This window comes from Corallococcus terminator (assembly GCF_049194865.1).
Classification (GTDB): domain Bacteria; phylum Myxococcota; class Myxococcia; order Myxococcales; family Myxococcaceae; genus Myxococcus; species Myxococcus terminator_A.
The window spans coordinates 228,632-285,270 of record NZ_JBLZWL010000104.1 but is presented as its reverse complement, the minus strand read 5'-3'; the positions used below and the strand labels follow the sequence as shown (position 1 = coordinate 285,270).

Genomic DNA, 56,639 nt, shown 5'->3' with positions numbered 1-56,639 from the left:
CGTCGATGTAGATGACGACCGGGGAAGGCTTGCTCCCCGCGACCCAGCCGAAGCCACCCACCACCTTCCGGTATCGGACGCGGCTGACGTCGATTGTGTACTCCTTTGGCTCCGCCGTGAGCGTCTGGTCTCCGGTATCGAGGGTGAAGCCGTCGGCCTTGGTGTTCAGCCCCACCAGGAACTTGACGACCTCGCCTCCCTGGGCGCCCCACGCATAGAAGGACAGGACGGAAGCCCCCTCGGGGACCTCGAAGCCCGGCAGGTCACCCCAGTTGCTCTCGGGGTACTGCCACCACACCCCGCCCCAGCCGTTGGTGCCCGCCGTGTAGGTGAACTTGTGGCAGTCGCCCTTGCCCGTGCCCGGCCGCGTCGCGGCGCACTCAGGGGCGGAGACGATGGTGCCCTGCTCGCCGTCACCCATGTAGCCGCTGGGGGCCCAGTGGCCATCCACCGTCAGGGGCAGCGCGATGGTGGGGCCCGCGTCGGGAGTTCCGGAGTCGGGGGGGCCCGCGTCGGGGGTTCCGGAGTCCACCGGCCCCGAGTCAGGCGTGCCCGAGTCGGGAGTCCCGGAGTCCACGGGCCCCGAGTCAGGCGTGCCCGAGTCGGGCTTCGTCCCCGCGTCGGTCTGCGTGTCCGGCGGATTGTCGTCGTCCTCCGGATCACACGCTCCAAGCAGACTCATCGTGGCGAGCATCCCCGCCGCGGCACACGTCCAGGCGAAACGCTTGTGTTGCATGGGCTTCCCCTCCCTGCTGGAAAACTTCGTTCGCACTGCGAAGAAACCAGTCGACGCAGCGAGCCCGCGCTCGCGTGGTGCGATGCGTCATGAAAGCGCTTTGCTTCAGAGGAGAGTGAGGTGACTCACGCCGTGCCCATCCGCCTAAACCCCCGGGGCCCACCGTCACTCCGTCACGAACCCGTGCTTCATTTGTTCGAGTGACGAAGAAAGTACCAGCGACGTTGGTTGGATTGCAAGACACGGTGTCAGGCGTGTTCCAGCTCAATGCCTGACGCGACGCGGCGATGGCGCGTGAGAGGGATAGGCGCGCGCGAGCGGTTGAAGGGGGCTGGAGGTGCGCCGGAAACTTTGTTCGGACGGCGAACTAAGTTGGGGGCGGGGAGTGTCGGGTCATCCTGGAAGGGCACTGGACGGGGTGCTGCTCACGTCCGGCTCAGAGCGGAATGACGACGGCGAGGGCCACCATAGCGTGGGGCCCTCGCCTTGAGAAGTTTCATCCAACGAGAAGAGGAAGGCCTCAGCGGGGCGCGGCGCTCGTGGTGAGCAGTCGCGTCATGGAGAGGGTGAAGTCGTAGTAGGCGCCACCGTAGGGCGGCGGCGGCGGGTTCTGCGTCATCCAGGTGGCGAGCTGCTCGGGGGTACCCTGGGGGAGTGCCGCGCGGGCCTGCTCGAAGTAGCCCATGAAGTATCGGAGGTCGGTGTCCGACGCCGTCAGCGCGCCTCGGGGGGCGAAGAGCCCCAGCATCTGGTCGACTTGCGTCGCATCCAGCTCGAAGGCGCCGGCCAGCTTCACCAGGCTGCTGGTGTCGGTGATGCCCTGGGCGATGAACTCCCGCATGCCCGGGTAGTCGATGCCGAGCGTCGCCAAATCCCTGACCTGGTTGGGATGGTCCATGACGAGGTTCACCCGGGCCGCCGCGTCGGGCACGCCCAGCTCGGTGGCCCGGCGGATGACGGCCTCGCGCACCTGGTCGTCGTGGATGCCCTGCTCCCACGCCTTGCCAATCTCATTGAGGATGAAGAGGCCGACGGAGACCGCGATGCCCGTGCCGCCGGTGAGGACGCCGCAGAAGGACAGCGCTCCCGCGGCGATGGTCGCCGCCTGCACGCCCACCTGGAGATAGGTGCCGTTGTTCTTCTCCTCGCGCGACAGGAGCTCCAGCGTGTTGATGCTCGCCGTCAGCGCCCCCAGGATGTTGCCCGACTTCCCGATGAGCCTGGCGAGCGCGGGGGCCTCCGCCGCGAAGTCGGCCGCATGCGCCGCGGCGCCCGCCGTCGACGGGAAGCGTCCAGCGACAGTGGCGGTGACGCGCTGGAGCACCGACGCGACGGTGGTGAGGCTCCCGCTGATGGCTGCGGCGCCCATGCCCACCCTGCTCATGGGGGCGGCGATGCTCTTGAGGACGTTCGGCTCGGCGAGGACCTCCGGCCGCGTGAGCATCGCGACCGACAGCGCGGAGGAGAACAGCGCGGAGGCGCCCTGGGTCCCCTGCGCCGCCGCGTGGGTCGACAGGGCGGTGAGGGCGGCGACATCGCCGGTGACGGCCCGCGACAGCGTGTCCAGCGTCGCGGTGGGGTCGCTTCCGAGGATGCTCGTCCGCACCCCGGGAGGCATCCGCTCGATGAGCGCCCGACTCGCGGCCACGGCCTGCTCGGGCGACTGGCCCAGGGCCATGGCGTCCGCCATGGTGGCGTTGAGCGCCGGGCCATAGACGTCGCGCTCCAGGTCATGACCGGCGCCCGCGGCCACGCTCGACAGCAGCGCGCCTCCCTCGGCCAGGAAGTCCACGGCGGCGCCGGCTCGCGGGGAGTTGGCCACCAGGGCCAGTCCCTCGAACAGCGGGATGGCCGCCGAGGGCGTCGTGTAGGGCGAGCCCTGGTAGTGGGCGTCCAGGTAGCCCTTGATGGCGTCGCCCTCCGTCTCCAGGTGCGTGGCGAAGTCGGCCACGGCCGCGTCGCGCGCGGCATAGGTGGAGGCGTTGCTCTCGCGGTAGGCGGTGATGTACGCGTCGCGCTCCTGCTGCGTCATCGTGGGGCCGAGCAGCGCGAGGTCATCCGTGAGCTGGACCTCCACCGCGTCGACGGCCTGCTGCGCGCCAGTGGCCGACGCTGACAGCGTCTGCATCCGGGCGTAGGCGTCCGCGCCCGTCAGGCCCGGGGCGACCTGCGCGAGCGAGGAGGTCGCGACGGTGGCGCTGTCACCCCCTCGAGTGACCAGTCCGCCCTGGCCCAGTCCGCCCAGGCTCGAAAGGCCCTTCGCGCCTCCGGCCTTGGACACGGCGTCGCCGGCCCCGTCTCCGTTCCGCGCGGCCCACTTGCGCGCGGAGGCCTTCCGGCTGTCGGCGGGCTCGAAGCCGCTGTCCTCCTTCTTCTGGTAGCGAGGCGTGGGCGGCGGAGGAGGTGGGGGTGGCGGCGTGGGCGGATTCGGGCGGACGGTGGTGGCGTCCTGATGGTGCGTCGGGGCGAAGGACGGCGTCTGGCTCTGCGGAATCCGGGGCATCGGGCGCGACCTCGCGGTGGAAACTTTCATTTGAAGTGTCGCGGCTCGCCCGACGCGGGGTGAATTAAACCGAGTTAAATCCGCGCACGCTCGGGGCCCGGCGGGACAGGAATCCGGGCGCGGGTCACCTGTTGTCCGCCTTCATGAGCGCGTTGAGTCGACGTTCCGTCGTGCTGGGATTGGGGTCCTGCGCCGTGGGCGCGGTGGCTTGCACCTGTGCGTCCCAGGCCGAGGCTGTCCCCGTGGCGCCCCGCGTCAGGGAGCGGCTCTACGTCTGCGAGGGCTGTGAAGCAGTCGCCGAGCGGGCCCCGGGGCGTTTGACGCCCACCGTCCAGTTGGCCAGCGCCGAGGAGCCGGGAGCGCGGATGACGCTGACGGGGCGCGTGTTGAGCGCCGAGTCACGCGAGCCCGTCGCGAAGGTCGTCATCTACGCGCATCACACCAACGCGGCCGGGCTGTACGCGAATGGCACGTTGGAGTCCGAGTGGAGCCGTCGTCATGGCCGGTTGCGCGGGTGGGCCAGGACGGGTGCGGATGGCGTCTATACGTTCGACACCATCAAGCCCGCGCCCTATCCGAACGACACCCTGCCGGCGCACGTGCACCTGTTCCTCGGCGAGCCTGGACGACCTCCGTACTACGTCGATGACGTCGTGTTCGACGGAGAGTTCGGCGTGACGCCGCGGTACCGCGCGCAGCAAGAGTTGCGAGGTGGAAGCGGCATCGTGAAGCTGTCACGCACGGCCGCCGGCGTGTGGCTCGCGAGCCGGGACATCGTCCTGGAACGGCACCCCTGACGCGAGCGCGCGGGGCGCTCAGAACGGCGCCAGCTGGAAGGCCTCCATGAGGAGCGGCAGGGGTCGCGCGCTCCACAGCACGGCCCACTGTCGTTCATTCACGCCGCGCATATGGACGTCGCCCACGTACATCGCGACGGCGGCGCGGGCCTCCAGGTCGATGAGGAGCGCGCCTGTCTCACCCGACACCTCGAAGGACCGGTCGTCCGTGGCCGCGACGAGCACTTCGTTTCCGCCGTTCTGGCCCACGGAGATGATGCGGCCGTGACGCAGGCCTCCCCGGTAGGAGTACTTCATCACGGTGCTGCCCACGCGGGGCGCCGCCACGCGGGGCACCCAGGGCACGGGCGGGTACTCGTCCGTGCCGCGCTCCTCCGGGTTCACGGGCGCGGCGATGCATGCGCCAAGCTGTCCCGGGGGGTTCCACTCCCTGGCTCCCGTGGCCACCACCTGGGCGACCCGGGTGTTGGTGGTGACATGGCGGAGCCAGCGCCCCTCGGCACGGCGGTCCACGATGCCGTCCTGGGCCAGCGGAGCGGCTCCAGGTTGTGGCACCAGGCCTCCCATCGCGAGGCCGGGCGCCGGTGGGAGCATGGGTGGTCCCAGCCGGTGCTCCGTGGTGAGCAGCACGGGGGCGCCGGACGCGCGCTGGCGGAACCAACCTCCGAGGGACGTCTCGTAGGGACTGCCCTCCTCGCTCAGCGGCTCGCCGGCGATCAACCGGGGGCCTTTTCTGAAGCCGCGCATGCTCATGGTCCTGACTTCTACAGCTCGCTCAAGCCCGGGTCGAACAGGTAGCTGAGCTTGACGAGGAACTCGCGGGAGAACACGGGCATGGGCGCGTGGCCGCCGTTGTACGGCTGGGCGATGCGGAAGTTCGTGCCGAGCAGGTTGTAGACGCCCGCGCCAATCTCCAGCCCCCGCGTGCCCACGTTCTCCGCGCGCACGTAGAGGTTGAGCAGCAGCTGCGTGGGAAGCTCCTCCACCGCCGAGGCGCCTTCGTCGTCCGGCACGTCCACCGCGAATCTCCGTCCCACGAGCACGGCCGTCGGATTCACGGACAGCCACGGCTGCACCTTCAGGCTGCCCGCCAGCGAGGCCTTGTGCGTGGGCATGCCGGTGAAGGCGTTGGAGTGCCCGGGCACCTGATAGTCCGCCACGTCGTTGCGGCCCGACGGCGCATAGAACGAGTAGCTGAGCGCCGCGCGGCCCCAGCTCCCCTTGACGTGGTAGTCCAGCTCGATGCCCCGGCTGCCCAGCCGTCCCAGGTTCCGGTATGCCTCTTCGTTCGTCACCGCGTCGTACGAGTAGATGATGGGGTCCGACACGCCCACGTCGAAGGCGTTGGCGCTCAGCGCGTGGCCGTCACCGAAGCGCAGCGTGCCCTCCAGCTCGTACACGGTGGTGCGCTCGGGCTTCACGTCCGCGCCCAGGCTGATGTTCTCGATGCCCGGCGCGCGGAACGCGCGGCTGAAGAGCGCCTTGGCGCTGAACGGACCAAAGCCGCGCAGCAGCACCAGCCGGGGGACGAACGAGCTGCCGAAGTCGCTGTGGTTCTCGTACCGCGCGCCCGCGACGACGGTGACGAAGGGGTTCTCCGAGAACGCCTCCACGAAGCCCGCGACGTTGAGGTACGAGACGCTGAGGGTGCCGTCCTCGCCAAAGGCCGTCTGGAGGCCCACGTCCGCGGGGCCCTTGAGCTTGCCCTGGTCCGACGCCACGTCCACGCCGCCGGTGAGCTGCAGGAAGTCCAGCGCCGCCCAGCGCGCCATCGTCCGGCCGCGCAGCCGCATCACCCGCTTCTCGTAATAGAACTCGGAGGCCTGGTCCGCGTCGCGGAACGGCTCGGCGAGCGTCAGGTTGAAGCGGGGGATGATCTCCACCCGCTCGCTGGGACGGAAGCGGTTGCTCAGCTCCGCGTGGAAGGACTCGAAGTCGGAGGACGAGGGCGCGTCCAGCACCTCGTCGAAGGCGACGATGGCCGACGTCGCGAAGCGCTGGTACAGCACGCTCAGCTGGAGGTCCCGGTAGCCCACGCCCGCCTGCACCGTCGTCGGGTCGAGCTTCGTGTTGCCGCCCATGTCGGCGGTGTTGCCGAAGAAGTCCTGGAACTGGGCGTCGCTGCGCTGGCCCTGGCCCAGTGACGCGGAGGCGAAGACGCTCAGGCCAGGCGCGGACTCGAACACCTTGCGTCCCGACAGCGTCAGGCTCCGCCGGCCGTTGACCTTCTCCAGCTGTCCGTACGTGCCGGACACCATCAGGTCCGTGCTGCCCTGCACGCCTCGGGTGATGACGTTGATGACGGCCAGCTCCGCGTTGCCGCCGTAGATGACCGAGCCGGGGCCGCGCACGACCTCGATGCGCTCGATGAGCTCCACGGGCAGCTCGTTGCCCAGCTGCATCGTCGAGTAGAGCTGCTCGTTGAGCTCCTTGCCGTCGACGACGAGCAGCACCTTGCCCTCGTAGCCCCACAGGCCGCGGAAGCCGGGGCCGACGGCGCCCTGGGTGTCCACGCCGAAGAAGAAGCCCGGCACCTGGAGCAGCAGGTCCATCAAGTCCCGCGCGCCCGAGTTGCGAATCTCCTCCGCCGTCATCGACGTCACCACGGCCGGCGAGTCGCGCAGTTTTGTAATCGCGAACGACGCCACCTGGCTGTGCACGTCGGACTCCTCGTCGAGCGGGAGGTCCTGGGCCTCGGCGGGCGTCGGCGCGGGCGCGGTCTCGGAAGGAGGCTCGGACGTCTCCAGCTCCCACTGGGCGAGGGCGGAGGGAGCGCCGCAGAGCAGCAGCGGGAGCAGCAGGGGACGTGGCCAGCGAAGGCGGAGCGGCATGGGGGGTGGACCTCAGGGCAAGGACGGGGCGTGGGCGGCCAGGGCCCGCGTCCGACAAGGATGGGGAGACAGCGGTGCGCGGTGGGGTTCAGCGCACCCGGACGGCCGTGCGACGACCCGGCTCGACCTCGACGCTCATGCGACGCTTCACCTCGCCGTTGACGCGGACCTCCACGCGGGCGGGGCCGGCGGGGAGGTTCTGGGCGACGAGCGGCGGAAAGCCATAAGGGCGGTTGTTGACCCAGACCTCGCCGTAGAGCGCGGGCGAGGTGATATCCAGCTCACCCCGGCCCGTCGCGGCGGCCTTGGCGACCTGGGGCGCGGCGGCGGCCACGGGCGTGGGCGCGCGGGGCTCCACTCCAGCGGCGGGCGCGGCGACAGCGACGGGCGGGGTGGGCGCGGCGGGCCGCGCGGCGACGGGCTGAGGCGGGGCGAGCTGCTCGCTGACGTCGCGGTTGATGGAGCGCACCGCGTCCTCCTCCAGCTCCACCGTCTCCTCCACCAGTCGCCGGTCGCCCTGCGCGAGCGCCACGCGGTAGGTCCCCGCGCGCAGCGGCAGGCGCGCGGGCGTCAGGTCCACGGCCTTCCCATCCACCTGCACCACGAGGCCCGGCGGCGTGGACGTCACCAGCAGCAGGCCGCCGCGAGGCTCCTCCAGCACGGTGGGCTCCTCCTTGGGCTGCGGCACGCGAGCGGAGGTGGGAGTGGTCCTGGAGGCACGCGTCCGGGCGGACTGTCGCGCCGGAGATTCCCGCGTCGCCTTGGCCTGCTCCGAGCGTCCCCGGTTGCGCTCGCGCGACTGGAGGTCGGTGGCGATGCGCAGCAGCTCCACCAGGTCTCCGCCGGGTGTCTTTCGCAGGCTCAGCGCCTCGGTGAACTCGCTGACGGCGGTGTCGTAGTCCCGGTCTTCCAGCGCGGCGAGTCCGGCGGCGCGGCGCGCGCGGGACAGGCCTTCGCTCGGGTCATCCACGGGAGGCGGAGGCGGGGTGGTGGCCGTGGCGGACTGCGTCGGGGGCGTGGCGGGAGCGGCGGTGGGAATAGGGTCATGCGTGCGGCGTTTGCGCACCACCACGTAAGCCATGGCGTTGACGGCGAGTGTTCCGACGACGATGACGGCAATCCAGTTGTTCTGTTTCATCCGCTTCTCGGTCTCACCGCACGCGCCACATCAGCCCGGGCACGAAGGCCGTCACGCTTCAGACGACGAAGTACCAGAACAGGGCACTGGCGCAGGCCGCGGCTCCCGCGGTCAGCACGACGGGCCAGGGGAAGGGCGGCTCGCTCAGGTCCACGGGGATGGACACGGGGAGGGCGGCCACCGGGCTGCGCATGGTGGGCGAGGTCCGCTCCTCCACGGGGGGCGCAAGCCGCGAGATGGGGCTCGGCGTGCGCTCGAAGGGGATGCTCCCACCGGACATGCCGCTGCCGGGCGACGAGCCGAACGCGGACAGCGCGGTGACGTGCTGCCCCGTCGTGTCGGCGGGGAACAGCGACGTCACCAGCGCGGCCAGCTCGCGTCCGCCCGACGTCCACTGCTGCGAGGCGCGGAAGCGCTCCAGGTCCATCGCCAGCTCGCGAGCGCTCTGGTAGCGCGCGTCGGGCTCCTTCTCCAACAGGCGCAGGATGATGCGCTCCAGCTCCGGCGCGAAACCGGGTGACACCTGCGAAGGCGGTGTTACCTGCACCTGGGTGGCGGCGACGATGGTCTGCTCCACCGTGTCGCGCTTGAACAGGCGGCGCCCGGTGGAGGACTCGTAGAGGACGATGCCCAGGGAGAAGAGGTCCGAGCGGTGGTCCAGCTCCCGGTTGGTAATCTGCTCCGGGGACATGTACGCGTACTTGCCCTTCACCACGCCCACGCTGGTGCGCTCCACGTTCACCGCGCTCTTCACGATGCCGAAGTCGGCCAGCTTGATGATGCCGTCGCGCGACACCAGCACGTTGCCCGGCGTGACGTCGCGGTGCACCAGCTTCAGCGGCGTGCCGTCCGGCAGCGTCTTCGAGTGCGCGTACGCCAGCGCGTCCGCCACCGCGATTCCCACGTCCACCGCCACGCGCTGGCCCAGGGGGAAGTGCGACTTCCACGCGTGCCGCAGCACCCTGTCCAACGCCTGGCCCTGAATCCACTCCATGGCCAGGTAGTACTGGCCATCAATCTTCCCGAAGTCGAAGACCTGCACGATGTTCGGATGCGTCAGCAGCGCGGCGACCTTCGCCTCGTCCGCGAACATCCGGCTGAACGCCTCCAGGTTGGCGTACTCCGGCAGCACCCGCTTGATGACACACGGCTTGGAGAAGCCGTCCGGTCCGTCGATGGAGGCCAGGAAGATGTGCGCCATCCCACCCGCCGCGAGCCTTTGCAGAATTCTGTATTTCCCGAAATAGACGTCTTCAACGGGAACCGGCACTGGCGCGTCGAGCCTGTCCAACTGTCGCCTCAGGAATTAGCTGTAAGGCGAGAAAGATACAGTTGGTTTGCCTACCCCACAAGTTCGCGACCCTCGGGTGTCAAGCCATTTGGGGAGCAAACTCCGGGAGTTGGGTGGGTCATCCGCGTCGCGGCTTGCTCCGCGTCTTGCGACGGCGTTTGCGTTGGGGGGACGGAGGGGTGACTTCGGCGAAGCGGAGGCCGGAGACGCCCGCGTGCTCCAGGGCCTCCTTGATTCCCTCGGAGACGATGAGGCTGACGGGCCAGCCCCAGGTGCGCAGCACACGGGCGCCCTGGGTCTTCGTCGGGTCGATGCGCAGGCCGCGGACGGTGCGGTAATGACCCACGCGCTCGGGCATGCCGTCCTCGGCGGTGTAGAGGGAGACCTCCGCGCAGGCGCGCTCGTCCAGGCAGGGGATGAGGCGGGTGGCGACGAGGATGAAGAAGGGCTCGGGCTCGTTCTCGACTTCCACGGGGATGAGCTGCACGTCGTCGGGGGCCAGCTCCCGGAAGACGGAGGCCACGGTGGCGTGGACGATGGGGGTGAGGCCCGCGCCCGCCAGGGAGAAGTCCAGGGGGCGGCCGGGGGGCTCGGCGGTCAGCTTCAGCCGGCCCCGGTGCTGCACGGGGATGCCGGAGGTGAAGGACCAGACGGAGCTCTGCTTGCGCCCGCCCCGTGGCACCGGGTCGCTCAGCTCGCGCCGGGCCGGGTTGCGGAAGTCGTCATGCAGGTCGAAGTAGCGGGCCGCGCGCTCTGACTGCTGCGAGGCGCGGCGGGCGGCGGGTGCTCGGCGGGTGCGGTCCGGAGCCTCCTCGGAAGGTACCTCGCCGCCGCGTGGAGTCCCTTCGTCGGAGCTCGGACCCGGAATGCTCCGCGCGAGCAGCCGGAGCGCTTGGGTGAGCCGCCTGAACATCCCGCGATGTTACTTCGCCCGTCCCGGGTGGGAGCGAGCGGAACGTGAGGGGGCCGGTCCGTTGCCTGCTTCACGTCCCGCCCTGCGGGCGGCCTACCAGGACGTGTGGAGCGCGTACTGGCCGGCGCGGGTGTCCAGGCTGAGGAAGGAGAACTTCCCCTCCGAACAGGTGCCGCTGTTGAGGAACAGCCGGCTGCCGTGCTCCACCTTCATTCCCCTGTGCGTATGGCCGGTGACGACGATGTCCGCGTTGCTGTCACTGGCGCGCGCCAGGGCCCACTGCTGGAAGGTGCACCGCGCCGGGTCCGGCAGCGCGGGCATCAGGCGGGCGTCCAGCGCCTGGAACATGCGGAACATCGCGCGCAGGTGCATGCGCCGCAGCCACCCGCCCGCCCACACCGAGGCCTCCGAGAACCAGCGCGCCTTGCGGATGACCCAGTCGTGGTGATGCCCGTGGGTGAACAACATCCGGATGCCGTCGGCCTCGAGCACCAGCTGCTCCGGCGCGCCGAGCGCCGTGCCGGCGACGAGGTCATGGTTGCCGTGGACGTAGTGGTACTGGGGCTCGGCGAAGCGGCGCACCAGCTCCGGGTGGGCGGCGCGCGCCGCGGCCAGCTCGGCCGCCTGGTGGCCGGGGGCGCGCGAGGTGAGCGTCTCGAAGATGTCGCCCAGCAGGACGATGCGCTCGAAGTCGCCTTCCAGCGTGCGCAGGAAGCGGACGAAGGAGGAGTCCTCGTGGCCGAAGTGGTCCGCCACGTCGCGTCTGCCCAGGTGGAGGTCCGAAATCACCGCGATGCGCATGCAGTATTCCCCTCCCGCGCGGTTGCAAGGTCGGGGCCCATTTCCATGAGTAACGGGGCCAGGGCTTCCCCGCAAAGCTGCGCACGCCCGTCGCATTCGTCCACGACTCGAGGGCCCCGATTTCGATTTGCAATCGTGTTCTTTGGACACTAAGACTGTGTTGAAGATACACGAAGCAGCGAGGGCGGGCGCATGGTCATCGGGTACATGAAGGCGGCACCGACGTCGTACGTGATGCGGTTCGAGGACGGGAAGGTGGTGCGAGAGGGGGCGGGGCTCTCGTTCTTCTACTGGAAGCCGTCGGCGACGCTGGTGAGCGTGCCGCTGTCGAGCGTGGACGTGCCCTTCGCCTTCAACGAAATCACCCGGGACTTCCAGGCGGTGACGTTGCAGGGGCAGCTCACCTACCGGGTGGCGGACGCGCGCAAGCTGGCGTCGCTCTTGGATTACTCGCTGGGGCCGTCGGGGCGGCACCGCTCGGAGGACCCGGAGAAGCTGCCGGAGCGGCTGGTGCAGGTGGCGCAGGTGCGCGCGCGCACGGTGGTGCAGGGGATGGTGTTGCGCGAGGTGCTGGTGGGCGCGCAGACGATTGAGGCCCAGGTGCTGGCGTCGCTCTCGACGGCGGAGCCCATCCGGGCGCTGGGGGTGGAGGTGATGGCGTTCTCGCTGTTGTCCGCGAAGCCGACGCCGGAGATGGCGCGGGCGCTGGAGGCGGAGGCGCGCGAGGGGCTGCAGCGCCTGGCGGACGAGGCCATCTACGCGCGGCGCAACGCGGCGGTGGAGCAGGAGCGCCGCATCAAGGAGAGCGAGCTGGCGACGGAGCTTGCGGTGCAGGAGCGCCAGCGGCAGCTTCGCGAGGCGAAGATGGCGGGGGACATCGCGGTGGAGGAGCAGCGCTCGGCGCTGATGGAGCGCTGGGCGCAGAACGAGAAGCAGGCCGCCGACGCGCGGGCCTACGCGCTGGAGAAGACGCTGGCGCCGGTGCGCGGGGTGGACTGGAAGACGCTGATGGCGACGTCCGCGAGCGGCGGTGACCCGGCGCTGAACATCGCGCTCGCCTTCCGGGAGATGGCGGAGAACGCGCACCGCATCGGCGAGCTGAACGTGTCGCCGGACCTGCTCAGCTCGCTGCTGAGTGGCGCGGGCTCGAAGCCGCCGCAGGGCAACGCGCGGACCTCGACGCACGGACCGGCCCGCGAGCGCTGAGCCACCAGGAGGGGAGGGGTCATGTTCGAGAAAATCCTGCTCGTCACCCGTCGCACGCGGCTGGCGGGGCTGGTGGAGCGCTTCAACACGAAGAAGCAGGCGAAGTTCTACGTGGAGCACGCCGGGCAGGACTTCGACGAGTTCGAGCGCGAGGACGACGCCTACCTGCGCGCGGTGGACCGGCTCCGCGGCTCGCTGGACGTGGGGCTGCCGGTGCAGCAGGTGGACCGGAGCCTGGTGCCCACCTTCCTCTTCAGCGGGAAGGAAGTCGTGGTGGTGGCCGGGCAGGACGGGCTGGTGGCGAACGTGGCCAAGTACGTGGGCGAGCAGCCGCTGGTGGGCGTGAATCCGGACCCGGAGCGCTTCGACGGTGTGCTGCTGCCCTACGAAGTCGCGGGGGCGCGTGGCGCGGTGCGCAAGGTGCTCGAGGGCAAGGCCCGGGTGCGCGGCGTCACGCTGGCGGAGGCGCAGCTGGAGGACGGGCAGCGGCTGCTGGCGTTCAACGACTTGTTCATCGGCGCGCGGACGCACGTGTCGGCGCGCTACAGGCTGAGCCATGGAGGGCAGGAGGAGTCGCAGTCCTCCAGTGGCGTACTGGTGTCCACGGGGGCGGGCTCCAGCGGGTGGCTGTCCTCCGTCTTCACGCTGGCCCGGAGCCTCACCGCTCAGACAGGTGGTGTGCCGGGCGAGGCGTGGCGGCTGGCGTGGGAGGAGCCCCGGCTGGCCTTCGTGGTGCGCGAGCCCTTCGTGAGTCGTCACTCGGGCGCGGAGGTGGTGGGCGGCTTCGTGACCGCGGAGCAGGAGCTGGTGCTGGAGTCGCGGATGCCGTCGGGGGGCGTCATCTTCAGTGACGGGATGGAGGAGGACTTCCTGGTTTTCGGCGCGGGGGCGCGGGCGCACATCCGTCCCGCCCGGCAGCGCGCGCGGCTGGTGGTGGGCTGAGTTTTCGGGGGGCCGCGTTCCTCGCGGTATGGTGACGCCTCGCGGACGGACGCCTGATGCGTCCCGCGCTGGAACACGCACCAGGAGAGGCTCATGGCCAGGACACTCGCGGTGATGACGTCCGGCGGGGATTCGCCGGGGATGAACACGGCGCTGCGCGCGCTGGTGCGCGTGGCGGCGGTGCGCGGCGTGCGCGTGCTGGGCGTGGAGTTCGGCTACGAGGGGCTGATGGAGGGTCGCTTCCGCGAGCTGACCCGGCCCGATGGCGAGGGCGGCCCGCTGGTGCCGGAGCCGGAGCTGGATGCGAGCGGCCAGCTGGGCGGGACCATCCTCGGCAGCGCGCGCAGCCAGCGCTTCATGACGCCGGAGGGACGCGCGGACGCGGCCCGTCGGTTGGAGGACTTGTCGGGGCTCGTCGTCATCGGCGGCAACGGCAGCCTCACCGGCGCGCACCTGCTGGCGCGTGAGTGCAAGACGCCGATAGTGGGCATCCCCGCGTCCATCGACAACGACATCGGCTGCAGCGCGTCCGCCATCGGCGTGGACACCGCGCTCAACACGATTGTCGAGGCGTGCGACCGCATCTCCGACACCGCGCGCGCCCACCGTCGGGCCTTCATCGTCGAGGTGATGGGGCGGCACTGTGGCTACCTCGCGATGGCGGCGGCCGTCTCCGCTGGAGCCGACGCGGTGCTCTTCCGGGAGCAGGGGCGAGGCGAGGCGGACATCCTCCAGGCGCTGGAGGACCTGGTGCGGCGCAACCTCGCGGAGGGGCGCACCAAGCGCCGGGTGCTCGTGCTGAAGGCGGAGGGCGTGGAGCTGCCGACGCCGCTGCTCGTCTCGCGGCTCCAGGAGCGCTTGAAGGACCTGAAGGGCGTGGAGGCGCGCGGCATGGTGCTGGGCCACCTGGTGCGCGGCGGCAGTCCCACCCACCATGACCGGATGATTGCGGGGCGGCTCGCCTTCGCCGCCGTGGAGGCCGCGCTGGAGGGTGCCACGGACTTGATGGTGGGCTGGCAGTCCACGGTGCCCGGCGGACAGACGACGCCGGACCCGTACGTGAAGCGCTATCCGCTGGAGCAGGTGCTGTCGGAGACGGCGGCGCTGCTGGATGGCAGCAGCCCCGTCACCCAGCGGCGCGTGCGGATGATGGAGTCGGTGCAGGGCGTGCTCGCGCTGTAGCGCGCGAGCGCCCCGTCGCGCCTTACGTGACAGTCACCACGACTTCGGGGCACTTCAGCGCCACGTCGTGGTACTGGCCCGCGAGGGCGGGGACCTTCGACTGGTCCGAGGTGACGTCCATCAGCGGTCCCTGGAAGGTGATGCGGTAGGTGCCCGGCTCCTGGAGCCCGTACGCGGGCGACACGTCCACCGTGCCCTCCACCGACTCGCCAGGCGCGAGGGTGGCGTAGGAGGAGGCGGTCGGCGGAGCGCGCTTCATCATGGGCCCGCCGTAGGGCTGCGCGGAGGCGGCGCCGTCGCGCGACACCAGGAAGATGTCGTTGCGGATGCCCTCCAGCGGCGTGTGCCACTTCAGCACGTACAGGGGCGCCTTCGTGGTGTTGGTAAGCTTGAACACCAGCTCCACCGGCTCGCCCGCCTTCACCCGCGCGGGGCCCGTCAGTGAGCACTCCAGCGTCTTCGCCACGGCTGCCTCCTCTTGCGTCCGCGCATCCGCTGGCGGCGCTGCCTCTGGTTGCGTCCGCGCATCCGCTGGCGGCGCTGCCTCTTCCTTGCGCGTCGCACAGCCCGACCCGGTGATGGCCAGGGTCAACAGCGCGATGCGGCCCACATGTCCACGCGTCATGGCTTCCTCCGCACTCGAAGACGGCGCGGGGCCCGGGGCCTCGCGCCGTCCGGAAAAGAAAACGGGGGCGCCGGCCGCACCCCCGCTTCCCGTCACATCATGTCAACGACGGCCTGTCACGGCAGCGCGGGGGTGTTCTCCGCGAAGTACTCGTGGCTGTCCGCGTTGTCGCGGGCGCGCGCGGAGTTGGTGCTGGTCAGGCTGCGGCAGGCGCTCTGGCCGTAGGCGTGGTCATCCGTGTCCGCCACCACCGTGAAGTGGCTCATCTCGTGGATGAGCGTGCCGCCCTTGGAGTCGGTGCCGGACATCGGCGCGCTCCAGAAGGCGTTGCACACGTAGATGCGGTACGGGCTGTTCTTGTAGACGTACGCGTAGGCGCTGTCCGAGCACGCGCAGTCGACGATGACCGACCGGGTGTCGAAGGCGCTCTTGATGGACGCGAAGTGCGACTTGATGGTGGCCACGTTGCTCGCCGTGTTCGGACCGAACCACGTGGTGAAGCGCGTGCCGATGGTGCCGTTGAGGTAGCTGACGGAGTTGTTCGTCATCGACTGCGCGGTGCTGAACGCCGTCGTCACCGTGGCGGCGGGACGCGAACCCGTGCAGCTCGACGTGCTCAGCGCCTGCGCGGAGACCGTGTCGGAGCCCCAGGCCACCGGGGCCTGGAACTCACGGCCCTCGACGAAGAGCTCCACGCTGTCGGAGCGCAGCTGGGAGATGCCCTCGTGGCCCACGTCCGAGTGGTGACCGTCCGAGTCGTAGCGGATGCTGTAGCTGCCCGTCTTCGAGAAGTCGTAGATGGTGCCCAGGTCCACCGTGTACGAGGCGCTCTCCCCCGCCGCCAGGCGCAGGAAGTCCGTCGCCACCGGCGTGGCCCACTTGTAGTGACGGCCGTTGTACTCCGCCTTCGCGCCGTCCACCGTCACCGCGAACAGGTCCTCCTTGAGGCCGTCCGTCGGCGTGTGCCACTTGAGCAGCCGCACCGTGTCCTTCGACACGTTGGTGAGCGTCACCGTCACGCTCACGCTCTCGCGGGCCGCCAGCGACGAGCGCGGCACCGACAGCTTCACCGCCACGTCTCCGGCGACGGCGTCGCGCGCCGACTCACCCTCGGTGGGCACTTCACCCGCGCGCTCCTCCGGAGCACCACAGGCACCCAGCAGCGAGACACTGACAACTGCACCCATCCACCAATTGAGGCGACCACCTGAGCTGAAGCTCATGTCGGGGACTTCCTTTCGGGGGAATGCTTTTTGGGGAGTGACTTCGCGGAGTACGCGGCGGTCCTCATTCAGAGAATGCGGCCCTGTCGCGGTATTCGCTTTATACTCCCGCCCCGGGAATCCCGTCCAGACCCCGACAGATGGGTGTGACTAGGGGCGGGCGTACGACACGAGCAGCGCCACCATGCACGCGGCGTAGCCGAGCACGACGGGGCCGAGCGCGAAGAGGACCGTGTCGTAGAAGCTTTCGGGTTGGGTGTTCATGGGGGCGTGTTCCTTGCGTCGTGCCGCGCGGTCATCGCGTGGCATCCGGACACAAAGCAAGGCCTGGGCCATGGGCGTTACGCGGGTGGAAACCCAGGCGCTTCGCGGGGTTGGCTCGGTGGAGCGGGGCTGCGCGGCCGGGTGCGCCGCGCAGCCTGTTCGCGAATGGGACGCGCGCGCGCGGCAGCGACATTCGAAGGCCCGCGCACGCGCATCCGCTGCATCACTTCGCTGTGGCGGGCGCGCCTTCACCGGCGAGTGAGCGGACGAGCTCCAGGGAGCGCCGCACGTGTTCGCCCACGCGAATCTGGGATTCGAAGCTGTCGCGAATGACTCCGGCGCGGTCGACGACGAACGTCACGCGGCCGGGGAGCAGGCCCAGGAAGGAGGTGCTGACGCCGAAGGCCTCGCGCGCCTCGCCCTTCTCGTCGCTCAGCAGCACGAAGGGCAGGCGGTGCTTGGCGGCGAAGCCCTGGTGGGACGCGGAGGAGTCACCGCTGATGCCGACGACTTCCGCGCCCGCCGCGACGAAGTCCTCGTACTGGTCCCTCAAGCCGCACGCCTGCACGGTGCAACCCGGTGAATCGTCCCGGGGGTAGAAGTAGACGACGAGCACCTTCTGCCCGGCGAGGTCGCGCAAGCGCACCGGCTGGTTGCCTGCTCCCGTCAACGTCACGTCCGGCAGCGCATCCCCGGCTTTCAGCAGCTTCTGCTTCGCCACGCAGTCCTCCCGCATCGCCGGAGGTGGGGCCCGGCGCGCCCGAGGTGCGGCAGTCAACCATGCCCGGAGGGGAGGGGCGAGCTTGCGGACGAGCCCTCCTGGCGAGTGAGGTGCCTGCCCCCTCGCTGCCCGAGGGTGGAGGGGGCGTGGGCGCGCGCCGGTTGGCACCGAGCACCTCCACCACCCCCGCCGCATCTCATGTACGTGGGGGATGCGATGGCGCTCCCCCGTCCGGCAGGCGACAGCCCTGCGCGAGGCCGGACCCGAAATTTCGGGCACGGGAGGCAATGGCGTCTTACCTTTCGAGACAAGACGTGAGAGCTTATCTAGGGTACAGGGCGGAAACTTTCGCCGGAGTTGCGCAACTTCGTGTTCAGGCGTAGGACGCGATCTCCGGGGGGTTGGTCAGGAGTGAACATGGTCGGCCTCGTCGTCGCATCGCACGGGCGTTTGGCGGAGGAGCTGGTCTCCACCGCGGAACAGATCGTGGGGAAACTCCCCGCGGTGGCAACCTGCAACATCGAGCCGGGGACTCCCGTTGAGGATATCCGCGCGAAGATGAAGCAGGCAGTGTCGCGCGTGGACACCGGTGACGGTGTCATCATCCTCGCGGACCTGTTCGGAGGTACGCCCTGTAAGGAGTCGCTGATGATGTGTCAGCGCATGAACCTGGAGGTCCTGGCGGGCGTCAACCTGCCCATGCTCCTCAAGGCGAACTCGCTCCGTTCCGAGCAGCTCACCCTCCCTGAGATGGCCAACCAGCTGGCATCCCACGGTCAGCGCAACATCACCTGTGCATCCGCCCTGCTTCGCGAGGCCCAGCAGCAACCGCGAACTTGACGGACCCGCGCGGGTCGGCGATTCGAGACTGCCGTGATCACCCTGGTCCGCGTCGACAACCGCCTCATCCACGGACAGGTCGTCGAGGCCTGGCTGCCACACCTCAAGGTGTCCCGCGTCGTGGTCGCGGATGACGAGGCTGCTTCCAGCCCCCTCATCCGCGCCGCCATGGCGCTGGCGGTGCAGAGCGCCATCGAGGTGCAGATCCTCGCCCTGTCCCAGGTGGACTTCGCGGCCCTGTCCAAGGACGGGGTGCGCACGCTGGTGCTCCTGCGCGACGTGGCCTCGGTGCCCTTCGCGTACGCGCACGGGCTGAACCTGGGAGAGCTGAACCTGGGCAACGTCCACTTCGGCACCGGCCGGCGGCAGGTGTCCCCGTCCGTGTTCCTGGCGGAAGCGGAGCTGCGCACGCTCCAGCAGCTCGCGGAGCAGGGCGTGCGGGTGGAAGCGCGCGCGGTGCCCGCGGAGAAGCCGGTGGAGCTGCCGGACCTCTCCGAGCGGTGGGCGAAGGCCGGGTGAGCGCGTGAGCGTCGTCTGGGTCCAGGTGGCGCTGGCGGGAGTGTGGGGCGGACTGGTGGCCGTGGAGCGCAAGGCGTTCCTCCAGGCCATGCTGTCCCGGCCGCTCGTCGCCGCCACCGTCATGGGGCTGCTCCTCAATGACGTGCCCTCCGGGCTGGGCGTGGGCCTCTTGCTGGAGCTGTTCTTCCTGGGCACCGCCAACCTGGGCGCGGCGCTGCCGGAGAACGACACCCTGGCGGCCACCGCCACCAGCGCCGCCGCGGGCACGATTACGTTGGCCTCCGGTGCGGGCTCCACGCCGGCCATCTGGTCGCTGGCGGTGCTGCTCTTCATCGGCATGGGCCGGGTGGGGCGGCGCGCGGACCGGCTCCTGGAGGGCTACTCGGCCAGGCTGGCGCGGGTGGCCCTGGCGTCCGCGGAGGCCGGCAACCTCACGCGCGCCATGCGGCAGAACCTGTGGGGCATGTGGCCCCACTTCGTGGTGTACGGCGTGCTGACGTCGCTGTGCGCGCTCGCCGGCTTCTTCGCGGAGCCGATGCTCCAGGCCATGCCTCCCATGATGGTGCGCGGGCTGGCGTGGGCCTGGCCCGCCATGGCCTCCGTGGCGGCCGCCATCGCCGCGCAGGGCAGCCACGCCAGGCGCGCTCCCCTCTACGCGGCGCTGGGCGCGGCGGCGGTGACGGTGACCGTGGTCTTCCTGCTGCTCCAGGAGCGCACGTGAGCGCTCCGGACGCCGCGCTTCCCTGGACGGTGCTGCTGCGCGTCTTCATGCGCTCGCTCTTCCTCCAGGCGTCGTGGAACCCCAAGGGCATGCAGAACCTGGGGCTGGCCTACGCCGTCTTTCCCGCACTGGAGCGGCTGTATGCGTCAGGCACCGCGCGCGAGGAGGCCGTCCGCCGGCACCTGGTCTTCTTCAACACCCATCCCTATGTCGCCGCGGCCATCGTCGGCGGGGTGGTGTTCCACGAGGAGCGAATCGCCCGGGGCGAGGAGACCCCGGACAAGGTCGTGGCCTTCAAGGCGGCGCTGATGGGGCCGCTGGCCGCGCTGGGGGACGGCTTCTTCTGGCTGTCGCTCAAGCCCGCGGCTGGCGCGGTGGGCGCCGCGCTGGTGCCGCTGATGGGGCTGTGGGCGGTGCCGGTGTTCCTGGTGTTCTACAATCTGGTGCACCTGCTCCTGCGGGTGCGGTTGTACTGGCTGGGGCTCACCCTGGGAGACCGGCTGGTGGAGGCGGTGGCGCGGGCCAACCTGCCGGCGCGAGGGGCGCGGCTCAGGACGGTGGCGGCGCTGTGCGCTGGCGGGCTCGCGGCCTGGCTGGCGGTGTCCTTCGGGGCCAACGCGGGCGGGGCCCATGCGCCCCTGCTGGCGGCCGGGTGCCTGGCCCTGGGGGTTGCATCCTACGTGCTGGTCAGCCGTCGGGTGCCCAACTACGTGGTGCTCTACCTCGCGGCGATACTGGCCGGCGCGGCGGGTGCCTTCCTTTAAGAAGCAAGACGAGAGGTAGGAGTCGCGATGGCAACCGAGGCCGTAGGAACATACGAGATCATCAACGAGCTGGGGCTCCACGCCCGGGCGGCGGCGCAGATGGTCAAGGTGGCCAATCGCTTCAAGAGCGACGTCTTCATCGAGGCCGAGGGTCAGAAGGCCAACGCCAAGTCCATCATGGGCGTGCTGATGCTCGCGGCCGCCCAGGGGTTCAAGGTGAAGGTGACGTGTAAGGGAGACGACGCCGAGGCGTGTCTCCAGGAGTTGGCAAAGCTCATCGCCGACCGTTTTGGCGAGTCGAAGTGACGGGTGAGAATGGAAATGCGGTAGGACGCGGAGGGAAGAAAGACACGTGAGCAGCCAGGCCACCCCCACACTGAGGTTGATGGGCATCGGCGCCTCACCCGGCGTGGCGGTCGGCCACGCCTTCATCCTGGACCGCAAGCGCATCCGCACGCCGAAGCTGAGGCTGGCGGAGGCGGAAGTCGAGCCCGAGCGGATGCGGATGAAGACGGCGGTGGACTTGTCCGACCGCCAGCTCGCCGAGCTCAAGGAACAAATCACGCGCACCGAGGGCTCCGACCACGCCCTCATCCTGGAAGCGCACCGGCTGATGCTCCACGACCCGATGCTGGTGGACGCCGTCAACCAGCTCATCGTCGAGGACCGCATCAACGCCGAGTGGGCCGTCCGCCGCGTGGCCCGCAAAATCAAGCACCTGTTCGACAACATCCCGGACGAGTACTTCCGCGAGCGGCGCTCCGACGTGGACTACGTCGCCGACCGCATCATCCGCAACCTGATGGGCCAGGTGGTGGACGAAGAGGTGGAGGTCCCCGCGGAGGCCATCGTCGTCGCACATGACCTGCCCCCGGCTGACGCCGCCATGATGGCGCGCAGCGGCCGGGTGGCGGGTTTCGTGACGGACCTGGGTGGCCAGACGAGCCACACGGCCATCGTCGCCCGGGCGCGCGAGACGCCCGCGGTGGTGGGCGCCGGAAGGGCCAGCGAGCAGATATCTCCCGGGGACCTGGTGGCCATGGATGGCACCCGGGGCATCATCCTGGTCAACCCCACGGAGGAGCAGCTCCAGAGCTTCCGCGAGGAGCAGCGCCGGCACCAGGAGGCCGAGCAGGTCGCGCTGTCGACGAAGGATTTGGAGGCCATCAGCACGGACAGCTTCCGCATCCGGCTCAACGGGAACATGGAGTTCCTGGAGGAGATTCCGTCGCTGCTGGCGCACGGCGCGGAGGGCATTGGCCTGTACCGCACCGAGTTCATGTTCCTGGACCGGAAGACGGCGCCGACGGAGGAGGAGCACTACCGCGCCTACCGTCAGGTGCTGGAGGCCATGGGTGGGCGCCCCGTCACCATCCGCACGCTGGACCTGGGCGGCGACAAGGTGCCGGGCAAGACGAAGCACGAGAAGGAGCCCAACCCGGCGATGGGCCTGAGGGCCATCCGCTACTGCCTGTCCAACCGCGAGCTGTTCCGCACGCAGCTGCGCGCGCTCCTGCGCGCCAGCGTGCACGGCAACCTGCGGCTGATGTTCCCCCTCATCTGCGGGGTGAGCGAGCTGCGCGAGGCCCGGAGCGAGCTGGAGGCGTGCCGCACGGAGCTGGGTCGCGCGGGCGTGCCCGTGGGCAAGCGCTTCCCGGTGGGCATCATGGTGGAGACGCCCAGCGCGGCCATCATCGCGGACCGGCTGGCGCAGGAGGCCGACTTCTTCTCGGTGGGGACCAACGACCTCATCCAGTACTCGCTGGCCATCGACCGCCAGAACCGCGAAGTCGCCTACCTCTACCGGCCGCTGCACCTGTCCGTGCTGCGCATGCTGGACACCATCGTCGCCGCGGCGAAGGCCGCCAACATCCCCGTGTCCATGTGCGGGGAGATGGCGGGAGATCCGCTCTACACGCTGGTGCTGCTGGCGCTCGGCTTCGACGAGCTGTCGATGACGTCGGGGCAGATTCCGGCCGTGAAGCAGTTCATCCGCCGGGTGAGCCGGGTGGAGGCGTCGGAGCTGCTGCGCGAGGCGATGGAGCTGACCACCGCCGAGGAAATCGAGCGCTTCATGCGCACGGAGATGGACCGGCGCTTCGCCAATACGCTGCCGGAGCGCGCCGCGCCTGACGACACCGGCGCCGCGCCTTCCGGCCGCACCACGGGCTGAAGCACCGCGTCCTTCGCCGGGGCGCGGTGTGGGGGCCCGCTCGCCCGCCTGCCCGGCGTGAGACCCGTGCCGAGGCGCGTGGGGCATGCCCAACTTTCAGGTCGAGCAGGTCAACACCTGACCTGGGAGGCGGGCGTGTTCAATCCAGCGGACATCCAGAAGGGCATGACGACGCGGGACAGGGACGGGGAGAACCTGGGCCTCATCGTCTCCGTGGACGCGGCGGGCTTCTTCATCGAGAAGGGCGGCTTCTTCCATCGCGACTGCCGGGTGGCCTTCTCGGAGGTGTCGGACATCGACCGGGACGACGTGTACCTGCGCGAGGACCTGGCGAGCCTTCCAGGCGTCAGACCGGACGTGCTCGCGGCGCGCGGAGAGACGGCCCGTCACGCGGCCCTGTACCACGACGCGACGGGTGCGCTCGGTGTCGCGCCCGTCGACCGGGGGAGGACCCACGCGGAGGGCGAGGATGACGTGCCGCAAGGGGTGCTGCTGGGCAGTCCTTCGGAGCGCTCCGAGGAGCGCCGGCTCGAGCCCGAGGCTTCCGGGCGCCACGCGGGCCTCCCCTCCGAGGGTGACTCGCACACGCGTCGCTGAGTCGCTCCCGCGAGCGTCCATGGGGACGAGGCCACGAGCCGGGCCTGGCGACGGGGGCGCGCGCGCCAGCTCGTCGGCAGTGGGTGCTTCAGTCCGGTGCATCCTCGTCGTCGGAGGCAGCGGGCAGGGAGCCCTCCACCTTCAGGCCCCGCTTGACGCGGTGGCGTCGGATGGCGCGCTCCACGGGGCGCAGGCCCGCGAGGGCCAGGAGGGCGATGGCCACCGTGGTGCCGGCCGCCCAGTGGAAGCCCATGCCGGTGGCGAGGCCCACGGAGGCGGTGAGCCACAGGTTCGCCGCCGTCGTCAGTCCCTTGACGCGCCCCTTGTCACGGATGATGGCGCCCGCGCCCAGGAAGCCGATGCCCACCACCACCTGGCTGGCGATGCGGCTGACGTCCGCGCGCGAGCCGTCCGGGGAGCCGCTGCCCAGCGTCCACTCGACGAAGACGCTGGCCAGCGTGAAGAGACAGGCGCCCAGGGACACGAGGATGTGTGTGCGCAGCCCGGCGGCCTGTCCACGCAGCTCCCGCTCCAGGCCGAGCACGGCGCCGAGCAGCGCCGCGACGCCGAGCCGCAGGGCGATGAGTCTCTCGTCCACGAAGGACGAGCCTACTCACCCAGTTCGATTTTCTCGTCCTTGTCCGCTTCCGTCAGTTCGGGATTGGGCAGCGTGTCCAGCGTGGCCGCCAGCAGCTTCGTGGTGGGCACGACGTAGGGCGCCACTTCCTCGCCCAGCTCCTCGCTGAACTTCGTCACGCGCGCCGCGTAGTCCTCGTCGCGCGAGCCCCAGCTGCCCGCGGCCTCCGCCGCCCAGACCTCCTGGCCGTCGGTGCACCGCAGCAGCTGCGCCTTCACCTCGGCCTCCGCGCCGTCGCCCTTGAGGCTGATGCTCGGGTCCAACCAGAGCACGCCCTCCACGCCCTCCACGCACAGCCCCTTGAACGTGGCGTCCGCGGGGCGGCCCGGCAGCGCGACGTTGTCCTTCACGATGAAGTCGCGGTTCTGGTTCACCCACTGGCGGGCGATGAGGGTCCACAGCTCACCCACCGCGGGCTTCTGGTCGGGCAGCGGCTGCGCCACCACCACCAGCCGCTTCGTCGCCTTGCGGTCCACCTGGGCGTAGTCGCCGCGCACGCGGTGCGTCTTCACCGCGGAGCAACCCGCCAACAGCCCCAGCCCCAGCAGGGGCGCCCATCGCATCATCCTCATGATGTCCCTCTCCCGGCCCCCTTCGTCGGAAGGGGGCCTCGTGTTACCGCGCCGTGTACCGCGTGCCTCAGGCCGCTCGCGTGGAGCTGTCCTCACCGCCGCCGGCCTGGGGCGTGCTGCCTCCCGGGGACGACTCGCGCCGCCGCCGGTCGTGCATGAGCTGCATCACCGCGGCCAGCACCGTGAACGACACCACCAGCGTGGTGATGAGGCCGATGCAGGCCACCATGCCCATGGAGCGCAGGCCGTTGTGCTTGGCGGCCAGCAGCGCGGCGAAGCCCGCCACCGCCGTCAGCGTGGAGGACGCCACCGCCGCGCCCACGCTGCGCAGGGCGACGAGCGGCGAGGTGCCCTCCAGGAAGCGATGCAAGAGGTACAGGCCGTGGCTCACCCCGAAGCCCAGGAGGATGGGCAGGATGATGATGTTCATGAAGTTCAGCCGCAGGCCCGTCAGCGACATGATGCCGAGCATCATCGCCACGCCCACGCCCAGCGGAATCACCGACGCCAGCGCCAGCTTCGCGTTGCGGAAGTCCAGGAAGTGCATGGCCAGAATCCACAGCGCGGTGAGCACCACCGTCACCTTGCCGTCCCAGAGGACGATGCGCGCCAGCTTCGCGTAGAGCTGGGTGGCGCCCGCGGCGCGGAACTCCTTCTGCGCGGTGGGGCCCGGCGGGTCGAAGTCGTCCTTGTCGAAGCGGCCCGGGTTGTACGTGACGGGGATGCCGCGCGTCTCGTCGGCGAACTGCATCATCTTCTGACCGTCGAACAGGTCCACGCTCGAGTAGATGAACGTGAGGTAGCCCTTGTTCTGCGCGGTGGGCAGGTTCTTGAACTGGGCCTTGTAGTTGTCCGGCACGCCGTGCACGTCGAAGGGCTTGGCATCCAGCACCTTCATGAAGAACGTGGCCTTGTCCTGCATGTCTGGCGGCAGCGCGGAGATGGAGAAGCCGCGCGCCTCCAGATTGGCCATGTCCTGCTTCCACTCCTGGAGCACCTTCTCGTTGGCCTTCGCCGTCGCCTCGGGCGGCACGAAGGTGAAGATGCTCACCACCTGGTCGATGGACGGGTACTTGTGCGCGTTCTGCGTCAACTCGCGGTACACGCCCTCGGCCTCGTCCAGGTCCTTGGTGTAGACGGCCATCGGGTCGCTGGAGATGTTGAAGCGGACGTTGATTTCGTCCTGCAGCAGCACGGACGACATGCCGTCCGGGATGAGCGCGCGGGTGTTGTAGTTGAAGCCCACGCCGTGCTTCACGCGGTCGAAGAAGCTCAGCTTGCCCTCGGGCGGCTCGCCCGTGCCCGCCCAGGGGACGGCGGCGGCGCAGATGAGCGCGACGATGGCGGTGCTCACGCCCAGCACCAGGCCCGGCCGGGGGATGCGCAGCTCCTCGCCGCTGGCGGAGTTGACCGGCGGCGGCTTCATCTCGCCGATGAGCTTCTTGGGCCACGCCGGGTTGATGCGGCCGACCAGCGCCAGCAGCGACGCGCTCCACACGAAGAGCGTCAGGCCCAGGATGAGCGTGCCGCAGCCGGCCAGGAAGCCGAACTGGGAGAAGCCGCGGAACTCGCTGACCATCAGCACGAAGAAGGAGCCACCCGTCACGATGGCGGCCACCGCCGCGGGGCGGCCCGCGTTGACGAAGGCGTCGATGATGGCCACGTCGTACGGCTTGCCCGCGCCCAGCTCCAACCGCGTGCGGAAGGTGAAGTGGATGCCGTAGTCGATGCCGAACCCCATCAGGATGCCGCCCAGGATGGAGGTAATCATGTTGAGCTCACCAATCGTCGCGTAGGTGAAGCCCAGCGTATAAATCGTCCCAATCACCGTGCCGCTGACGACGATGAAGGTCGGCGCCAGCTTGCGGAAGAAGAGGATGGTGATGACGAAGATGGTCATCAGCGCGATGACGGTGACGGGCTGCAGGGACTCCTCAATCGCGAAGGAGTCGTCCACCGTCGTCTTGTACGAGCCGGTGTAGCCGTAGGCGATGAGGTTCGAGTCCCCCATCGTCTGGTAGTCCTCGACGAGCTTCACCTTGCCGGGCTGCGTGGAGTACGCGGCCAGGTCCTTGTTGAGCTTGTCGAGGTAGTCCTTCGTCTTGCCGATATCCGTGGTGTCCCACATCGGCTTGACGAGGATGAGCACCATCTTCTTGTCGCTGGAGATGTTGTAGTCGTCGCGGATGCTCTTCTTGCCGACGGACGAGTACTTGTCGACCAGGTCCTGCATGTCCAGCTCCACCGGCTTGGTGGCGCCCATGTCGATGTAGAAGGGGTTGCTGCGGCGCAGCTTGTCCTCGAGGAAGGCCATGATGCGGCGCTTGCCTTCCACCAGGTCCTCCGTCTTCACGAAGAGGACCATGTTCTGCTGGATGAAATCGACGGGCAGCTTGTAGGAGACGGTGCGGACGTTCTCCTTGTCGGCCTCGAGCATGACGGCGATGTCGTCGGCGGTCCGCTTCATCGCGGCCTCGTCCGTCGAGCGCAGGGCGAGCATCAAGAAGCCGCTGCCCCCCACCATGTCGATGACCTGCTTGACGTCCTTCACCTCCGGCAAATCCTGGGAGATGAGGTCGAGCTGGTTGGAGTTGATGCGCAGCTTCAGCGTGGCCCACGTGGACACGGCGAGCAGGGTCAGCAGTACGGCCAGGATGGTGCCTGGACGACGGACCAGCAGCTCGGCGAAGGCGTAGGCGAAGCGAGAATGCGAGTTCGGGTTTCGAGGAGCGCCGCTCATTCGCGGGCGACCCTACCGACAAACGCGCTGCCCCGGAAGCACGGCCCACCTGCCCGCCCGGCTTCCTGGCCACGTGGAAATCCCGGAGCGGGTTCGGGAATAATTGACAGGGTGCCGACGAGCCCTCAGCGCCCCCCCTCCACGGGGAGGGCGGCGGGCAGCGGCTCGGGCGGGGCCCGGGGGGGCAGGAAGAACGAGCGGGGGTCGGCGAGGAAGCGGGCCCCCACCGCCCGCAGGAAGGGCAGGGCCTCCCCCACGGGCACGTCGCGGGCCCTCACGGCCACTCCCAGGGCCAGCGAGAAGGACACGGTGAAGTTCATGACGCCGATGAGCCCCACGCCCACCAGGGCCATCAGGAAGTCGGACTGGAGCACCGCCTGGGGGCCGAGCGCGCCGCCGGCCATGGCCAGCGAGCCGAGCGCGAAGGTGACGTGGCGGATGTCCAGGGGCAGCCCGAAGAAGCGCCCGAGCACGCTCATCAGCGCCAGCAGGAAGCCCAGCGTCACGTTGGCGCCCAGGCCGGAGGCCGCGTGCACCAGCCCGTCCGCGAGCCGCTGTGCGCCGCCCACTCCCAGCACGCGCCGCAGCACGCGGTGGTGGGCCAGGGCCTCCGGCAGCCGCCGGTAGACCACGAAGTTCTCCAGCCACCCGCCCGCCACGCTGGACAGCCAGAGCAGCACCCCGGTGAGGGCCGCGTACGGGAGCGCGCCGCTCCTCCACGGGTGCATGGAGGCCACCGTGGCCTGGGCCTTGGCGGGGGTGAGGAAGGGCGTGCCCCGCGCGGCCTGCCACGCCAGGGCGATGGCCACCGCCGCGGGCAGCACGCAGCCCAGGTTGCCGGTGAAGGCGGCCAGCTGCGAGCGGATGATGCGGGGGATGAGGTCCACCAGGCTCGACAGCCGGTCGCCCCGGGCGCCCTCGGCCACCGCTCCCGCCAGCGTGGCCGCCGTGACGGACGGCTGCTTGGTGGCCAGCGTGAAGCCCAGCGCCTGGATGAGGAGGAAGGCCACCGCGTAGTTGAGGCCCACGGCCAGCCACGAGAAGAACGGCGCGAGCGCCATCGCCGTGAGGGCGAACTTGCCGGCCACGGCGACGGCCGTCACCAGCCCTCCGCCCGCGGCCGAGTGCACCATGGCGTGGAACTCCGCGCGGGTGCTGGTGATGTAGTGCTCGCCGGAGTGGCCCGCGCGCTCGATGATTTTGCGCGCCAGCATCCGCGCGTTGCGGCGCACCAGCTCGCCCACGGAGCGGTCCGCGTGCGCGCGCCGCAAGAGGTCCGACAAGAGCCCCAGCGCCTCGCGCCAGCGCGGCTCACCCCGGGGCGCGCCCAGCACCCGGGCGATGGCCTCCATGCGCTCCAGGCTCCGGCGGATGCGCTCCAGCCGGTACACCAGGTCCACGCTGACGCCCGAGGCCTCCAGGTGTCGCGACACGCTGACCACCACGCGGCGGCAGTCGTCCACGCAGGTGGACACGTCCTTCAGCGTGTCCTGGGCCGCGTCGCGCGCCAGCACCGCGTCGCACACCAGCCGCAGGCGCAGGAAGGGCGAGGCGCGAAAGGACATCTCGGGCGTGCGGTCCCGCATGTCCTCCAGGGTCCCCAGCGCCGCGGTCTGCACCGCCAGCAGCATCAGGGCGTCGAGCAGGTCGGAGCGCACGCGGGCGGCGGGCACCGGGGCCGGCGGTCTGGGCTCGCCCACCAGCGCGGCCAGCTTCGCCATCCAGGCGGGCGACAGCCGTGCCAGCCACGCCGCGTCCTCCGGCACGGGGAACAGGCGCAGGAGCAGCTCCGACAGCTTGCCGGGCTCCGGCGCGGAGGGAAGCAGCGTGCGGGCCAGCCGGTCGGACGCCTCCGACAGGAAGCCCTGGCCCGCGGGCAGCCCCACCTGCGCGAAGAGCTTCAGGCCCCGGCTGCCATCACACACGGCGGAGACCAGGCTCGTCACCGCCGCGCGCATCGTGGGCTCTCCCTCCAGGATGCGCACCATCAGGGCCAGGCGCGTGTCCGCGGGGGGCGCCTCCGGCTCGGCGGGGTCCACCAGCGCGTGGGCGGGGATGGGCTCTCGCAGCCACGTCATCCAGCGCTCCACCCAGTCGAGCCTCGACTCCAGGCCGTCCTCGGGCACGTCGCGCAACAGCCGGTACACGTCCCGCACCGCGGGGTGCCCCGGGGCGCGCGGCGCGTACTGCACGCAGAACGCGTCCACCTCCCGCTCGGAGGGAGCGTGGGAGGTGCGGCTCGGAGTGAGCGGAGCGGGGGCGGGGAAGGTCATCGACCAGGCAAGAGGGGGAGGGCGAGACTACGCCATGCGTCGCCCCCTCGGAACCCCTCCGACGGCCGGGGGCCTGGTGGCCTGGCCGCCGGGAGTGGGTGCGGCGGCTACTTCTTCGCCAGCTCCAGCCGCATGCGCTCCAGCAGCTTGTCCCATCCACCCTGGGCCAGGAGCGGCTGCACCTGCGTGTCGCGGATGTCCTGGAGCATGGAGGAGCCCAGCACCGTCACGTCCACGACCTTCCACGCGGCGGCGTCCTTCACCAGCCGGTACTTCAGCTTCATCTCCTGCGTCTTCAGCGGGTGCTTGATGAAGACGACGGAGTCCACCGTGGCCTCGTTGCCCTTCACCTCGGCGGGGGAGTAGACGATGTCCTCCAGCGACTTGAAGTTCTCCCGCACGCGCGGGAAGGCGATCTTCGCGAACAATCCATGGAAGAGGGTGATGAACTCCTTGCGCTGCTCATCGGTGCCCTTGGCCCACGAGTCGCCGAGCAGGAACTTCCCCTGCTCCTCGCCGCTGAAGAGCTTGAGGGCCGCCGCGTCGCGCTCGTAGCGCACGGACTGCACCACCGTCTTCACCGGCTTGACGACCGCGTCGTCCTTCTTCGGGGCCGCGGCCAGTGCGGGCACGGACAGGGTGAAGGCGACCAGGAGGGAGAGGGTACGGAAGCGGGCGTTCATGTCGGGCGAGTCCTCCACAGCGAATGCTCGGCGTTCTGTTAGCCCAGGAGAACGCCGGGCGCCTCGCGAAATTCAACCCCGGATGCAGGGCGAGCAGGCCCCGTGCCCGCCCGCTCCACATGCTGGACACTCGAATGAAGCCGCCGCGCTGTCCGTTTGACTCCCTTGGGACCACACTTTAGTGTCCGCCCGCGCGCGCGGTATGCGCCCCCCTTGCTCTGAGACGACATGCCTACCGACTACCTGTTCACGTCCGAATCCGTCACTGAGGGCCACCCGGACAAGATCGCCGACCAGATCTCCGACGGTGTCCTCGACGCCATCATCGCCAAGGACCCGCAGGCGCGCGTCGCCGTGGAGACGCTCGTCAAGACGGGGCTCGCCATCGTCGCGGGCGAGGTGACGACGAACACCTACGTGGACATCCCCAAGATTGTCCGCAGCACCATCTGCCGGATTGGCTACACCGACAGCGCCATGGGCTACGACGGCAACACCTGCGGCGTCATGGTGGCCATCGAAGGGCAGAGCCAGGACATCGCGCGCGGCGTGGACAACAAGAAGGAGCAGGGCGCCGGTGACCAGGGCATGATGTTCGGCTTCGCGTGCGACGAGACGCCGGAGCTGATGCCCGCCCCGCTGCACTACGCCCACGCGCTGACCCGCAAGCTGGCGGACGTGCGCCGCAAGCAGCACGACTGGATTCGTCCCGACGGCAAGAGCCAGGTGACGGTGGAGTACCGCGACGGCCGCCCGGTGCGCATCGACGCGGTGGTGGTGTCCACCCAGCACTCGGACGAGGTCTCCAACAAGAAGATCCAGGAGGCCATCCGCGAGGACGTCATCGCGAAGGCGCTCCCCAAGCGGCTCGTCGACAACAAGACCAAGTTCTACATCAACCCCACGGGCCGCTTCGTGGTGGGTGGCCCCATGGGCGACTCGGGCCTCACCGGCCGGAAGATCATCGTCGACACCTACGGCGGCATGGGCCGTCACGGTGGCGGCGCCTTCAGCGGCAAGGACCCGTCGAAGGTGGACCGCTCCGCCGCGTACATGGGCCGCTACATCGCCAAGACGGTGGTGGCAGCCGGCCTGGCGCGCCGCTGCGAGGTGCAGGTCTCCTACGCCATCGGCGTGGCTGACCCTGTCAGCGTCATGGTGGAGACCTTCGGCACCGCCACGGTCCCCGAAGAGCGCATCGCCAAGGCCATCCGTCAGACGTTCGGCCTGCGGCCGCGCGAAATCACGGAGCACCTGGACCTGCTGCGGCCCATCTACCAGAAGACCGCCGCGTACGGTCACTTCGGCCGCACGGAGAAGGAGTTCACCTGGGAGCGCACGGACAAGAAGGACGTGCTCCGGGATGCGGCGAACAGCACCGCCACGGGTCGTCGCCTGAAGGTGGTTTGACGCTTCGGAGCGAAGTCCTCGGCTGACGCTGGGCCGAGATGGGCCGCCTTCCCACACCGGGGGCGGCCCATCGTCGTTTGTGCGTCGGTGTTCGCCGTGCCCCGTGACTTCCGCTGGCGGAAGGTCATTTCCTGACCGGGAGCCCGGGAATACTTTCGCGGGAGAGGGACCGCACCGATGGCCACCCAGTTCCCGCACCTCGAGCCCATCCACCGCGACTTCATCCTGCGCCAGCGGATGTTCTTCACGGCCTCCGCCGCCAGCGCCGGTCGGGTGAACCTCTCACCGAAGGGGCTCGACTCGCTCCGTGTGCTCGGCCCCAGCGAGGTCGTCTACCTGGACCTCACCGGCAGCGGAAACGAGACCGCCGCGCACCTGCGCGCCGACGGACGCCTCACTCTCATGTTCTGCGCCTTCGAGGGGCCGCCCATGATTCTGCGCCTCTATGGACGCGGCCAGGTGCTGCGCCGGGGCAGCACCGAATACACGCGGCTGCTGGCCTCCGAGTTCGGCGGCGTGGAGCCACTGGGGGCTCGGCAGATGGTGAAGCTCGACATCGACCTCGTGCAGAAGTCCTGCGGCTACAGCGTGCCCCTCTACGAGTTCACCAGCGACAGGCCCACGCTCACGCGCTGGGCCGAGAACAAGGGCGAAGAGGGACTGGCGGAGTACCGGCTCAAGAAGAACGCGCGCAGCCTCGACGGCCTGCCGACCGGCCTCTTCGACGAGGACGACACACCCGCTGGCGAGACGTAGGACGTGTGGCAGGGGAGCAGGAGCGCCGGTGCTCCCGCCCCCCGATGTCGCTCAGAGCAGCCCGTGCGCCTTGAGCGCGTCGATGGCCGCGGGGAGTGCCGGCGAGCGCGACGGGGCCTTGCCCGCGGGAGAGCGCACGGCGCTGACGAAGACGTGGCGGCCCTTGGGCGAGGCGACGTGGCCCACCATCCAGGTGACGTCACCCTCCTTCTTGTTCGGGTACCAGCCCGTCTTGGCGCTCAGCACCGCGCCATCCTTCCAGGGGCCGCCCAGGTTGATGCCGTCGCGGACGCTGGCCACGGTGTCTGGTCCATGCGTCATCGTGCCCTTCACCTTCTCCAGCACCTCGGGGCTGACGGGGAACTCTCCCCGGAACATGCGCGCGAGGAAGTCGAGCTGCTCGTCGGGAGAGATGAGCAGGGGACCTCCCAGCCAGAAGAGGGTGATGTCGCCGGAGGCGTCCTGCGTGCCGTAGTGGAAGCGCTTGAGCCAGTCCTCCATGCGCTCACGGCCAAGCTGCTTCGCCGTGCCCTGGAAGAACCACACCGCGGAGCGGCGCATGGCCGTGTCCAGCGTCTGGTCCTGGTTCCACATCGCGATGGAGTGCTTCGTGCCGTCCCACTTGCGCACCTCGTCCACGCTCGACACGACGCCCGTCTCCAGGGCGATGAGCGCGTGGGGCACCTTGAAGGTGGAGGCAGGAGGGAGCCGCGTGGCGCACTTCTCCTTGTCGTTGCGAGTCACCTTGCCTGTCTCCAGGTCCATCAACAGGAAACAGCCTGGGTGGGCCGCTGGGGCCTTGGGCGCGGCGGCGAGCGCGCTGGAGGTGGCGAGGGTGAAGAGGGCAAGCAGTGTCGAGGGGATGCGGAACATGGGGCTCCGGTTCGTGCGCGACGTGGACAGCGCTTCGCGCGTTGGGGCCGGGGCGAGAGCAAGGCCCGCGCCAGGGTTCGTCGCGGGGTGCGTGAGGAAGAACCCGTAGGGACGCGTGGTCCGCCGGACACGAAGCCGTGGCACCTCGTCCACGGGCTCGTGGCTCGAAGCCCACGCGCGCGTCAACTTCGACGGTGCAGGTGGAGCCGCGGGATTCATCGACATCGCGACGACGAAAGAAGCGGCGTAGCGTTCTGGCGGGAAGATTCTGGCGACCCGCCGTTGGGTGGGCATGGGCTGCCAGGGCACATACGCGGGGAGTACGGCGGTGGATGACGGGTCCTGGTCCTGGATTCCGCGGCCGAGGTGGGCCGCGCTCGTGTTGGTGGTGGGTGTCGCGGGAGCCGCCGCTGTCGTCGCGGGCGTGCGCTCGCGGCTGAGTCCCACGCCCGTGTCGCCGGAGCTGTTCCTGACCGGCGCGCCGGTGCGCACGCTGGAGGCGCGGGTGAGCTATCCCGGCGCGGACGTGCACCGTCCCTACGGACCGCTGCGCTCGGGGGACGCGGGCGGACCGACTCCGGCGCCGCTGCGCGAGCTGGCGCGACTGGAGGCCGAGGGCGACATGCATGGCCTCGCGGCGGCCTATCTGGTGCGCCGCAACGCGGAGCTGGCCGCGCCCTATCTGGCGAAGGCGGGGACGTCTCCGGACGTGGCCAGCGACAGGGCCATCATGGCGTTGGACCAGGGGGACTCCGCCACGGCGCTGGCGCTGCTGGAGGGGGTGCTGAGCGCTCGGCCGAATCATGCGCAGGCGCTGTGGAACAGGAGCCTGGTGCTGCGGGACCTGGAGCTGTGGGCGCTCACCGCGCGCTCCTTCGACGCCGTGGCCGCGCTGGGGGAGCCGGGCTGGGCGGCGGAGGCCAGGACTCGCGCGGACGCGGCGCGCGCTCGGCTGATGGGCACGGAGGACCGGCGCAAGACGTCGGCGCGAGGGCACGCGCTCGTGATTGAGGGCGAGCCCGTGTCCGCCGAGGTCCTCCGTGCGCAGCCCGGCATGTTCCGCATGTACTTGTACGAGGCCATTCGCGCGGCGCCCTCGGTGGAGCGGCTGCGCGCGCTGGAGCCGGTGGCCGCGGTCCTGGATGCGCGCGCTGGCGGCACGGTGCTGGGGGATGCCATTCACAGGGCGAGCGGACGTGACTTCCGGGGCCGCGCGCCCCTGGCTCGTCGCTACCTGGAGCTGTACCGCACGCATGACGTCGCCGGTGGACTCGCCGCGTTCCTGGAGGAGCTGCGGGAAGCCGGCGAAATGGACCTGTACCTGGGCGCGTTGGTGCGCGAGGAGAAGGTGGGGGAACGGCTGGAGGAACTCGCGCCGCTCATCACTCAACTCGCGGACCCGTGGTTCACGCTCCTCTTGGAGCACGAGCGCGCCAGCGTGGCCATCTCCCGAGGAGAGCTGCTCCAGGCGGAGCAACACCTCCTGAGCGCCGCCTCGCTCTGCCAGCAACATCCCTTCGGCTACCGCTGCATCCCGATTGAAGCGGACCTGGGTGACGTGTATCGCCAGCTCCACCGACTGGCGGAGTCCCACCGTCACCTCCAGGCCGCGCGCGCCCTGTACCGCACGGACCCGAGGTGGGGAGAGACGCAGCTCCTCCTCCAGCTCGGGCAGCTCGCTCGCTATCAGGGTGACGCAGCGCTGGCGCGGGCCTACCTGGAGGAAGCACTCGCGCAGCGTCCCGAGGACTGCACCATCCGCCACTTCGTCCGCTCGAACGATGCGCTGGCCTTGCTGGGGACCTTCTCCGTGGAGCAGGCCCGGGAGCGCATGCGCGAGGCGCTGTCCTGCAAGACGCCCTTGCTGCTCTCGGGGGCGAAGACGCTCGCGGACCTGGCGCGGCTGCGGCCGGACCCGGAGCAGGACGCGCGGCTGGTGGCGGGCCTGTCGGAGCGGCGCCAGCAGCACACGCTCACTCCGGGTGAGGCAGCCCTGCTCACGCACATCGAGGGGCGCTTCCTGGTGGAGAAAGACAGGGTGCGAGGCGAGGCGTTGCTCCGGCAGTCCATCGCGGAAGCGCGGCGCCTTCCGCCCACCAGCGTCGATGCGCGCAAGGCTCGCGCGTACAGCTACACGTCGCTGCTCTTCGCGGCGGCCCAGGCGGGAGAATCCGAGCAGGCGTTCCGACTCTTCGGTGAGGAGCTGGGCGGCGCGCTTCCCGAGCAGTGTGTCCTCGCCGTCACCGCGGATGTCGAGCGGACGCTGGTGCTGGCGCGAGGCCCGGATGGCCGGCTCGTGGAGCACCACGATGCGAACCGCCGTACACCGCTGGATGAGGAGCTTCAGGGACTCGTTCCCGAGTCGGTGACGACGCTGCTGCGGGCGTGCCCGACGGTGGAGGTGGTGGCGCGTCCTCCGCTGCATGGGCGCGCGGGGCTCCTGCCCGAGGACCTGGCGTGGGCCTACCACGTGGTGAGGCCGCAGCCGGTTGTGCCGGCGACGAGCACGGGGCGTCGGCTGGTGGTGGCGGAGGTGCAGGCGCCCGCGTCGCTGGGGTTGCCCGCGCTCGGCGGATGGGCGGGGCTGCCCGGGGATGACGCCACGGTGTTGCTGGGACGACAGGCCACTCCTTCACGCGTGCTGGAGGCGATGGCGGATGCCTCGCAAATCGAGGTCCATGCCCACGGCCTGATGAACCCGGATGTGTCCGAGGCCTCGCTGCTGGTGCTGTCCCCCGAGGCGGGTGGTCGCTATGCGCTCACCGCGGGCGAGGTGCGCGCGACGAAGCTGCGAGGCCAGCCCCTGGTCATCCTGGCCGCGTGCCGGGCCGCGCATGGCACCACCTGGACGTATGAGCGCTTCAGCCTGCCCGTCGCCTTCCTGGACGCGGGGGCGCGCACGGTGCTCGCGGCGACGGTGGATGTGCCCGATGCCGAAGCGGGACCTTTCTTCAATGCGGTGCGCGAGCGGATTCAGCGTGGAGAGCGCGCGGCGAATGCACTGCGAGATGTGCGGATGACGTGGATGCGGCGAGACCCGAGCAGCTGGGTGCGCTCCGTCCTGGTTTTTGAATGAGGGCGGGATGGGCCCGCCTGGTTCAAGTGGAGGGGGAAGACGATGAAGAACATGAACAAGTGGATGATGTGCCTGGTGCTGGTGGGTGCGGTGACGGGATGCCGCACGTTGGGCACGCGACCGGTGACGCCGAGCCCGTCGTGCCCCACCGAGCCCGGCCCGAGGCCGAAGACTCCCAAGGTCCAACCCCTGCCGCCCAACGCGCAGTTGCCCGAGGGTGCCACCCAGATGGTCATCGGGCTGTGCCCCAGCACGGGCAGGTTCCTCGCGCTGGGCGTCAACCCTGGCACGAAGACCTTCGCGTATGCCGTATCGGGTGACCGCGCCTCCAGCGAGGCGTTCTTCGCGCAGGTCCAGCGCAAGGGCATTCCCACGACGACCTTCACCGCGCCGGTGAGAGTCCGGGGCGAGGGCTCCGTGGGGACGGGCGCCGTCGACACAGACTCCAATCCGCAGCAGGGCAATCAGGGTGGAAACGAGGAGCAGAGCGCGCCACCGCCGTATGACCCCTGCACCAACCAGTCGGATGAGATTGGGGACAAGCCGCCTCCGGACCCGGAGGACGAGGGGGGTGCGGTGCCGGATGGCTTCGCCGCCGTCGCCTGGAGGACCGCCAACGCCGTCGATGACACCAGCGCCCCGGCGCCCGCCGCCAAGCCGTCACCGCCTGGAACCACGGTGCCTCGCTAGTCGTGGGTGAAGTGACGAGGCCCGGAGATGTCACGCCGGGCCTCGTCGTGCTCCTCGCGAGCGCGTCAGGGCTCGAGTGTGCCTCCGAGCGCCAGGACTCGTCGCTCGACGTCAACCTTCACGGCCGAGCGCAGCCGGTGGGTCATGGTGAGCTTCGAGCGCTTGAGTCGCGCAATCTGTTCGAGTCCGGCGAGGAGGTCGTCGCGCACGAGCTGCTCGTAGGGCTCGTTCATCGTCGTGGTGAAGAGGTGGACCGCGTGCTTGCCACTCGGCTCACGCACGAAGCGGAAGCCGCAGCTCCAGTCCTTGGTGTCGTTGCGCACCAGTCGGAAGGTGATGTCCGGGACGTTCAGCGTCGGCACGAGCGAGAGGAACTCCAGCTCCGTCGAGGGGACCTGGGCGCTCACGTAGATGCGGATTTGGAGTCGCTCCAGCCGCGACACGAGGGGAGTCACCAGGAAGTCGGAGACCCACCCGAGGTAGAGGAAGATGTCCAGGTGGCGCAGCGCGGGGAACGCGCTGGGGTCCTGGCCCAGCTCCGTCCATAGGTCCAAGGCGCCACGCATCGCGAGGGACTCGAGCCAGGGAACCTTCGCCAGGTCCTGCGTCCGCACTTCGCTGTTTGAGAGCGAGCGCAGCGACTTCATCACCGGGTGCGTGGTGATGTCGTAGTCCCCGCGACCTTCCAGATGCTCCACCGTGGCCCACAGGGGATGGCCCGCCGTCTTCTGGATGGCGCTCCGGATGGCGCGCGCGCTGCCTTGCTTCAGCGCGGCGTGGGACAAGAAGCCCCGCGTGAAGACGCAGTCGGGCTTGAGCACCTCGTCGAGCGGGCCGAGCAGCTCCTTTCGGGCGCTCTTGAGCAGCTCCCGCTCGCGCTTTCGCTCGGCGGCGGTGAGGGTCCGCCGGGTGGCTTCGAGCTGGAGCGCGATGAGCTCGCCGCGAGGGTGGCCCTGCTCCAGCAGCACGTCGGCCAGCACGGCGCGGGCCTCTTCGTCCTCGGGTTTCGCGAGCACCTGGGCCAGCAGGGACTCCGCGTCCGCGGCGTTCCGGGGCTTCGGTGGCGCGGCCTCCTGGAGGGCCGCGTCGAGCTGGGCGAGGACCTTCGCGTCGCCAGCGGGAAGCTCTGCGTCCTTCGCGGCTTCGAGCTGGGAGCGAATCCGGTCGACATGGCCAGCGAGGAACTCCTCGAAGTCCTCCTGCTCGTCGTAGCCCGCGCGCGCCTTCAGCATCGTGCTCGCGGCCTGGGCATCCTGGATGCGGCGCGCCAGGGGGCCCAGTCGGGTCCAGAACGGACGGGCCGAGGAGCTGGTGAACGGCGGATCCACGAACCGGCTCGCGACCCAGCGGTCGATGCGCGGGTCTTCGGGCCAGGCCGCGAGTGTCTCCAGCCGGGCCCGTCCCTTCACCGAGCCCTTGTCGAGCAGCGCGGCGAGCAGCGTCGTGAGCTTCGCCGCGTCGGGCTTCTTCGCGAGCGCATCCCAGTCCTTGGGCGGGGGAGTGTCGCCGGAGAGCTTCTGTCCCACGGTGACGATGCGGTCGGCCAGCGCGGTGTGGGGCGCGGCGCGCCACGCGGTGAGCAGACCATCCAGGACGCGGCTCCAGTCGTCCTGGCTCGCGGCCTTCATCAGGGAGGACAGCTTCGAGGGCGCGGCGGGCATCGAGGTTCCTTCGAGGCGCGAAGAGGACCTACCTGGGAAACGTCGCGAGCGTGAGGGACTCGGGAGGGACGGTCAGGTCGCTGAGCATGAGCGTGTCCCCGGAGAGGTAGCGCCAGCCGGTGCCGTCGTGGCGGAAGTCGGACCGCTCCACGAAGGAGCGCTCCTTGCCCTTCTCGAACACCTTCGCGAAGAAGAGCACCTGCGCGGTGCCCTGGGCGTCGGGGGCCTGGCGGTCCATCACCACCAGCTTGGGGAACTGGTGGGCCTGCGCGAAGGCGCGCAGCTCGCGCACCACCACGTCCTCGGGCCGCGCGCGGTCCGGGTGGCTGGGATGAAGTGTCTTCCACAGGTACGTCGGCTCGCGCTGGGCGAAGGCGCTGTAGCGGCTGCGCATCAGGCGCTCGGCGTCCGGCGGTTCGGCTTCGCCTCGGTGGAAGGGGGCGCAGCACTCGCGGTAGCGCAGGCCAGAGCAGCAGGGGCACGGAGGGGCAGGGGGCATGGCGCGCCCTTCAGCCTACCTGGACGGGGCGCCCAGGGGGACGCCGCGTGCTCTCCCAGCCACACACGCCGAGGTTCGCCCTTGCTGGCGGCGGTGTCCGGGCATACATCCGGGGACCGCGCCTATGAGCCTCCTTGAAGCCATCGTCCTGGGACTGGTCCAGGGTCTCACCGAGTTCTTGCCCATCAGCTCCACCGCCCACCTGCGCATCGCGCCGGAGTTGTTCGGGTGGAAGGACCCGGGTGCCGCGTACTCCGCGGTCATCCAACTGGGCACGGTCGCCGCGGTGCTCATCTACTTCCGCAAGGACATCGTCTCGCTGGTGACGGCCTTCTTCCGGGGGCTGGCGAAGCGCGACCCCTTCGGCACCGTGGAGTCCCGGCTGGCGTGGTTCGTGTTGGTGGGCACGCTGCCCATCGGCATCTGCGGCCTGGCCTTCAAGAAGGCCATCGAGACGCAGTTCCGCTCGCTCTACGTCATCTCCGGCAGCCTCATCATCCTGGCCATCATCCTCTTCGTGGTGGAGAAGCGCGCCTCGCACAAGCGGACGCTGGCCGACATGACGTGGCGGGACGGCATCCTCATCGGCCTGTGGCAGGCGCTGGCGCTCATCCCCGGCTCGTCGCGCTCGGGCACGACGCTCACGGGCGGCCTGTCGCTGGGGCTCAAGCGCGAGGACGCCGCGCGCTACTCGTTCTTGCTGTCCATCCCCGCCACCTCGCTGGCGGGCATCTTCGAGCTGAAGCACCTGCTGCAAGCCACCGAGCGACCCAGCGCCGTGTCGCTCTGGGTCGGCACCCTGGTGGCGTTCGCCTCGGGCATGGCGGCCATCGCGTGGTTGTTGAACTACCTGCGCTCGCGCACGACGCTGGTGTTCGTGGTGTACCGCGTGGCGCTCGGCCTGCTGCTCCTGGGGTTGCTCCAGGCCGGCGTGCTCAAGCCGCTGTCGGGCGTGGAGAACCTGGACGTGCCGCGCGAGCCGGGGAAGCAGCAAATCGAGAAGCAAATCACTGACTAGTCTGGAGGCTGGCGTCGTGAGCGTGGAGGCGTTGTTCCAGGGGGTGGAGGCACGGCTGTCGGCGCGTCCGGCGCGCAACGTGGACCTGCCGGGGCTCGTGCTGCGCGAGGCCTCCGTGCTGGTGCCGTTGTTCGAGCGCGACGGCGTGCCGCACGTGGTCTTCACCCGACGCCCGGCCACCCTGCGCACCCACGCCAATCAGTACAGCTTCCCGGGCGGAGGCCGCGACGCGGAGGACCTCACGCCGCTGCACACCGCGCTGCGGGAGACGGAAGAGGAGCTGGGCATCGACCGGCGCGGCGTGCGCGTGCTGGGCATGCTGGACGAGGTGCCCACCATCTCCCAGTACCGCGTGCGGCCCTTCGTCGGCGTGATTCCGGGCGACGGCAAGTACCAGCCCAGTCCGGAAGAGGTGGCCTTCATCCTGGAGGTGCCCATCGTCAGCCTGATGGACCCGGCCATCCTCCGCGTCGAGCGCAAGGAGGTCTTCGGCGCCGAGCGGGACTTGTACTTCTACACGTACGACTCCCACGTCATCTGGGGCGCCACCGCGCGCATCCTCCGCGACTTCCTGGGGCAGCTCGCGCAGGTGCCCGGCCTGGAGGCCGTGCTCACCGCGCCTGCCCGGCGTCAGAACTGAAGGTACACGTACGGCCGCGTCTCCACGGCCGACAGGTGGCGGATGCCCAGGCCCAGGACGACGAGCGCCACGGCGCGCACGGGCACCGGCATCCGGACGAACAACTCCGACGTCACCGTGTAGAGCTTCATCGGCACCGCGTGGAAGAACACCGCCGCCGCCAACATGCCCCACACCAGCGGGCTGACGTTGGCGATGCCCGGCACCCCCTCCATCATCCGCGCGTAGAACTCACCCGCGTGCGTCATCGTCTTCGCGCGGAACACCACGCGCGTCAGCACGACGATGGTGAAGGTGGCCAGCATCCCCAGCGCGATGCGAGGCACCCCCGGTTTCTCCGGCTTGCCCACCCACCACTCCCAGCACCGTGACAGGCCCAGCACCGCGCCGTGCACGCCGCCCCAGACGGCGAAGCGCCAGTCCGCGCCATGCCACAGGCCGCCCAGCACCATCACCGTCATCAGGTTGAACAACACCCGAGGCTTCGACACCCGGTTGCCGCCCAGCGGCCGGTACAGGTAGTCCCGCAGCCAGGTGGACAGGCTCATGTGCCACCGGTTCCAGAACTCGCCCAGGTTCTTCGCGAGATAGGGCCGGTTGAAGTTCTCCGGGAACTTGAAGCCGAACAGCGCCGCCACACCCAGCGCGATGTCCGAGTAGCCCGAGAAGTCGTAGTAGAGCTCGAAGGTGTAGGCGATGGCCGCGACGATGCACTCGGCGGAGGCGTACTTGTCCGGCGAGGCGAACACCGGGTCCACGATTCCGCTGCCCAGCACGTCCGCGATGACCAGCTTCTTCACCAGGCCCACGGCGATGCGGAACATCGCCTGACCGCCTTCTTCCGGCGTCAGCGTGGGCACGTCCTTGAAGCGCTCCAGCAGCTCCGACGCGCGGATGATGGGACCGCTCACCACGCGCGGGAAGAAGAGCATGTACAGCAGGTGCTCGATGAACGAGTGCTCGGAGCTGGCCTTCCCCCGGTACACGTCCACCGTGTAGCTGATGGCCTGGAAGACGAAGAACGACAGGCCCAGCGGCAGAATCAAACTGAACGGCGTCTCGCGGACGTGGAGGCCCCAGGCCTCGGGCACCAGCTCCAGCGCCGTCTTGCGCAAGAGCTCCAGGTACTTGAAGCCCGCGAGCAACCCCAGGTTCGACACCACGGACAGCGTGACGAACAGCTTGCGCACGCCCTGCGACTTCGCGCGTCCCATCCCCTTGACGAGCAGGTGGTCCACCGTGACGCCGACCAGGAAGATGATGAGCGGGAAGGGCGTGAAGGCCGCGTAGAAGTAGACGCTGGCCACCAGCAGCACCAACAGGCGCGGCCAGTAGTGACGGTGCACCGCCCAGTACAGGGCGAACACCCCGATGACGAAGACGAGGTACTGGAGGCTGTGCGACAGCACGTCAGTTCCCCTCCATGCGCGCGGTGGGCTCGGTCTTCTTGCGCAGCTCGTACGCGGCCAGGAAGTCCCGCGCGAAGCTCGCCGCCAGTCGCTCGTAGCCCTCCGGCGTCAGGTGCACGCCATCCGCGTGGCCCAGCACCGGACGGGAGCGCTGCCAGCGCAGCATCGCCCGCTCACCACCCATGGCCGCGCGCGGAGACCAGTACGCGCAGCCCGCGTCCCGAGCCACCCGAGGCAGCGTGTCCAGCACCGACGCCAGCGCGGGCGCCTCCGTCCAGCGGCCATTCGCGTCCTGCGTCAGCCGGTCCGTGGGGCCCAGCAGCAGGCACTCGGCGTTGCCGGTGGCCTTGCGCAGCCGGGCGATGAGCGCGGGGTAGTCAGTCGACACCGCCGCCGCGTCCAGGTCCGACCTTCCAGCCTCGTTGGTGCCGTACCAGAAGATGAGCAGGTCCGGCCGACGCGAGGCGAGCTGCGCGTCCACCGCCGCCGCATCCATGCCCCCGAGCGTGGAGGCCATGGCCCCGGGCAACCCCAGCGCGTCCATCACCACACCCGGCGTGTCGTACTCCAGCGCGGCGCCCAGCACGGTGACGCCGCTGCCCTCCGGAGCGATGACTTCCACCTCGTGCGAGGGGCCGGTGACGGGGAAGGAGCGGATGCGCACCATGGGCGCTGTGAGCGGCTCCGGCAGCGGCGCGTCGGGAGGCATGTCCTCGCCATCCACGCGGATGTCCGGCGCCTTCGTGTCCGGCACGTCGAGCGCGTACAGGTCGAGCCGCCCCGTCGACGCCTTCGTGTCCTTGCAGTCCTTGCAGAACTGGATGCGCAGCTTCGAGCCCGGCGCGCCCACGGCGCGGATGCCGGTGAGGCCCCACAGTCCGCCCGGCTCGGCGTCCAGTGCGTCCTCCACCTTCCAGTCGCCCACCAGCTCGCGGGCCACGCGCGCGTTCTCCAGGCGAGGGGACGCCTTGCCCGCGGCGATGAAGCCCCGGCCCGCGTCACCGAAGCGCTTCGTCAGCACCCCGCGCACCGCGTCCGTGAAGTAGTGCGACGCGGTATGCGACGCGCCGAGCTGGGCGATGCCCACGCGCAGGGCCTCGCCGGACTCGCGGCGGCGCAGCCGGTCGAACGTCTTGGTCAGCGCGGTGCCCGCGTCCTGCAACCCCGGCGTGTCCGCCACAGGCACCAGCGGCGTGTGCACCTTCGCGAACCCGCGCTGGAGCGCGAGGTCGAACAGGTGGCCCAGCAAATCAGAGCCCTTCGCGCGCGGATGCACCAGGTCCTCCAACATCAACCCGGCCTCCAGCCACCGCAGGGCCGCGCCCTCGCCACCCATGGCGTTGTACGCGTCCCAGAAGGCACAGCCTCCCAGGCGCGCCTCCTCGCGGAAGATGTCGGAGACCTCCTTGGAGCCCCGGCGCGGCACCAACTCGCCGCCCATGGTCCGCACGCCCGCGTCGATGGGCGACATGACCAGGCACGCCGCGTCCGGCACGGTGGCGCGCACGCGCGACACCAGCTCCTTCATCTGCGCGCGCACCTCTTCGAGCGTGGTGCGGTCTCTCGAGAAGAAGAACGCCTCGTTGCCTCCGACCATCAGCACCACCATGGCCGGCTTGCGCTGACGGAGCTGCGCGCGGAAGGCCGCGGGCTGGGCTCGCAGGTACACCTCCGCCATGCCGCCGAGCAGCCCCACCGTGTCGTAGATGACGCCCGGCGTGCCCGTCTCCAGCGTCACGCCGTGCAGCTCCACCTTGCCGGACGTGGTGAGCGACAGCGTCTTGGCGCCCTCGGGCAGATTCACCCGCGCGAAGGCCGCCTCCGACTTCGTCTTGGAGAAGCCGCGCGTCTGGATGCGCTGCAGCGGCCGGCCATCCACGGAGAGCTGCACGGAGCCGCTGGAGGGCTGGGCCAGGAAGAACAGCTCCGCCACCCGCGAGCCCTCCACGTCGTACTTCGTGCTCTGCGAGCCGCCCGCCGAGGTGAAGGCCACGCCCGTCCAGCCCACCCTGTCGCGGGGCCACTTGGTGTCCACCAGCCGGGCAATCTCCCAGCCGTCCGAGCCCCGTCCGGAGCGCGTCCACCGGCCCGCGCTGGCGGGGCGGGTGATGAAGAGGAAGCCCTTGCCGCCCGAGCCGAAGCGCTCCTGGAGCCTGTCTCGCACCACGTCGGTGATGTAGTCCGACGCGACGAGCGAATCTCCCAGATGCACCACGCGCACCGGTGTGCGCCGCGTGTCCGCGCGCAGCTCCGTCAGCGCCCGGTGGAAGGGGGCCAGCCCGTCCTCTTCACAAGTTCCGTCCGCGCGCGTCTTGCGGCAGTTGGGTTCGATATCGACATGCTGGGCGCTCATCCGCTCGCGCAGCGCCTCCAGCTCCACGGCGCGCGCCAGCGACGGCGCGCTCAGCTCCTCCAGGCCGATGCCCGGCACGGCGGGCACCGCGGGCGTGGGCACCGCGTCCACCACCGCCGTCCCCGCGTCCTCCGCCGGGTCCTCTTCTGGCGCCGCGCCCGGCTTGGGCGTGTCCGAGGCCACCACCTCTATCTCCGGGGGCGGGGCGGGACGGCCTCCGGTGAAGGACGACGGCACCGCCAGCGCCACCAGCTTCGGACCCAGGGGGCCTCGCTGGAGACTGGGCAGGGGGCGCCACGACTCCGGAATCGGGGCGAGCGAAAGCCCCAGCGCCAGCGCGACGGTGAGGGCGAGCGTCAGCCCGGTGGTTCTGGCCTTGAGGAAGTCCAACAGCGCGGCATGAGACTGGCTTTTCGGGGGCGGGTCAAAACTCTCGCCGCTCGGAGCCGCTTCATTGTCCGGGGGGCGGACAAGCGGGCTCGGAGGGCCTGAAGGTGGGAGGCGCAACGGCCTGGGCGGGGGCTTCATGGGAAGCGGCTCCCCTCTTTCCCGGAAAGGCCGAAACGGTATGGTGCGCCGCCATCCACGCTGGGGGAAGACCCTGGCGCCTCCCGCTGGCGACGAGCCGGCACTCGCAGGAGTCGTACCCCGCATGGCCCTCTATCCCGTCATCATGGCCGGTGGCTCCGGCACTCGCTTCTGGCCCCTGTCCCGTCAGGCGCGGCCCAAGCAGTTCCTGCCCCTGGCCTCGAAGCTGCCGCTCATCACCGACACCGCCGCCCGTCTCAAGGGCCTGTCGACGGTGAAGAACACCTTCATCGTGTGCGGCCCCCTGCACGCGAAGGCCGCGGCGAAGCTGGTGAAGGGCCTGCCCAAGGCGAACATCCTCGTCGAGCCGGTGGCGCGCAACACCGCGCCCGCGATTGCGTTGGCAGCCTTGCACGTGGCCGCCCGGGACCCGAAGGGCATCATGGTGGTGCTGCCCTCGGACCACCACGTCGCGGACGTGGCCGGCTTCAAGCGCACCCTGGAGGAGGCGGCCCGCATCGCGGAAGGGGGCCACATCGTCACCCTGGGCATCCAGCCCAACCGCCCGGAGACGGGCTACGGCTACATCCAGGTGGGTGACGCGCTCACGGGCGGTGGCCGAGGGGTGAAGGCGTTCAAGGAGAAGCCCGACGTGGAGACGGCGAAGGCCTACGTCTCCTCGGGCGAGTACCTGTGGAACGGCGGCATCTTCGTCTTCCGCGCGGACGTCATCCTGGCCGCCTTCGAGCAGCACATGCCGGAGATGAAGAAGGGCCTGTCCGCGCTGAGCAAGGTAGCGGGCAAGCGCACGTTTGGCCCGGTGCTGAAGAAGGTCTTCCCGAAGCTGCCCTCCATCTCCATCGATTACGGCGTCATGGAGAAGGCCTCCAACATCGCGGTGCTGCCCGGAGACTTCGGCTGGTCCGACGTGGGCTCCTTCGCGGCCATCCCGGAGGTCCGCCCGGCCGACGAGAACGGCAACGTCATCTCCGGCGCCTCGGCGGTGGTGGTGGACTGCAAGGGCTGCATCATCCTCGCGGACAAGCGCCCCCTGGCCGTCGTCGGCCTCACTGACGTGGTGGTGGTGGACTCCGGTGACGCGGTGCTGGTGGTCCCCCGCGAGAAGAGCCAGGACGTTCGCAAGGTGGTGGAGGCCCTCAAGGCGCGAAAGCTTCAGAAGTACCTGTAGGCGCAGGCGCCCAGTGTGCGCTGGAGAAACTTCCGACCCCGGGGCTGAAAGAACTTCCGCTCCGTGGGTAACGGGTTTCCCCGGGTTCTCGTCCTGGCGGGAGGTTGTCCTGTCCAGTGGGTGACGAAGCCGGGGGTGCACGGGGGTTGCAGTGTCGTCGCCGCCTGCCCCATTCCGGGGCGGCAGGGGCGGTGGGCGAACATGGCATGCAGGCACTGCGCGGTGGAGCATCCGGTGGGCACGGGCTGTCCCCAGGCGCCTTCGCTGGAGGGGCAGCGTCACGGTCCGCTCGTGCTGCGCCAGTCGCTGGGCGCCGGGGCGCTGGGCACGGTGTACCTGGCCGAGCATCAGCCCACGGGCCACCGCTTCGCGGTGAAGGTGCTGCACCCGCACCTGGCCGCCCAGCCCGTGGTCCGCGCGCGCTTCCAGGCGGAGGCCCGGGCGCTGCGCACGCTGAAGCACCGCCACGTGGCCCGCGTGCTGGACGTGCGCCGGGGCCCCGGCGGTCTGCCCTGCATGCTGATGGAGTACGCGGAGGGCGAGCCCTTCTCGCGCCTGCCCATGCCGCTGGCCTCGGCGGAGGTGGTGCTGCTCTTGGCCCAGGCGCTGTGCGCGCTGGAGACCGCGCACTCGCGAGGGCTGGTGCACGGTGACTTGTCCGCGGACAGCCTCATCCTCACCTGGGACTCGCGCGGTGAGCGGCAGGTGAAGGTGCTCGACTTCGGCACGCAGGCGGTGCTCTCCGCCAGCCTCTCCGCGGAGGAGCGCGCGTGCGGCATGGTGGTGGGCTCGCCCGCCTTCCTCGCGCCCGAGCAGTGGGCGGGGGACACGGTGGATGGGCGCGCGGACCTGTATGCGCTGGGCGTGGTGGGCTACCTGCTGGCCACCGGAAGGCTGCCCTTCGGCTTCGGCCGGGTGGGCGGGATTTCTCCCACGGAGCCGCACGTGCTCAACCCGCGCGTGCCTCCCGCGCTCTCGGAAGTCCTGCTGCGCGCGCTGTCCCAGCGCCCCGGGGAGCGCTTCCCGGACGCGCGCACCTTCCGCGAGGCGCTGCTGGAGAGCCAGGGCATCGGCCGGCTGGAGCCCTCCATCCCGTCGCGCACGCGCACGTCGAAGGGCGGCGTCTCCATCTTCGGGCACATCCTCCCCGAGGACGGGGCCACGCCGCTGCACGCGGCGCTGCGGGACGCGGCCCATGGCAACGCCGCGCCGACGGAGGTGAAGCCGCCGCGCATGGAGTCGCCGCCGGGGCTGGGCGTGCGGCTGGGGCTGGCGACGGACACGGAGCTGGTGCCCGTGCGCGTGGGCGACGTGACGGTGGACGGCTTCTTCGCGACGTGGGCGGGGCCGCTGCCGGAGCTGGCCGCGCAGCTCCCGGTGGAGCTGTCGCTGGGGAGCCGCAAGGTGGCGTGTGACTGCGACGTGGTGCGCCACGTGACGCGCGACGAGGCGCGGGCGTGGGGCGGGGCGGCGGGCCTCTATGTCCAGTTCGCGGGCGAGGCGGCGCGGGGGCTCCTGGGCCTCGCGCTGGGCGTGGGCGTGACGCGGGGGACGCTGGACGCGGAGCCGGTGCCGGACGCGGAGCTGGGGCGGCTCCTGTCGCGCGCGGCCTCCGTGGCGAAGGACCCGTATGCCCTGCTGGGCGCGCTGCCTCACGAGGACTTCGAGCAGGTGCGCCGCCGCGCGAGCGCCACGCTGCGCCGGCTGAACCTGTTCCGTCAGCGCGCGCTGCCGCTGGGACAGCGTCAGGCGCTGGAGTCGCTCCTGCGCCGCGTGGAGGCCGCGGGCCGCGTGCTGGGCGAGCCCGTCGCTCGCGCGGGCTTCGATGCCACGCGTGGCAACCTCGTGGGTGTGGCGCGCTGCCTCGACGCGGGCCTGTCGGAGACGCAGGCGGACGTGCTGCGCCAGGCCTTCCTCGCGGCGCGTCCCCTGGCGGAGTCGCGGGCCCGGGCCCTCTTCACGCAAGGGCATTCACTGGAGGCGCGAGGCTCGCTGGACGCCGCGCTGGAGCGCTACGCGGAGGCCCTCTCGTTGGACCCGCTCAACGCCTCCTGGCTGCGGCACTACCAGGAGCTGCGCGGGCGGGTGCGCCAGGGCGTTGTCGCCCGGAGCGTCGTCGAGGCCCAGGGCGTGGAGGCCACCACGCACTGAAGTCCTTCCGAGGACTGAGAATGCAGGAGCCCCGGAGCGTGAACCGCCGCCTGCCCCACAGGCGGGCTTGACCGGGGGTTGATTGGCACCCCAGGGACTTGAAGGGTCCCCGAGGGGCCTCCGTTCAGCAGGTTGCGCCCCTGAGTCGGCGGGTGCCGGGAATCCTGGCGCTCGTGTAGAGTCCGCCGCCCTCTGTCATGCCCTCCGGTTTCGCGAGGGCGGGGACACCTTCATGAACGCGCATATCTTCCGCGAGTACGACATCCGGGGTCTGGTGGATAAGGACCTCACCGCCGAAGTGGTGGAGCTGCTGGGCAAGGGCCTGGGCACCATCATCCGGCGCAAGGGCGGCCGCTTCATCGCCGTGGGCCGCGACTGCCGCGAGTCCTCCACCCGCTTCCGTGACTCGCTCTGTGCCGGCCTGACGTCCACCGGCCTCAACGTCTTCGACGTGGGCGTGGTGCCCACGCCGCTGGTCTACTTCGCCGCCAACACCCTGCCGGTGGATGGCCTGGCCATGATTACCGGCAGCCACAACCCGCCGGAGTACAACGGCTTCAAGGTGGGCGCGGGGAAGACGACCTTCCACAGCCACGAAATCCAGGCGCTGCGCAAGCTCATCGAGGCCGCTGACTTCGAGGTCTCCGCCACGCCCGGCACCGTCACCCCGTTCGACATCATCACCCCCTACAACCACTTCGTGAAGCAGACGGTGAAGGTGGGCCGCAAGGGGATGAAGATCGTCATCGACGCGGGCAACGGCACCGGTGGCGCCATCGCCGTGCCGCTGTTCGAGAGCATGGGCTTCGAGGTGGTGCCCCTGTTCTGCGAGATGGACGCGACGTTCCCCAACCACCACCCGGACCCGACGGTGGTGGAGAACCTCCAGGACCTCATCGCCGCCGTGAAGCGCGAGAAGGCGGAGGTGGGCATCGCCTACGACGGCGACAGCGACCGCATCGGCGTCATCGACGACCAGGGCAACATCCTCTGGGGTGACCAGATCATGGTCCTCTTCAGCCGCTACGTGCTGAAGGACAGCCCGGGCGCGGCCATCGTCGGCGAGGTGAAGTGCAGCTACACGCTGTACGACGACATCGCCAAGCGCGGCGGCAGGCCCATCATGTGGAAGGCGGGCCACTCCCTCATCAAGGCGAAGATGAAGGAGGAGCACGCGGAGCTGGCCGGCGAGATGAGCGGCCACATCTTCTTCAAGAACCGCTACTTCGGCTTCGACGACGCGGTGTACTCGTCCGCGCGCCTGCTGGAAATCCTCACCCACGAGAAGCAGAAGCTGTCCGAGCTGCTCTCCGACGTGCCCAAGACGTTCGCCAGCCCCGAGCTGCGCTTCGACACGAAGGAAGAGAAGAAGTTCGAGATGGTCAAGCGCGCCACGGAGACGCTGCGCGCGGCGGGCCACGACATCATCGACGTGGACGGCGTGCGCGTGACGTTCCCCGACGGCTGGGGCCTCATCCGCGCCTCCAACACGCAGCCCATCCTCGTCCTGCGCTTCGAGGCCAACACGGAAGAGCGTCTCAAGGAGATCCAGGCGCTCATCGAGGGCACCGTGGCCCGCGTGCAGAAGGAAGTGGGTGGGTGAGCATGTCGTCGCCTCGCATCCTCGCCCTCAGCGGCAGTCTCCGTAACGGCGGGTTCAACCAGCTGCTCCTGGCGGTGGGCGTGGAGAAGGCCCGCGCGCTGGGGGCCGAGGTCGATGTCGTGGACCTCAAGTCGCTCGGCGTCCCGTTCTATGACGGCGACGTGGAGGCGCAGGGGCTCCCCGCGCCCGTCGTCGCGCTGCGCGAGCGGGTGGGAAAGGCCCAGGGCTTCCTCATCTCCAGCCCCGAGTACAACTCGTCCATTCCTGGCGGCCTGAAGAACGCCATCGACTGGGCGTCGCGCGCGCCGGGCCGGCTGTTCCAGGGCAAGTGGGCGGCCATCATGGGCGCGAGCCCGGGCAACTTCGGCACGTCGCGCATGCAGCCGCACCTCCGTCAGGTGATGTCGTCGGTGGGCGCGCTGGTGCTGCCCAACCAGGTGCACCTGGCGCGGGCGATGGAGGCCTTCACGCCCGAGGGCAAGCTGAAGGACGAGGCGAAGCAGAAGGAAGTCGAAGCGCTGGTCACCGAGTTGGTCGAGCGCGTGAAGGGCTGAGAAAGGACACCGCCATGGCGACGCTTGGAATCGACCTGGGTGGAACGTTTGCCCGGGCCGCGGTGGTGGACGAGGCGGGGAAGATGCTCGCATCGTCGAAGGTGGCCCTCGAGGAGCGCAGTCCCTCCGGCGTGGTGGAGACGATTGCTCGCGCGGCGTCCGAGGCGGTGAAGTCCGCGGGCGTCGTGGTGGGCGGCTGCGGCGTGGGCGCGGCGGCGCAGATTCACAAGGACTCCGGCGTGCTGTCGGTCGCCCCCAACCTGGGCTGGCGCAACGTGCCGCTGGGCCAGCTGCTCACGGACCGGCTGGGGCAGAAGGTGAAGGTGGTGAACGACCTGTCCGCCGCCGCCTGGGGCGAGTTTCACGCGGGCGCGGGACGCGGCGCTCAAGACTTGCTGGTGGTCTTCGTGGGCTCGGGCGTGGGCAGCGCCATCATCGCGGGTGGGCAGCTGCTGGATGGCGCGGGCGGCGTGGCGGGAGAGCTGGGCCACATCAAGGTGGTGCCGGACGGCCGGCGCTGCGGCTGTGGCGAGCAGGGGTGCCTGGAGGCGTATACCGGCGGGCACAACCTCATCGCGCAGGCGCGAGAGCTGCTGGCGGCCGGGAGCTCGCCCGCACTGTCGGAGCTGGTGGGGGGAGATGCCTCGAAGCTCACGCCGGTGACGCTGGAGCAGGCGGCGGAAGCAGGCGACGCGGCGGCCCTGGAGGTGTATGAGCGGGCCGCGCGGTTCCTGGCACTGGCGGTGGCCAACCAGGTGACGGTGTTGAACCCGGCGCGACTCATCCTGGGCGGTGGGGTGTTGAACCACTGCCCCGGCATGCGGCGCCGGGTGCTGGAGGGTGTGCGGGCGTGGGCGTCCCAGACGTCCCGCGAGGGGCTGCTCATCGCCGACGCGGAGCTCGGTGACGACAGCGGCCTCATTGGTGCGGCGTTGCTGGCCGCGTGATGAGAGGAGCGCGGGTTCATGGCCGAGTTCAAGAACCAGGTCACCTACCGGGGAAGGCCGGTGACGCTGGAGGGGGATGGACAGGTGCAGGTGGGCGACGTCGCGCCTGACTTCACTGTGTTCAAGGGGTTCTTCGAGTCCCATCAGTTGTCGGAGCTGAAGGGGCAAGTGGTTGTGTTGAGCGTGGCGCCCAGCGTGGACACCAAGGTCTGCGCCATCCAGCTGCGCATGTTCAACAAGCAGGCGACGGAGATGGGGCCGGACGTGAAGGTCTGGTACCTGAGCCTGGACCTGCCCTTCGCCCTCAACCGCTTCAGCGCGGCGGAGGGCATCAACAACGTCGCGGTGCTGTCGGACTACAAGAACCGCGAGTTCGCGCGGAAGTACGGCCTGTTCATGAAGGAGCTGGGCCTCCTGGCGCGCAGCACCTTCGTGGTGGGTCGTGACGGCAAGGTCGTCTTCCGGGAAATCGTCCCGGAGATGATGCACGAGCCGGACTACGACGCCGCGCTGGAAGCGGTCCGCAAGGCGCTCTGAGTCGTCGAGCGCCGCGCCGCTTCCAGGCGCGGGTGTGTTTCATGGCGCTTCAGGCGGGCACCACGCGGGCCTGCTTGACGGCCATCAGCTCCAGGCAGGTGAAGCCCGCCACGGCAATGGCCTGTACCAGGGTGAAGGCCTGACCCCAGAGGGTGGGCTGCACCCAGCCCGAGGCGAGCAGGACGAAGCTGTCCACCGTCCACAGCACGTTGGCGACGATGATGGCCCAGACGAGCGCTCGGTGAACGAGCGGGCGCATGGCCAGGAAGACGAGCAGCGCGGCGAAGGGAAGCAGGCTGAAGCCCGCCGAGCGCAGCAGCGTGACGTGCAGGCCCAGCAAGTCACTCAAGGGCCCGGCGGCGAAGAACATCAGGGCCCCGGTGGCGCCGCTGATGAGACCGTCGGCGAGCAGGACGTGGCCCAGCAGGGTGCGGGAAGCGGGAATGGCGCTCATGGAAGTGTCCTTGGCGAAGCGGCGCCGGAGCATCCGGTCGCCGTGTGAGACACAAATTGCGCGCCGGGGGATTTGAAGTCGATTACGTGCGAGGTAATTGGAGCGCTTCCCCCGCGTTCCTAGTGTCAGGGGCATGATGATGCCGAGCCGTCCGGTGGGAGAGTTGCTGCGGGAGTGGCGCCAGCGCCGCTCGTTGAGCCAGTTGGACCTGGCGTGCCGCGCGGATGTGTCCGCGCGCCATGTGAGCTTCCTGGAGACGGGGCGCTCCACGCCGAGCCGGGACATGCTGCTGCACCTGGCCGAGGAGCTGGACGTGCCGCTGCGCGAGCGCAATGCGCTGTTGGTGGCCGCGGGCTTCGCGCCTGTCTATTCGGAGAACGAGCTGGATGGGCCTCGGATGGGGGCGGCGCGCGAGGCGGTGGAGCTGGTGCTCTCCGGGCATGAGCCGTATCCCGCGCTCGCGGTGGACCGGCACTGGCAGCTCGTCACGGCCAACCGCGCGGTGGGCGTGCTGCTGGAGGGCGTGCCCGGGGAGCTGCTCCAGCCACCCATCAACGTGCTGCGGCTGAGCCTGCATCCGGAGGGGCTGGGACGGCGCATCCTTAATTTGGAGCAGTGGCGCGCGCACGTGCTGACGCGGCTGCAGAGACAGGTGTCGAGCACGGCGGACGTGACGCTGGCGGCGCTGCTCGACGAGCTGCGAGCGATGGGGGCGCCTAGCGGGGCGGCGGAGCCGGACTTCGCGGGCGTGGTGGTGCCGCTGCGAATCCAGACGCCGCGAGGCATCCTGTCGTTCATCGGCACGACGACGGTGTTCGGCACGCCGGTGGACATCACCCTGTCGGAGCTGGCGATTGAGTCGTTCTTCCCGGCGGACGCGGCGACGGGGGAGCTGTTGCGCAAGGCCGCGGCCGAGGCGGCGCGGCACTCCGACGCGTGATTCCTGCTCGGCTCGGCGAGGAGTGGCAGTGCCAGGTCAATCCCGGTACCGCTCTGCCTCACGGAAGAACTGGGTGAGCGAGTAGTCCAGCAGTGCCTGGCGGGACTGCATGTACCGGCGGGCGCGGAGGAACGGCAGCCAGACGCGCTTGCCCACGCGCACCTGGGACTCCTCCCGCTTCTGGCGCAGCACCCACGTCCCGCCCAACCGCCGCACCAACACGTCACCCAGATAGCGGAACCTGTCAACGCGGATGAGACAGAGAATTGGTGAGAATACTGCGTGGTCTACTGAGAGGCGGAGAGCCGCGCGGGGTCGTTTATCCAGACGGCGTTCGGAAGCGACTGAGGCTTGGGAGGGCCGCGGGGGAAGCGCTCGGGGTGAGAGGCGTAGGCGGCAGCGAGCACTGCGGCTCGGGTGGCGATGCGCTGGGCAGCCAGGCCGTGGTGCACGTCGTAGGGCGTGAGCAGGCCGAGGCCCGCGTGGTGATGCTCCTGGTTGTACCAGCCGAAGAAGTCACCGCAGAAGCCGCGAGCGTCGTGGAGGCAGCCGAAGCACTGGGGGAAGTCAGGCCGGTACTTCATCGTCTTGAAGTGCGCCTCACTGAAGGGGTTGTCGTTGGAGACATGAGGCCTGGAGTGCGTCTTGGTGACGCCCAGGTCGGCCATCAGCAGGGCCACCGGCTTGGAGGTCATCGAGGAGCCTCGGTCGGCGTGAATCGTCAACTGGCCGGGCACTATCCCCTGGCGTTCGCAGGTCTGCGCCAGCAGCTTCTGGGCCAGGGTGGCCGACTCGCGATGCGCCACCATCCAGCCAACGACGTAGCGACTGAAGACGTCCAGGACGACGTAGAGGTAGAAGTACGTCCACTTCGTCGGGCCGTGCAGCTTGGTGATATCCCAGCTCCAGAGTTCATTGGGTTTCGTCGCGTGCAGTTGGGGCACCGGGTGGTTGGGGTGGCGCAACTGGTTGCGTCGCTCGCGCACCTCGTGGTTGCTGGCGAGCATCCGGTACATGGTGCGCTCCGAGCACAGGTAGCGGCCCTCGTCGAGCAGCTGCGCGTAGACTTCCGCGGGCGCGGCATCCGCGAATCTCGGCTCATGCAGCACCGCGAGCACCTCGGCCCGCTGCTCGGGCGGCAGGGCTCGCGGTGGGCTGGCCCTGGGCACCGACTCCTGCTTCGGCTGGGCCCCTCGGTAGAAGGTGGCGCGAGCCAGGCCCAGTGCCTGGCACACGGGCGCCACGCCCCACTGGCCAACCGCCTCCCTCGCCACTTGCATCAGGGCTCCTCGTCGGGCTTGGGCAGTTCCACTCCGAGGATTTCCGATACTTTTTTTTGGAGGTCCAGCAGGGCCTCGGCTCGCTTGAGGCGCACCTGGGCCCGGGCCAACTCCTTCTCCAGCTCCGCGACGCGCCGGGCACTCGCGTCGGGGACCTTCGCCGGCGGGCCGCGCTTCTTCGGATTCTGCGCCGACAGCTCCCCTTCATTGCGCTGGCGCCGCCACACGCTCAGCAGCGACGAGTACAGCCCTTCCCGGCGAAGCAGTGCTCCCACTTCACCGGGCTTCGAGCAGCGGTCTGCCTCCGCGAGCACCCGCAACTTGTACTCTGCCGTGAAGCCTCGGCGCCGCGCCTTCTCCTCCACCTCGGTCTCCCTGACCCGCGCTTCTTCCACCACCGGTTTCATCGTCCCTGCCTGGGTCGCCCTGCACACTAAACTGCTCGGTACGGACTGTCTCACTCACGTTGGCAGAGAGGGTAGGCCCCGAGCGCCGGTGTGGTGTGCCCATCGATGAGTTGCCGCTCGTACCTCTCCGGGAAGCTCTCTTGCCAGAAGTAGAAGTCCAGGTCCGTGAGGGACTCAGGTGTCGCATCCATGATGGAGGGCACCTTCGTGTGCAGCACCGCCACGAGGCCCTCGGACAGGTCTCCGTAGGAAGTGAGGACGCGCTCCGGGTTCTCCACGTCTGACGGCAACGCGACTGGCAGCCACTCCTCCGGGTCGGGTGGCCGGAAGGCGTTGAGTTCGGCGATCTTCCGTTGTCGCTCGCTGATACCGAACTCGTCCGGAAGCCGAGCCAGGAGCGGCGCCAGGTCAGGGTGGAAGCGCGGCTCGACGGGGACGAATGCGGCGCTGCGCTCCCTCAGTGTGCGCAGCACTGTGTCGAAGTCGAGGTCCGGCCGCAGGTGGACATGGGCTCGGGCCTGCGCCACGCGCGATTCCTCGCTGTCGAAGTCCGCGGCAGTGGGCCGCAGCACCAGGAGGACGGAGCCGTTGGGGAGTTCCTCCACGAGGTACGCAGGCGTCGAGAGCATCCGCTCTCGACCCACGGTCTCCACCAACTTCGGGCCAAAGACATTCAGCCAGCACACCGCATAGACCTTGTCGAAGCCATCCCTCCGAGATACCTCGGCTTCACGGTCGAAATGGGGGAAGCCCGCCAACTCACGGTCAGCCATGCTGTGAGCCGAAGCATATGGAGTCGGGTAGTGGATGGCCCAAGCCCGGACCATTTCGATGAAGCTTCTACAGCCTGCCTTCTCTGCGAAGAGGGCGAGGGGATGCACGTCGATCCAGACTTGGAGGCTTGGATGAAGCGGCGGAAACCTGAGCCGGAGCGACATATCCAGCACAGGCCACTTCTTGCGATAGAGCCCAACGGAGGTGCTCCGTTCGCCGCGCTCCTCCCTCAGTGCTTTCCAGAGGGCAGCACGCGAGTAGCTCTGTCGCCGCTTCCCCTTGACGATGTCCGGCATCCACTCGCCGGCACCCGACTCAAGAGCTTCAAGGAAGGGCTCCAACTCGCGCTCGAGTTCTGCCTGATGATCAAAAGCGCCGTCGAACGAAAGCAGGAGATGGTCGTCCATGTTCGCTCTACGAGACTCGGGCCTGCTCATTGGAACACCACATCCACCCCATCGACGTCCTGTCTGACAGCATCCAGGGCGGCCTCCAACGTTTCCAGCTTCATGGGCTTGAGTTGATGACCTTCATAGACGAGGCGGACCCTTTGAACCTTCATCTTGAGCTGGAACCCAGGTCGGCGGATGTTCACCGGGTGCGGCTACGCGGGGCCGCCGGTGGCGAAGGCCGACGACACGCCGACGTCCAGTCCCACCGAGGACCGGTGCGGGAAGCGGCTCTCAAGCTGCAAGGCGCGGTTCGGGGCTACGGCAGTCCTTCCGTATGGAGGGTTTCCGGGGGTGGGGCTGCTCCGGTGATGTGAGCCGTCCGCGCTGGTCGCGCTCACAGTGTGCGTGAGCGGTGGTAAGATTGGAGTCGAGCTTTGACGTCCGTGCGCGACTGGGTGGGGCTATGCCTGAAAACGAAACTGTGAAGGTGGTGTGTGTAGCCTGCGGTGGGAAGGGTCGGAATCACAAGGTTCTTCGCGAGCACATTAATACGTGGGAAGACCTGTTCATGTGGGGTGGCGAAAAGTACCAAATTGTTCAGTGCCTCGGGTGTGACGCAGTTCGATTCCGGGCTGCGTCCTGGGACTCCGAGAACCTTGACCCAAATGAGGAAGAACATGGGGCCTCTATTAAGGTCTACCCGGAGTTCGCGGCGAACTCGCGCGAGGCAGTAATTGCCGACTCGGCGGGATTGCCTCTTGAGGTGTATCGCATTTACAAGGAGACTGTCCTGGCTCTCAATGCTG

Annotated in this window: 50 protein-coding genes and 1 pseudogene (2 of these 51 running past the window's edge); 26 read left to right on the top strand and 25 right to left on the bottom strand. The window is 69.7% G+C overall.

Annotation, left to right across the window (positions count from 1 at the left end; genetic code table 11):
• Both ACN469_RS32020 and ACN469_RS32015 read right to left on the bottom strand, forming a co-directional pair.
• On the bottom strand, positions 1–736 hold the 5' portion of the coding sequence (locus ACN469_RS32020; RefSeq protein WP_498774088.1) for a hypothetical protein. The gene continues 17 nt to the left of window position 1, outside the view; 736 of the gene's 753 nt are visible here — the first part of the coding sequence; it begins with the start codon at positions 734–736; its stop codon lies off the left edge, out of view.
• Between the two features lie 520 nt (positions 737–1,256).
• Positions 1,257–3,239 carry a hypothetical protein gene (locus ACN469_RS32015; RefSeq protein ID WP_498774086.1) on the bottom strand — a complete coding sequence of 661 codons (1,983 nt, stop codon included), beginning with the start codon at positions 3,237–3,239 and terminating at the stop codon, positions 1,257–1,259.
• 152 nt (positions 3,240–3,391) lie between these two features.
• Between ACN469_RS32015 and ACN469_RS32010 the strand changes: the two genes are divergently transcribed.
• Entirely contained in the window at positions 3,392–4,036 is a 645-nt protein-coding gene (locus ACN469_RS32010) for a dioxygenase family protein (RefSeq protein WP_498774084.1), read from the top strand.
• 18 nt (positions 4,037–4,054) lie between these two features.
• On the opposite strand, the gene ACN469_RS32005 is transcribed toward ACN469_RS32010, so the two are convergent.
• The 6 genes from ACN469_RS32005 to ACN469_RS31980 all read right to left on the bottom strand — a co-directional run bounded on the left by ACN469_RS32005 (position 4,055) and on the right by ACN469_RS31980 (position 11,010).
• On the bottom strand, positions 4,055–4,789 hold the full coding sequence (locus ACN469_RS32005) for a hypothetical protein (RefSeq protein WP_498774082.1): 735 nt from the start codon (positions 4,787–4,789) through the stop codon (positions 4,055–4,057).
• 11 nt (positions 4,790–4,800) lie between these two features.
• Entirely contained in the window at positions 4,801–6,867 is a 2,067-nt protein-coding gene (locus ACN469_RS32000) for a TonB-dependent receptor plug domain-containing protein (RefSeq protein WP_498774080.1), read from the bottom strand.
• Between the two features lie 88 nt (positions 6,868–6,955).
• Positions 6,956–8,005 carry a PEGA domain-containing protein gene (locus ACN469_RS31995; protein ID WP_498774078.1) on the bottom strand — a complete coding sequence of 350 codons (1,050 nt, stop codon included), beginning with the start codon at positions 8,003–8,005 and terminating at the stop codon, positions 6,956–6,958.
• 58 nt (positions 8,006–8,063) lie between these two features.
• Positions 8,064–9,275, bottom strand: a complete 1,212-nt coding sequence (locus tag ACN469_RS31990) for a serine/threonine-protein kinase (RefSeq protein ID WP_498774076.1) — start codon at positions 9,273–9,275, stop codon at positions 8,064–8,066.
• A gap of 139 nt (positions 9,276–9,414) precedes the next feature.
• Positions 9,415–10,209, bottom strand: coding sequence for an imm11 family protein (locus tag ACN469_RS31985; protein WP_498774074.1), 795 nt, complete (start codon positions 10,207–10,209; stop codon positions 9,415–9,417).
• 93 nt (positions 10,210–10,302) lie between these two features.
• Positions 10,303–11,010 carry a metallophosphoesterase family protein gene (locus tag ACN469_RS31980; RefSeq protein ID WP_498774072.1) on the bottom strand — a complete coding sequence of 236 codons (708 nt, stop codon included), beginning with the start codon at positions 11,008–11,010 and terminating at the stop codon, positions 10,303–10,305.
• Between the two features lie 192 nt (positions 11,011–11,202).
• Here ACN469_RS31980 and ACN469_RS31975 point away from each other — a divergent pair, with 192 nt between their 5' ends.
• From ACN469_RS31975 to ACN469_RS31965, 3 genes are all read left to right on the top strand, one after another.
• On the top strand, positions 11,203–12,216 hold the full coding sequence (locus ACN469_RS31975; RefSeq protein WP_498774071.1) for an SPFH domain-containing protein: 1,014 nt from the start codon (positions 11,203–11,205) through the stop codon (positions 12,214–12,216).
• A gap of 21 nt (positions 12,217–12,237) precedes the next feature.
• Positions 12,238–13,158 carry a diacylglycerol kinase catalytic domain-containing protein gene (locus tag ACN469_RS31970; protein ID WP_498774069.1) on the top strand — a complete coding sequence of 307 codons (921 nt, stop codon included), beginning with the start codon at positions 12,238–12,240 and terminating at the stop codon, positions 13,156–13,158.
• Positions 13,159–13,251: 93 nt separating this feature from the next.
• Positions 13,252–14,340, top strand: a complete 1,089-nt coding sequence (locus ACN469_RS31965) for a 6-phosphofructokinase (RefSeq protein WP_253998408.1) — start codon at positions 13,252–13,254, stop codon at positions 14,338–14,340.
• A gap of 22 nt (positions 14,341–14,362) precedes the next feature.
• Here the strand turns inward: ACN469_RS31965 and ACN469_RS31960 are convergent, their stop codons facing one another.
• The 3 genes from ACN469_RS31960 to ACN469_RS31950 form a co-directional block, all read right to left on the bottom strand.
• Entirely contained in the window at positions 14,363–14,965 is a 603-nt protein-coding gene (locus ACN469_RS31960) for a protease (protein ID WP_498774067.1), read from the bottom strand.
• 116 nt (positions 14,966–15,081) lie between these two features.
• Entirely contained in the window at positions 15,082–16,188 is a 1,107-nt protein-coding gene (locus ACN469_RS31955) for a M35 family metallo-endopeptidase (RefSeq protein WP_498774065.1), read from the bottom strand.
• Between the two features lie 487 nt (positions 16,189–16,675).
• On the bottom strand, positions 16,676–17,173 hold the full coding sequence (locus ACN469_RS31950) for a peroxiredoxin (protein WP_498774063.1): 498 nt from the start codon (positions 17,171–17,173) through the stop codon (positions 16,676–16,678).
• Positions 17,174–17,590: 417 nt separating this feature from the next.
• Between ACN469_RS31950 and ACN469_RS31945 the strand changes: the two genes are divergently transcribed.
• From ACN469_RS31945 to ACN469_RS31915, 7 genes are all read left to right on the top strand, one after another.
• Positions 17,591–18,013 (top strand): PTS sugar transporter subunit IIA, encoded by a 423-nt coding sequence (locus ACN469_RS31945; RefSeq protein ID WP_141647100.1) that lies wholly within the window; start codon positions 17,591–17,593, stop codon positions 18,011–18,013.
• 33 nt (positions 18,014–18,046) lie between these two features.
• Positions 18,047–18,532, top strand: a complete 486-nt coding sequence (locus tag ACN469_RS31940) for a PTS sugar transporter subunit IIB (protein ID WP_498774061.1) — start codon at positions 18,047–18,049, stop codon at positions 18,530–18,532.
• 4 nt (positions 18,533–18,536) lie between these two features.
• Positions 18,537–19,253 carry a PTS sugar transporter subunit IIC gene (locus ACN469_RS31935; RefSeq protein ID WP_498774059.1) on the top strand — a complete coding sequence of 239 codons (717 nt, stop codon included), beginning with the start codon at positions 18,537–18,539 and terminating at the stop codon, positions 19,251–19,253.
• The gene (locus ACN469_RS31930; RefSeq protein WP_498774057.1) at positions 19,250–20,017 is read left to right on the top strand and encodes a PTS system mannose/fructose/sorbose family transporter subunit IID; all 768 of its coding nucleotides are present in this window, start codon (positions 19,250–19,252) and stop codon (positions 20,015–20,017) included. The genes ACN469_RS31935 and ACN469_RS31930 overlap by 4 nt, the downstream gene beginning before the upstream one ends.
• Before the next feature lie 27 nt (positions 20,018–20,044).
• On the top strand, positions 20,045–20,323 hold the full coding sequence (locus ACN469_RS31925) for an HPr family phosphocarrier protein (protein ID WP_498774055.1): 279 nt from the start codon (positions 20,045–20,047) through the stop codon (positions 20,321–20,323).
• A gap of 46 nt (positions 20,324–20,369) precedes the next feature.
• Positions 20,370–22,190 (top strand): phosphoenolpyruvate--protein phosphotransferase, encoded by a 1,821-nt coding sequence (ptsP, locus tag ACN469_RS31920; protein WP_498774053.1) that lies wholly within the window; start codon positions 20,370–20,372, stop codon positions 22,188–22,190.
• Between the two features lie 135 nt (positions 22,191–22,325).
• On the top strand, positions 22,326–22,787 hold the full coding sequence (locus tag ACN469_RS31915; protein WP_498774051.1) for a hypothetical protein: 462 nt from the start codon (positions 22,326–22,328) through the stop codon (positions 22,785–22,787).
• 88 nt (positions 22,788–22,875) lie between these two features.
• Here ACN469_RS31915 and ACN469_RS31910 read toward each other — a convergent pair whose 3' ends face one another.
• From ACN469_RS31910 to ACN469_RS31890, 5 genes are all read right to left on the bottom strand, one after another.
• Positions 22,876–23,385: an MgtC/SapB family protein gene (locus ACN469_RS31910; protein ID WP_498774050.1), complete on the bottom strand. Its 510-nt coding sequence runs from the start codon at positions 23,383–23,385 to the stop codon at positions 22,876–22,878.
• A gap of 11 nt (positions 23,386–23,396) precedes the next feature.
• A complete protein-coding gene (locus ACN469_RS31905; RefSeq protein ID WP_498774048.1) occupies positions 23,397–23,996 on the bottom strand; it encodes an MXAN_6521/LA_1396 family lipoprotein in 600 nt (199 codons plus the stop codon).
• Between the two features lie 67 nt (positions 23,997–24,063).
• Complete coding sequence (locus tag ACN469_RS31900) at positions 24,064–26,736, bottom strand: efflux RND transporter permease subunit (RefSeq protein ID WP_498774046.1); 2,673 nt, start codon at positions 26,734–26,736, stop codon at positions 24,064–24,066.
• A 125-nt stretch (positions 26,737–26,861) separates the two neighbouring features.
• Complete coding sequence (locus tag ACN469_RS31895) at positions 26,862–29,009, bottom strand: site-specific recombinase (protein WP_498774044.1); 2,148 nt, start codon at positions 29,007–29,009, stop codon at positions 26,862–26,864.
• 107 nt (positions 29,010–29,116) lie between these two features.
• Positions 29,117–29,692 carry an ABC transporter substrate-binding protein gene (locus ACN469_RS31890; protein WP_498774042.1) on the bottom strand — a complete coding sequence of 192 codons (576 nt, stop codon included), beginning with the start codon at positions 29,690–29,692 and terminating at the stop codon, positions 29,117–29,119.
• A gap of 228 nt (positions 29,693–29,920) precedes the next feature.
• Between ACN469_RS31890 and metK the strand changes: the two genes are divergently transcribed.
• Both metK and ACN469_RS31880 read left to right on the top strand, forming a co-directional pair.
• Positions 29,921–31,102 carry a methionine adenosyltransferase gene (metK, locus tag ACN469_RS31885; RefSeq protein WP_498774040.1) on the top strand — a complete coding sequence of 394 codons (1,182 nt, stop codon included), beginning with the start codon at positions 29,921–29,923 and terminating at the stop codon, positions 31,100–31,102.
• 177 nt (positions 31,103–31,279) lie between these two features.
• Positions 31,280–31,858, top strand: coding sequence for a pyridoxamine 5'-phosphate oxidase family protein (locus tag ACN469_RS31880; protein ID WP_498774038.1), 579 nt, complete (start codon positions 31,280–31,282; stop codon positions 31,856–31,858).
• A gap of 51 nt (positions 31,859–31,909) precedes the next feature.
• Here ACN469_RS31880 and ACN469_RS31875 read toward each other — a convergent pair whose 3' ends face one another.
• The gene (locus ACN469_RS31875; protein ID WP_498774036.1) at positions 31,910–32,731 is read right to left on the bottom strand and encodes a penicillin-binding transpeptidase domain-containing protein; all 822 of its coding nucleotides are present in this window, start codon (positions 32,729–32,731) and stop codon (positions 31,910–31,912) included.
• Between the two features lie 328 nt (positions 32,732–33,059).
• Here ACN469_RS31875 and ACN469_RS31870 point away from each other — a divergent pair, with 328 nt between their 5' ends.
• Entirely contained in the window at positions 33,060–35,807 is a 2,748-nt protein-coding gene (locus ACN469_RS31870) for a CHAT domain-containing protein (protein ID WP_498774034.1), read from the top strand.
• 42 nt (positions 35,808–35,849) lie between these two features.
• Complete coding sequence (locus ACN469_RS31865; RefSeq protein ID WP_498774032.1) at positions 35,850–36,497, top strand: hypothetical protein; 648 nt, start codon at positions 35,850–35,852, stop codon at positions 36,495–36,497.
• Between the two features lie 65 nt (positions 36,498–36,562).
• Here ACN469_RS31865 and ACN469_RS31860 read toward each other — a convergent pair whose 3' ends face one another.
• Both ACN469_RS31860 and ACN469_RS31855 read right to left on the bottom strand, forming a co-directional pair.
• Positions 36,563–38,158 (bottom strand): TIGR02996 domain-containing protein, encoded by a 1,596-nt coding sequence (locus tag ACN469_RS31860; RefSeq protein ID WP_498774030.1) that lies wholly within the window; start codon positions 38,156–38,158, stop codon positions 36,563–36,565.
• 28 nt (positions 38,159–38,186) lie between these two features.
• Positions 38,187–38,657 (bottom strand): YchJ family protein, encoded by a 471-nt coding sequence (locus ACN469_RS31855; RefSeq protein WP_498774028.1) that lies wholly within the window; start codon positions 38,655–38,657, stop codon positions 38,187–38,189.
• Between the two features lie 124 nt (positions 38,658–38,781).
• Between ACN469_RS31855 and ACN469_RS31850 the strand changes: the two genes are divergently transcribed.
• Both ACN469_RS31850 and ACN469_RS31845 read left to right on the top strand, forming a co-directional pair.
• Positions 38,782–39,675 carry an undecaprenyl-diphosphate phosphatase gene (locus tag ACN469_RS31850; protein WP_498774027.1) on the top strand — a complete coding sequence of 298 codons (894 nt, stop codon included), beginning with the start codon at positions 38,782–38,784 and terminating at the stop codon, positions 39,673–39,675.
• A gap of 16 nt (positions 39,676–39,691) precedes the next feature.
• Positions 39,692–40,315: an NUDIX hydrolase gene (locus tag ACN469_RS31845; RefSeq protein ID WP_498774025.1), complete on the top strand. Its 624-nt coding sequence runs from the start codon at positions 39,692–39,694 to the stop codon at positions 40,313–40,315.
• On the opposite strand, the gene ACN469_RS31840 is transcribed toward ACN469_RS31845, so the two are convergent.
• Entirely contained in the window at positions 40,306–41,724 is a 1,419-nt protein-coding gene (locus tag ACN469_RS31840) for an MBOAT family O-acyltransferase (protein WP_498774023.1), read from the bottom strand. The two genes, ACN469_RS31845 and ACN469_RS31840, sit on opposite strands and share 10 nt — an antisense overlap.
• 1 nt (position 41,725) lies before the next feature.
• Positions 41,726–44,605 carry a GDSL-type esterase/lipase family protein gene (locus ACN469_RS31835; protein ID WP_498774021.1) on the bottom strand — a complete coding sequence of 960 codons (2,880 nt, stop codon included), beginning with the start codon at positions 44,603–44,605 and terminating at the stop codon, positions 41,726–41,728.
• 124 nt (positions 44,606–44,729) lie between these two features.
• Here ACN469_RS31835 and ACN469_RS31830 point away from each other — a divergent pair, with 124 nt between their 5' ends.
• The 6 genes from ACN469_RS31830 (at position 44,730) to tpx (ending at position 51,586) form a co-directional block, all read left to right on the top strand.
• Positions 44,730–45,794, top strand: coding sequence for a mannose-1-phosphate guanylyltransferase (locus ACN469_RS31830; RefSeq protein ID WP_498774019.1), 1,065 nt, complete (start codon positions 44,730–44,732; stop codon positions 45,792–45,794).
• 201 nt (positions 45,795–45,995) lie between these two features.
• Complete coding sequence (locus ACN469_RS31825; RefSeq protein ID WP_498774017.1) at positions 45,996–47,945, top strand: serine/threonine-protein kinase; 1,950 nt, start codon at positions 45,996–45,998, stop codon at positions 47,943–47,945.
• Between the two features lie 232 nt (positions 47,946–48,177).
• Positions 48,178–49,548: a phosphomannomutase/phosphoglucomutase gene (locus ACN469_RS31820; RefSeq protein WP_498774015.1), complete on the top strand. Its 1,371-nt coding sequence runs from the start codon at positions 48,178–48,180 to the stop codon at positions 49,546–49,548.
• 2 nt (positions 49,549–49,550) lie between these two features.
• Entirely contained in the window at positions 49,551–50,102 is a 552-nt protein-coding gene (locus ACN469_RS31815; RefSeq protein ID WP_498774143.1) for an NADPH-dependent FMN reductase, read from the top strand.
• Between the two features lie 14 nt (positions 50,103–50,116).
• Positions 50,117–51,049, top strand: coding sequence for an ROK family protein (locus ACN469_RS31810; RefSeq protein ID WP_498774013.1), 933 nt, complete (start codon positions 50,117–50,119; stop codon positions 51,047–51,049).
• A gap of 18 nt (positions 51,050–51,067) precedes the next feature.
• Positions 51,068–51,586 carry a thiol peroxidase gene (tpx, locus tag ACN469_RS31805; protein ID WP_498774011.1) on the top strand — a complete coding sequence of 173 codons (519 nt, stop codon included), beginning with the start codon at positions 51,068–51,070 and terminating at the stop codon, positions 51,584–51,586.
• Positions 51,587–51,635: 49 nt separating this feature from the next.
• On the opposite strand, the gene ACN469_RS31800 is transcribed toward tpx, so the two are convergent.
• A complete protein-coding gene (locus tag ACN469_RS31800) occupies positions 51,636–52,040 on the bottom strand; it encodes a hypothetical protein (protein WP_498774009.1) in 405 nt (134 codons plus the stop codon).
• A 133-nt stretch (positions 52,041–52,173) separates the two neighbouring features.
• Here ACN469_RS31800 and ACN469_RS31795 point away from each other — a divergent pair, with 133 nt between their 5' ends.
• A complete protein-coding gene (locus ACN469_RS31795; RefSeq protein ID WP_498774007.1) occupies positions 52,174–52,980 on the top strand; it encodes a helix-turn-helix domain-containing protein in 807 nt (268 codons plus the stop codon).
• 36 nt (positions 52,981–53,016) lie between these two features.
• Here ACN469_RS31795 and ACN469_RS31790 read toward each other — a convergent pair.
• From ACN469_RS31790 to ACN469_RS31780, 3 genes and pseudogenes are all read right to left on the bottom strand, one after another.
• Positions 53,017–53,214, bottom strand: a pseudogene (locus ACN469_RS31790) (hypothetical protein); the annotation flags it as partial.
• A gap of 53 nt (positions 53,215–53,267) precedes the next feature.
• Positions 53,268–54,667, bottom strand: a protein-coding gene (locus ACN469_RS31785) for an IS3 family transposase (protein ID WP_498768365.1) whose coding sequence is annotated in 2 segments (ribosomal slippage) — positions 53,268–54,310 and positions 54,310–54,667 — 1,401 coding nt in all. Because the reading frame shifts where the segments join, the coding sequence is not laid out codon by codon here.
• 50 nt (positions 54,668–54,717) lie between these two features.
• Entirely contained in the window at positions 54,718–55,848 is a 1,131-nt protein-coding gene (locus ACN469_RS31780) for a hypothetical protein (RefSeq protein WP_498774005.1), read from the bottom strand.
• 180 nt (positions 55,849–56,028) lie between these two features.
• On the opposite strand from ACN469_RS31780, the gene ACN469_RS31775 reads away from it, so the two are divergent.
• Together ACN469_RS31775 and ACN469_RS31770 are read left to right on the top strand one after the other, a co-directional pair.
• Positions 56,029–56,202, top strand: coding sequence for a hypothetical protein (locus tag ACN469_RS31775; RefSeq protein WP_498774141.1), 174 nt, complete (start codon positions 56,029–56,031; stop codon positions 56,200–56,202).
• 94 nt (positions 56,203–56,296) lie between these two features.
• Positions 56,297–56,639, top strand: partial view of a DUF4145 domain-containing protein gene (locus ACN469_RS31770; protein WP_498774003.1) — the start only. 359 nt of this gene lie beyond the right edge of the window; the window shows 343 of its 702 coding nt (coding positions 1–343); the start codon lies at positions 56,297–56,299; its stop codon lies off the right edge, out of view.

Bases quoted from the DNA above. Each gene is read 5' to 3' on its own strand.
- ACN469_RS31945 (WP_141647100.1), top strand. From the start codon at position 17,591: ATGGTCGGCCTCGTCGTCGCATCGCACGGGCGTTTGGCGGAGGAGCTG.
- ACN469_RS31830 (WP_498774019.1), top strand. From the start codon at position 44,730: ATGGCCCTCTATCCCGTCATCATGGCCGGTGGCTCCGGCACTCGCTTC.
- ACN469_RS31965 (WP_253998408.1), top strand. From the start codon at position 13,252: ATGGCCAGGACACTCGCGGTGATGACGTCCGGCGGGGATTCGCCGGGG.
- ACN469_RS31775 (WP_498774141.1), top strand. From the start codon at position 56,029: ATGTTCACCGGGTGCGGCTACGCGGGGCCGCCGGTGGCGAAGGCCGAC.
- ACN469_RS31905 (WP_498774048.1), bottom strand. From the start codon at position 23,996: ATGAGGATGATGCGATGGGCGCCCCTGCTGGGGCTGGGGCTGTTGGCG.
- ACN469_RS31980 (WP_498774072.1), bottom strand. From the start codon at position 11,010: ATGCGCATCGCGGTGATTTCGGACCTCCACCTGGGCAGACGCGACGTG.
- ACN469_RS31815 (WP_498774143.1), top strand. From the start codon at position 49,551: ATGTCGTCGCCTCGCATCCTCGCCCTCAGCGGCAGTCTCCGTAACGGC.
- ACN469_RS31960 (WP_498774067.1), bottom strand. From the start codon at position 14,965: ATGACGCGTGGACATGTGGGCCGCATCGCGCTGTTGACCCTGGCCATC.
- ACN469_RS31780 (WP_498774005.1), bottom strand. From the start codon at position 55,848: ATGGACGACCATCTCCTGCTTTCGTTCGACGGCGCTTTTGATCATCAG.
- ACN469_RS32015 (WP_498774086.1), bottom strand. From the start codon at position 3,239: ATGCCCCGGATTCCGCAGAGCCAGACGCCGTCCTTCGCCCCGACGCAC.
- ACN469_RS31820 (WP_498774015.1), top strand. From the start codon at position 48,178: ATGAACGCGCATATCTTCCGCGAGTACGACATCCGGGGTCTGGTGGAT.
- ACN469_RS31860 (WP_498774030.1), bottom strand. From the start codon at position 38,158: ATGCCCGCCGCGCCCTCGAAGCTGTCCTCCCTGATGAAGGCCGCGAGC.
- ACN469_RS31795 (WP_498774007.1), top strand. From the start codon at position 52,174: ATGATGATGCCGAGCCGTCCGGTGGGAGAGTTGCTGCGGGAGTGGCGC.
- ACN469_RS31900 (WP_498774046.1), bottom strand. From the start codon at position 26,736: ATGAGCGGCGCTCCTCGAAACCCGAACTCGCATTCTCGCTTCGCCTAC.
- ACN469_RS32000 (WP_498774080.1), bottom strand. From the start codon at position 6,867: ATGCCGCTCCGCCTTCGCTGGCCACGTCCCCTGCTGCTCCCGCTGCTG.
- ACN469_RS32005 (WP_498774082.1), bottom strand. From the start codon at position 4,789: ATGAGCATGCGCGGCTTCAGAAAAGGCCCCCGGTTGATCGCCGGCGAG.
- ACN469_RS31995 (WP_498774078.1), bottom strand. From the start codon at position 8,005: ATGAAACAGAACAACTGGATTGCCGTCATCGTCGTCGGAACACTCGCC.
- ACN469_RS31985 (WP_498774074.1), bottom strand. From the start codon at position 10,209: ATGTTCAGGCGGCTCACCCAAGCGCTCCGGCTGCTCGCGCGGAGCATT.
- ACN469_RS31975 (WP_498774071.1), top strand. From the start codon at position 11,203: ATGGTCATCGGGTACATGAAGGCGGCACCGACGTCGTACGTGATGCGG.
- ACN469_RS31800 (WP_498774009.1), bottom strand. From the start codon at position 52,040: ATGAGCGCCATTCCCGCTTCCCGCACCCTGCTGGGCCACGTCCTGCTC.
- ACN469_RS31895 (WP_498774044.1), bottom strand. From the start codon at position 29,009: ATGACCTTCCCCGCCCCCGCTCCGCTCACTCCGAGCCGCACCTCCCAC.
- ACN469_RS31925 (WP_498774055.1), top strand. From the start codon at position 20,045: ATGGCAACCGAGGCCGTAGGAACATACGAGATCATCAACGAGCTGGGG.
- metK (WP_498774040.1), top strand. From the start codon at position 29,921: ATGCCTACCGACTACCTGTTCACGTCCGAATCCGTCACTGAGGGCCAC.
- ACN469_RS31875 (WP_498774036.1), bottom strand. From the start codon at position 32,731: ATGTTCCGCATCCCCTCGACACTGCTTGCCCTCTTCACCCTCGCCACC.
- ACN469_RS31835 (WP_498774021.1), bottom strand. From the start codon at position 44,605: ATGAAGCCCCCGCCCAGGCCGTTGCGCCTCCCACCTTCAGGCCCTCCG.
- ACN469_RS31810 (WP_498774013.1), top strand. From the start codon at position 50,117: ATGGCGACGCTTGGAATCGACCTGGGTGGAACGTTTGCCCGGGCCGCG.
- tpx (WP_498774011.1), top strand. From the start codon at position 51,068: ATGGCCGAGTTCAAGAACCAGGTCACCTACCGGGGAAGGCCGGTGACG.
- ACN469_RS31880 (WP_498774038.1), top strand. From the start codon at position 31,280: ATGGCCACCCAGTTCCCGCACCTCGAGCCCATCCACCGCGACTTCATC.
- ACN469_RS31970 (WP_498774069.1), top strand. From the start codon at position 12,238: ATGTTCGAGAAAATCCTGCTCGTCACCCGTCGCACGCGGCTGGCGGGG.
- ACN469_RS31955 (WP_498774065.1), bottom strand. From the start codon at position 16,188: ATGAGCTTCAGCTCAGGTGGTCGCCTCAATTGGTGGATGGGTGCAGTT.
- ACN469_RS31825 (WP_498774017.1), top strand. From the start codon at position 45,996: ATGGCATGCAGGCACTGCGCGGTGGAGCATCCGGTGGGCACGGGCTGT.
- ACN469_RS31865 (WP_498774032.1), top strand. From the start codon at position 35,850: ATGAAGAACATGAACAAGTGGATGATGTGCCTGGTGCTGGTGGGTGCG.
- ACN469_RS31855 (WP_498774028.1), bottom strand. From the start codon at position 38,657: ATGCCCCCTGCCCCTCCGTGCCCCTGCTGCTCTGGCCTGCGCTACCGC.
- ACN469_RS31890 (WP_498774042.1), bottom strand. From the start codon at position 29,692: ATGAACGCCCGCTTCCGTACCCTCTCCCTCCTGGTCGCCTTCACCCTG.
- ACN469_RS31850 (WP_498774027.1), top strand. From the start codon at position 38,782: ATGAGCCTCCTTGAAGCCATCGTCCTGGGACTGGTCCAGGGTCTCACC.